Origin of the sequence: Pseudomonas sp. ArH3a (assembly GCF_022648765.1) — a bacterium.
Lineage (GTDB): Bacteria > Pseudomonadota > Gammaproteobacteria > Pseudomonadales > Pseudomonadaceae > Aquipseudomonas.
Genome location: NZ_CP080330.1, coordinates 4809905 through 4865011, shown reverse-complemented (window position 1 = coordinate 4865011; position 55107 = coordinate 4809905). Strand labels below are relative to the sequence as shown.

Annotated in this window: 58 protein-coding genes, 1 tRNA gene and 1 pseudogene (1 of these 60 running past the window's edge); 30 read left to right on the top strand and 30 right to left on the bottom strand. The window is 60.0% G+C overall.

Annotation, left to right across the window (positions count from 1 at the left end):
• On the bottom strand, positions 1-89 hold the beginning of the coding sequence (locus tag K0P33_RS22275) for a transporter (protein ID WP_083357605.1). The gene continues 844 nt to the left of window position 1, outside the view; the window shows 89 of its 933 coding nt (coding positions 1-89); it begins with the start codon at positions 87-89; its stop codon lies off the left edge, out of view.
• 255 nt (positions 90-344) lie between these two features.
• On the opposite strand from K0P33_RS22275, the gene K0P33_RS22270 reads away from it, so the two are divergent.
• The gene (locus K0P33_RS22270) at positions 345-2240 is read left to right on the top strand and encodes a sigma-54-dependent Fis family transcriptional regulator (RefSeq protein ID WP_242151476.1); all 1896 of its coding nucleotides are present in this window, start codon (positions 345-347) and stop codon (positions 2238-2240) included.
• A gap of 164 nt (positions 2241-2404) precedes the next feature.
• Here K0P33_RS22270 and lldD read toward each other — a convergent pair whose 3' ends face one another.
• Complete coding sequence (lldD, locus tag K0P33_RS22265) at positions 2405-3535, bottom strand: FMN-dependent L-lactate dehydrogenase LldD (protein WP_083357607.1); 1131 nt, start codon at positions 3533-3535, stop codon at positions 2405-2407.
• 101 nt (positions 3536-3636) lie between these two features.
• Here lldD and K0P33_RS22260 point away from each other — a divergent pair, with 101 nt between their 5' ends.
• The 5 genes from K0P33_RS22260 to K0P33_RS22240 all read left to right on the top strand — a co-directional run bounded on the left by K0P33_RS22260 (position 3637) and on the right by K0P33_RS22240 (position 9218).
• A complete protein-coding gene (locus tag K0P33_RS22260; RefSeq protein WP_242151474.1) occupies positions 3637-4521 on the top strand; it encodes a LysR family transcriptional regulator in 885 nt (294 codons plus the stop codon).
• Between the two features lie 87 nt (positions 4522-4608).
• A tRNA-Asn gene (locus K0P33_RS22255) sits at positions 4609-4684 on the top strand.
• A 134-nt stretch (positions 4685-4818) separates the two neighbouring features.
• A complete protein-coding gene (locus tag K0P33_RS22250) occupies positions 4819-5325 on the top strand; it encodes a sigma-70 family RNA polymerase sigma factor (RefSeq protein ID WP_083357615.1) in 507 nt (168 codons plus the stop codon).
• Positions 5322-6287, top strand: a complete 966-nt coding sequence (locus K0P33_RS22245; protein ID WP_242151472.1) for a FecR domain-containing protein — start codon at positions 5322-5324, stop codon at positions 6285-6287. The genes K0P33_RS22250 and K0P33_RS22245 overlap by 4 nt, the downstream gene beginning before the upstream one ends.
• Positions 6288-6383: 96 nt before the next feature.
• The gene (locus K0P33_RS22240; protein WP_094949866.1) at positions 6384-9218 is read left to right on the top strand and encodes a TonB-dependent receptor; all 2835 of its coding nucleotides are present in this window, start codon (positions 6384-6386) and stop codon (positions 9216-9218) included.
• Between the two features lie 66 nt (positions 9219-9284).
• Here K0P33_RS22240 and K0P33_RS22235 read toward each other — a convergent pair whose 3' ends face one another.
• Complete coding sequence (locus tag K0P33_RS22235; RefSeq protein ID WP_242151470.1) at positions 9285-11147, bottom strand: DUF3857 and transglutaminase domain-containing protein; 1863 nt, start codon at positions 11145-11147, stop codon at positions 9285-9287.
• A gap of 202 nt (positions 11148-11349) precedes the next feature.
• On the opposite strand from K0P33_RS22235, the gene K0P33_RS22230 reads away from it, so the two are divergent.
• The gene (locus tag K0P33_RS22230) at positions 11350-11523 is read left to right on the top strand and encodes a hypothetical protein (protein WP_242151467.1); all 174 of its coding nucleotides are present in this window, start codon (positions 11350-11352) and stop codon (positions 11521-11523) included.
• Positions 11524-11622: 99 nt separating this feature from the next.
• Here K0P33_RS22230 and K0P33_RS22225 read toward each other — a convergent pair whose 3' ends face one another.
• On the bottom strand, positions 11623-12207 hold the full coding sequence (locus K0P33_RS22225) for a TetR/AcrR family transcriptional regulator (protein ID WP_083357619.1): 585 nt from the start codon (positions 12205-12207) through the stop codon (positions 11623-11625).
• Positions 12208-12319: 112 nt separating this feature from the next.
• Here K0P33_RS22225 and K0P33_RS22220 point away from each other — a divergent pair, with 112 nt between their 5' ends.
• Positions 12320-12880, top strand: a complete 561-nt coding sequence (locus K0P33_RS22220) for a flavodoxin family protein (protein ID WP_083357620.1) — start codon at positions 12320-12322, stop codon at positions 12878-12880.
• A gap of 75 nt (positions 12881-12955) precedes the next feature.
• Positions 12956-13879: a LysR family transcriptional regulator gene (locus tag K0P33_RS22215; protein WP_242151465.1), complete on the top strand. Its 924-nt coding sequence runs from the start codon at positions 12956-12958 to the stop codon at positions 13877-13879.
• Here K0P33_RS22215 and K0P33_RS22210 read toward each other — a convergent pair.
• Entirely contained in the window at positions 13782-14486 is a 705-nt protein-coding gene (locus K0P33_RS22210; protein WP_242151463.1) for a TetR/AcrR family transcriptional regulator, read from the bottom strand. The two genes, K0P33_RS22215 and K0P33_RS22210, sit on opposite strands and share 98 nt — an antisense overlap.
• A gap of 120 nt (positions 14487-14606) precedes the next feature.
• Here K0P33_RS22210 and K0P33_RS22205 point away from each other — a divergent pair, with 120 nt between their 5' ends.
• Positions 14607-15824, top strand: a complete 1218-nt coding sequence (locus tag K0P33_RS22205) for an MFS transporter (RefSeq protein ID WP_242151460.1) — start codon at positions 14607-14609, stop codon at positions 15822-15824.
• A gap of 94 nt (positions 15825-15918) precedes the next feature.
• Entirely contained in the window at positions 15919-16785 is an 867-nt protein-coding gene (locus K0P33_RS22200; RefSeq protein WP_094949861.1) for a DNA/RNA non-specific endonuclease, read from the top strand.
• Between the two features lie 33 nt (positions 16786-16818).
• Here K0P33_RS22200 and K0P33_RS22195 read toward each other — a convergent pair whose 3' ends face one another.
• From K0P33_RS22195 to K0P33_RS22175, 5 genes are all read right to left on the bottom strand, one after another.
• Positions 16819-16998, bottom strand: coding sequence for a DUF1289 domain-containing protein (locus K0P33_RS22195; protein ID WP_094949860.1), 180 nt, complete (start codon positions 16996-16998; stop codon positions 16819-16821).
• Positions 16999-17030: 32 nt separating this feature from the next.
• Positions 17031-17939: a CDF family Co(II)/Ni(II) efflux transporter DmeF gene (gene dmeF / locus K0P33_RS22190; protein WP_094949859.1), complete on the bottom strand. Its 909-nt coding sequence runs from the start codon at positions 17937-17939 to the stop codon at positions 17031-17033.
• On the bottom strand, positions 17936-18211 hold the full coding sequence (locus K0P33_RS22185) for a metal/formaldehyde-sensitive transcriptional repressor (RefSeq protein WP_083357626.1): 276 nt from the start codon (positions 18209-18211) through the stop codon (positions 17936-17938). Before K0P33_RS22185 ends, dmeF begins: the two co-directional genes overlap by 4 nt.
• A gap of 76 nt (positions 18212-18287) precedes the next feature.
• The gene (locus K0P33_RS22180) at positions 18288-19505 is read right to left on the bottom strand and encodes an MFS transporter (RefSeq protein ID WP_094949858.1); all 1218 of its coding nucleotides are present in this window, start codon (positions 19503-19505) and stop codon (positions 18288-18290) included.
• A 58-nt stretch (positions 19506-19563) separates the two neighbouring features.
• Positions 19564-19782, bottom strand: coding sequence for a hypothetical protein (locus K0P33_RS22175; protein ID WP_094949857.1), 219 nt, complete (start codon positions 19780-19782; stop codon positions 19564-19566).
• A gap of 117 nt (positions 19783-19899) precedes the next feature.
• Here K0P33_RS22175 and K0P33_RS22170 point away from each other — a divergent pair, with 117 nt between their 5' ends.
• The 5 genes from K0P33_RS22170 (at position 19900) to K0P33_RS22150 (ending at position 24215) form a co-directional block, all read left to right on the top strand.
• On the top strand, positions 19900-21111 hold the full coding sequence (locus tag K0P33_RS22170; RefSeq protein ID WP_094949856.1) for a YeeE/YedE family protein: 1212 nt from the start codon (positions 19900-19902) through the stop codon (positions 21109-21111).
• Positions 21112-21133: 22 nt separating this feature from the next.
• Complete coding sequence (locus tag K0P33_RS22165; protein ID WP_094949855.1) at positions 21134-22009, top strand: LysR family transcriptional regulator; 876 nt, start codon at positions 21134-21136, stop codon at positions 22007-22009.
• Positions 22010-22119: 110 nt separating this feature from the next.
• Positions 22120-22545, top strand: coding sequence for a VOC family protein (locus K0P33_RS22160; protein ID WP_094949854.1), 426 nt, complete (start codon positions 22120-22122; stop codon positions 22543-22545).
• Between the two features lie 139 nt (positions 22546-22684).
• Entirely contained in the window at positions 22685-23227 is a 543-nt protein-coding gene (locus K0P33_RS22155) for an isochorismatase family protein (RefSeq protein WP_094949853.1), read from the top strand.
• Positions 23228-23231: 4 nt separating this feature from the next.
• Positions 23232-24215, top strand: a complete 984-nt coding sequence (locus K0P33_RS22150; RefSeq protein WP_094949852.1) for a helix-turn-helix domain-containing protein — start codon at positions 23232-23234, stop codon at positions 24213-24215.
• Here K0P33_RS22150 and K0P33_RS22145 read toward each other — a convergent pair.
• Positions 24186-24353, bottom strand: coding sequence for a DUF2986 domain-containing protein (locus K0P33_RS22145; protein ID WP_094949851.1), 168 nt, complete (start codon positions 24351-24353; stop codon positions 24186-24188). The two genes, K0P33_RS22150 and K0P33_RS22145, sit on opposite strands and share 30 nt — an antisense overlap.
• 141 nt (positions 24354-24494) lie before the next feature.
• Here K0P33_RS22145 and panB point away from each other — a divergent pair, with 141 nt between their 5' ends.
• Positions 24495-25310 (top strand): 3-methyl-2-oxobutanoate hydroxymethyltransferase, encoded by an 816-nt coding sequence (panB, locus tag K0P33_RS22140; RefSeq protein ID WP_094949850.1) that lies wholly within the window; start codon positions 24495-24497, stop codon positions 25308-25310.
• Here panB and K0P33_RS22135 read toward each other — a convergent pair.
• Both K0P33_RS22135 and K0P33_RS22130 read right to left on the bottom strand, forming a co-directional pair.
• Positions 25298-26683, bottom strand: a complete 1386-nt coding sequence (locus tag K0P33_RS22135) for a PLP-dependent aminotransferase family protein (protein WP_094949849.1) — start codon at positions 26681-26683, stop codon at positions 25298-25300. The two genes, panB and K0P33_RS22135, sit on opposite strands and share 13 nt — an antisense overlap.
• Positions 26684-26952: 269 nt before the next feature.
• Positions 26953-27687, bottom strand: a complete 735-nt coding sequence (locus K0P33_RS22130) for a helix-turn-helix transcriptional regulator (protein WP_242151456.1) — start codon at positions 27685-27687, stop codon at positions 26953-26955.
• A gap of 109 nt (positions 27688-27796) precedes the next feature.
• On the opposite strand from K0P33_RS22130, the gene K0P33_RS22125 reads away from it, so the two are divergent.
• Together K0P33_RS22125 and K0P33_RS22120 are read left to right on the top strand one after the other, a co-directional pair.
• Positions 27797-28438 (top strand): YebB family permuted papain-like enzyme, encoded by a 642-nt coding sequence (locus tag K0P33_RS22125; RefSeq protein ID WP_094949847.1) that lies wholly within the window; start codon positions 27797-27799, stop codon positions 28436-28438.
• Positions 28439-28470: 32 nt separating this feature from the next.
• Positions 28471-29853 carry an FAD-binding oxidoreductase gene (locus K0P33_RS22120; RefSeq protein ID WP_242156097.1) on the top strand — a complete coding sequence of 461 codons (1383 nt, stop codon included), beginning with the start codon at positions 28471-28473 and terminating at the stop codon, positions 29851-29853.
• Here K0P33_RS22120 and cynR read toward each other — a convergent pair.
• Positions 29850-30728 carry a transcriptional regulator CynR gene (gene cynR, locus K0P33_RS22115; protein ID WP_094949892.1) on the bottom strand — a complete coding sequence of 293 codons (879 nt, stop codon included), beginning with the start codon at positions 30726-30728 and terminating at the stop codon, positions 29850-29852. The genes K0P33_RS22120 and cynR overlap by 4 nt on opposite strands.
• A gap of 111 nt (positions 30729-30839) precedes the next feature.
• Here cynR and K0P33_RS22110 point away from each other — a divergent pair, with 111 nt between their 5' ends.
• The 4 genes from K0P33_RS22110 to K0P33_RS22095 all read left to right on the top strand — a co-directional run bounded on the left by K0P33_RS22110 (position 30840) and on the right by K0P33_RS22095 (position 33591).
• Complete coding sequence (locus K0P33_RS22110) at positions 30840-31481, top strand: carbonic anhydrase (protein ID WP_094949846.1); 642 nt, start codon at positions 30840-30842, stop codon at positions 31479-31481.
• Between the two features lie 29 nt (positions 31482-31510).
• Positions 31511-31981, top strand: coding sequence for a cyanase (gene cynS / locus K0P33_RS22105; RefSeq protein ID WP_094949845.1), 471 nt, complete (start codon positions 31511-31513; stop codon positions 31979-31981).
• Between the two features lie 77 nt (positions 31982-32058).
• On the top strand, positions 32059-32298 hold the full coding sequence (locus tag K0P33_RS22100) for a DUF2790 domain-containing protein (RefSeq protein WP_094949844.1): 240 nt from the start codon (positions 32059-32061) through the stop codon (positions 32296-32298).
• A 69-nt stretch (positions 32299-32367) separates the two neighbouring features.
• Positions 32368-33591, top strand: coding sequence for an amidohydrolase family protein (locus tag K0P33_RS22095; RefSeq protein ID WP_242151454.1), 1224 nt, complete (start codon positions 32368-32370; stop codon positions 33589-33591).
• 16 nt (positions 33592-33607) lie between these two features.
• Here K0P33_RS22095 and K0P33_RS22090 read toward each other — a convergent pair whose 3' ends face one another.
• From K0P33_RS22090 to K0P33_RS22080, 3 genes are all read right to left on the bottom strand, one after another.
• Complete coding sequence (locus tag K0P33_RS22090) at positions 33608-34843, bottom strand: type II toxin-antitoxin system HipA family toxin (RefSeq protein ID WP_094949842.1); 1236 nt, start codon at positions 34841-34843, stop codon at positions 33608-33610.
• Entirely contained in the window at positions 34836-35081 is a 246-nt protein-coding gene (locus tag K0P33_RS22085; protein WP_083357646.1) for a helix-turn-helix transcriptional regulator, read from the bottom strand. The genes K0P33_RS22090 and K0P33_RS22085 overlap by 8 nt, the downstream gene beginning before the upstream one ends.
• 89 nt (positions 35082-35170) lie before the next feature.
• On the bottom strand, positions 35171-36211 hold the full coding sequence (locus K0P33_RS22080; RefSeq protein WP_242151451.1) for an alpha/beta fold hydrolase: 1041 nt from the start codon (positions 36209-36211) through the stop codon (positions 35171-35173).
• 739 nt (positions 36212-36950) lie between these two features.
• Between K0P33_RS22080 and K0P33_RS22075 the strand changes: the two genes are divergently transcribed.
• Together K0P33_RS22075 and K0P33_RS22070 are read left to right on the top strand one after the other, a co-directional pair.
• Positions 36951-38606: a methyl-accepting chemotaxis protein gene (locus K0P33_RS22075; protein ID WP_242151448.1), complete on the top strand. Its 1656-nt coding sequence runs from the start codon at positions 36951-36953 to the stop codon at positions 38604-38606.
• 481 nt (positions 38607-39087) lie between these two features.
• The gene (locus K0P33_RS22070) at positions 39088-39387 is read left to right on the top strand and encodes a hypothetical protein (protein ID WP_094949838.1); all 300 of its coding nucleotides are present in this window, start codon (positions 39088-39090) and stop codon (positions 39385-39387) included.
• 472 nt (positions 39388-39859) lie between these two features.
• Here K0P33_RS22070 and K0P33_RS22065 read toward each other — a convergent pair whose 3' ends face one another.
• From K0P33_RS22065 to K0P33_RS22040, 6 genes are all read right to left on the bottom strand, one after another.
• Positions 39860-40519: a carbonic anhydrase gene (locus K0P33_RS22065; protein WP_094949837.1), complete on the bottom strand. Its 660-nt coding sequence runs from the start codon at positions 40517-40519 to the stop codon at positions 39860-39862.
• Positions 40520-40797: 278 nt separating this feature from the next.
• Positions 40798-41499: a VIT family protein gene (locus K0P33_RS22060; protein ID WP_094949835.1), complete on the bottom strand. Its 702-nt coding sequence runs from the start codon at positions 41497-41499 to the stop codon at positions 40798-40800.
• Between the two features lie 31 nt (positions 41500-41530).
• On the bottom strand, positions 41531-42508 hold the full coding sequence (locus tag K0P33_RS22055) for an FAD:protein FMN transferase (RefSeq protein WP_242151445.1): 978 nt from the start codon (positions 42506-42508) through the stop codon (positions 41531-41533).
• Positions 42492-44672: a PepSY domain-containing protein gene (locus K0P33_RS22050; RefSeq protein WP_242151443.1), complete on the bottom strand. Its 2181-nt coding sequence runs from the start codon at positions 44670-44672 to the stop codon at positions 42492-42494. Before K0P33_RS22050 ends, K0P33_RS22055 begins: the two co-directional genes overlap by 17 nt.
• Before the next feature lie 25 nt (positions 44673-44697).
• Positions 44698-45168, bottom strand: coding sequence for a DUF2271 domain-containing protein (locus K0P33_RS22045; protein ID WP_094949833.1), 471 nt, complete (start codon positions 45166-45168; stop codon positions 44698-44700).
• 92 nt (positions 45169-45260) lie between these two features.
• Positions 45261-45584, bottom strand: coding sequence for a PepSY domain-containing protein (locus K0P33_RS22040; RefSeq protein WP_242151439.1), 324 nt, complete (start codon positions 45582-45584; stop codon positions 45261-45263).
• A gap of 132 nt (positions 45585-45716) precedes the next feature.
• Between K0P33_RS22040 and K0P33_RS22035 the strand changes: the two genes are divergently transcribed.
• Both K0P33_RS22035 and K0P33_RS22030 read left to right on the top strand, forming a co-directional pair.
• Entirely contained in the window at positions 45717-46376 is a 660-nt protein-coding gene (locus K0P33_RS22035; protein ID WP_094949831.1) for a response regulator transcription factor, read from the top strand.
• Complete coding sequence (locus K0P33_RS22030; protein ID WP_242151436.1) at positions 46373-47716, top strand: HAMP domain-containing sensor histidine kinase; 1344 nt, start codon at positions 46373-46375, stop codon at positions 47714-47716. Before K0P33_RS22035 ends, K0P33_RS22030 begins: the two co-directional genes overlap by 4 nt.
• 357 nt (positions 47717-48073) lie before the next feature.
• Here the strand turns inward: K0P33_RS22030 and K0P33_RS22025 are convergent, their stop codons facing one another.
• Both K0P33_RS22025 and K0P33_RS22020 read right to left on the bottom strand, forming a co-directional pair.
• Positions 48074-48637 (bottom strand): NADAR family protein, encoded by a 564-nt coding sequence (locus tag K0P33_RS22025; RefSeq protein ID WP_242151433.1) that lies wholly within the window; start codon positions 48635-48637, stop codon positions 48074-48076.
• 269 nt (positions 48638-48906) lie between these two features.
• Positions 48907-49386: a DUF6882 domain-containing protein gene (locus tag K0P33_RS22020; RefSeq protein ID WP_094949828.1), complete on the bottom strand. Its 480-nt coding sequence runs from the start codon at positions 49384-49386 to the stop codon at positions 48907-48909.
• Positions 49387-49624: 238 nt separating this feature from the next.
• Here K0P33_RS22020 and K0P33_RS22015 point away from each other — a divergent pair, with 238 nt between their 5' ends.
• Positions 49625-50185, top strand: coding sequence for a hypothetical protein (locus K0P33_RS22015; RefSeq protein ID WP_094949827.1), 561 nt, complete (start codon positions 49625-49627; stop codon positions 50183-50185).
• Between the two features lie 40 nt (positions 50186-50225).
• Here the strand turns inward: K0P33_RS22015 and K0P33_RS22010 are convergent, their stop codons facing one another.
• Positions 50226-50849, bottom strand: a complete 624-nt coding sequence (locus tag K0P33_RS22010) for an SMI1/KNR4 family protein (protein WP_242151429.1) — start codon at positions 50847-50849, stop codon at positions 50226-50228.
• A gap of 273 nt (positions 50850-51122) precedes the next feature.
• On the opposite strand from K0P33_RS22010, the pseudogene K0P33_RS22005 reads away from it, so the two are divergent.
• Positions 51123-51530 (top strand): annotated as a pseudogene (locus K0P33_RS22005) (transposase); the annotation flags it as partial.
• Positions 51531-51541: 11 nt separating this feature from the next.
• On the opposite strand, the gene K0P33_RS22000 reads toward K0P33_RS22005, so the two are convergent.
• Positions 51542-51925, bottom strand: a complete 384-nt coding sequence (locus K0P33_RS22000; RefSeq protein WP_242156095.1) for a nuclear transport factor 2 family protein — start codon at positions 51923-51925, stop codon at positions 51542-51544.
• 141 nt (positions 51926-52066) lie between these two features.
• Between K0P33_RS22000 and K0P33_RS31380 the strand changes: the two genes are divergently transcribed.
• A complete protein-coding gene (locus tag K0P33_RS31380) occupies positions 52067-52189 on the top strand; it encodes a hypothetical protein (protein ID WP_256589231.1) in 123 nt (40 codons plus the stop codon).
• 9 nt (positions 52190-52198) lie between these two features.
• On the opposite strand, the gene K0P33_RS21995 is transcribed toward K0P33_RS31380, so the two are convergent.
• The 3 genes from K0P33_RS21995 to K0P33_RS21985 all read right to left on the bottom strand — a co-directional run bounded on the left by K0P33_RS21995 (position 52199) and on the right by K0P33_RS21985 (position 55069).
• Complete coding sequence (locus tag K0P33_RS21995) at positions 52199-53233, bottom strand: alpha/beta hydrolase (RefSeq protein ID WP_094949824.1); 1035 nt, start codon at positions 53231-53233, stop codon at positions 52199-52201.
• Between the two features lie 207 nt (positions 53234-53440).
• Positions 53441-53824 carry a nuclear transport factor 2 family protein gene (locus tag K0P33_RS21990; RefSeq protein ID WP_094949823.1) on the bottom strand — a complete coding sequence of 128 codons (384 nt, stop codon included), beginning with the start codon at positions 53822-53824 and terminating at the stop codon, positions 53441-53443.
• Between the two features lie 141 nt (positions 53825-53965).
• On the bottom strand, positions 53966-55069 hold the full coding sequence (locus tag K0P33_RS21985) for an alkene reductase (protein WP_242151426.1): 1104 nt from the start codon (positions 55067-55069) through the stop codon (positions 53966-53968).
• Positions 55070-55107: the final 38 nt, after the last annotated feature.

The window sequence follows — 55107 nt, the reverse complement described above, 5'->3', positions numbered from 1 at the left end:
AACAACGCAGCTTGCAACAGATGCACCATGCCGCGTCGGGTTGACGGGCAGATGGGACGGCGCAGAGCCAGCTCTGAGCTCATTTTCATAACATCACCTTTATTGTTTTTGTTTATGTTAGAACGTAGTGACGGGTGCTTATCCGACCTCACAGCAAGTCATTAAGCAGAGCCTGTGCCACTTTTGAGTTCTAAAAAAATATCTGTAGGTGGATGATTATTATAGGGATAATATTTTTCGAGGAAAGCGTATGACTGCCCCACCTGTACGACTGACTCAAATTGAGACATCGCAACAGGGGCGGACTGGCCTATTTTGAGACATTAGCTTGCGAGGCGCATTTCATGCATAACGTCACCGACTCCGCAGTCCCCCCCGCGCGCAAGTATTTCCTCGACTCGTTGATGGTCGAGAGGTCCTGGGAACGTTCGCAAAGCTACGGTCTGAGTCATCGCGACCGTCTGAATGCGCCTGTAGTCGCCAGCCGTGCCCAAATTATCGAAAGCAATCGCCTGTTGCTGACCTGTGCCACGCCCGAGATGGAGCAACTACACGCCTCCCTGTCACGCAAGGACTGGGTGCTAGTCTGCCTCGACTTGCAAGGTGTGGTGCTCAACAGCCTGGGCAGCCGCAGCTCAGACAACCAGGAGTTGAATCAGGTGTTTCGGGTTGGCGCGCAGATTTCCGAGCAAAACGTCGGTACCACCGCGCCGAGTTGCGCTCTGACCGAGCGTGACTCCGTGCTCTTCGTGGGCGGGGAACACTACCTGGAGGAAGCGCGCGACTTTTGCTGTTTTGCCACGCCGATTTTCGGCCCGGACGGCGCCATCGTCGGGGTGCTGGACGCGAGCAGCAAACACCGCGCGCCCTTGATTAACGCGCGGGAGTCCTTGTTGCTAACCGCCAGTGCGATTGAAAATCGTATGTTTAGCCAGCTCAGCGACTTACTGCTGGTGCACCTGCACCTGCGGATGGATATTCTCGGCACCCCGTTGGAAGGCCTGATGGGTTTCGACCAGGCCGGTAAGCTGCGCTGCGCTAACCGCGCTGCTGGTCAGCTGTTGCAGTTAAGCGAGGTTCCGGTCGGTCTGGATTTTGCTGAGCTGTTCGACATGCCCTTCGCTCACGCCGCCTGCTACCGCCGCCACGATCTCAGTGCACCGCTGCGGCTGCGCACGCATCACGGTGGCGAACTGCACGCGTGCATTACCCTAGGCCCCGTTCTTAAAACGGAGCGGGCGTTGAGGCAGGAACCTTTGCCTGCGTCTATCGCCAAACCGCCGCTACTGCCGCAAGCGGCGCCGTATTTGCAGGACCCAGCGCTGCAGAGTGCCCTTGCCCGCGCTCGCCAGGCCTTCGCCCGGGATATTCCCGTGCTGATCAACGGCGAGACCGGCACGGGTAAAGAGGTTTTCGCCCGCCTGTTGCACGAAGGTAGCAGCCGCGCCGGAGAAGCCTTCGTGGCTATCAACTGCTCGTCTATTCCGGCCAGCCTGATCGAGTCGGAACTGTTCGGCCACGTCGAAGGTGCCTTTACCGGCAGCCGCAAAGGTGGCGCGATCGGCAAAGTTGAACAGGCGCACAAAGGCACCCTCTTCCTCGACGAGATCGGCGACATGCCGATGGAGCTGCAAGGTCGTCTGCTGCGGGTGTTGCAGGAGCGCAGCTTTACCCGCTTGGGCAGCAGCCAAGTGATTCACGTGGATTGCGCGCTTATCTGCGCCACTCACCGAGACCTCAAGCAGCTCAACGCCAGCCACGGCTTTCGCGAAGACCTCTACTACCGTATAAACGGCCTGCGTGTGACGCTACCGGCGCTGCGCGAGCGTCAGGACTTGGTGGAGCTGATTCAGCATCTGCTGCGCGCCGAAAGCGCCACGCGCCAGCCGCTCACGCTGAGTGACGCGGCGCTGCAAGCGCTGTTGAATTACCGCTGGCCGGGCAATGTCCGTCAGCTCTACCAGACGCTCCGCCTGGCTGTCGTGTTGGCCGAGGATGGCGGTGAGATCGGCCTGGAGCATCTGTCGGAAGACGTTCTTGAAATCATTGAAAAGGTCGCCGACTCAGCCTCAATGACAGACTCGGCGCCACAGGCAGCACATACACTGCAGGCCGCAAAACTGCTTGCAATCAAGACGGCCGTGGCAGCGAGCGGTGGCAACCTTTCGGCGGCTGCGCGCAGCCTGGGGATCGGGCGAGCAACCCTCTACCGGAAGTTAAAGGGACTTGAGGAAAACTGAGGACGCTGCGTTGCACCGCCGTAGGTTTTCCTCCCATACCTTACCGCTGTTGAAGCAACTCGAAAGCGCTTGTCAGCCAGTTGGTCGTTGGGCAGGGTTGAATCGCCCCGGATTCTCTAAATACCTTGCAAGCTCAAGGCGCGCGGCATCGTCGAACAGCAGGGTTAAACCAAGGTGCTGGCGTCGATCTGCTCGATTGAGGTGACGCCGGTCAAGGTCATGGCCACGCGCATTTCCTTAGCGAAAATATCCAGCAGGTTCTCCACCCCGCGCTGGCCATCGGCAGCCAGTGCATAGGCGTTGGCGCGGCCCAGCAGGCAGCCCTTGGCACCCAGGGCAAGCATGCGCACCACGTCGAGCCCGGAGCGAATGCCGGAGTCCACCAGCACCGTGAGGTCATCGCCCACCACCTCGGCAATCGGTGGCAGCGCTTTGGCGGTGGACAGCACGCCGTCCAACTGACGGCCGCCGTGGTTGGAGACGACGATACCGTCGGCGCCGAAACTCACGGCATCCTTTGCGTCCTGGGGGTCGAGTATGCCTTTGATGATCATCGGGCCTTTCCAGAACTCGCGGATCCACTCCAGGTCTTTCCAGCTGATCGAGGGGTCGAAATTGTTCGCCAGCCAGCCGATGTAATCTTCCAGGTGGGTCGGCTTGCCGAGGTATTTGGAGATATTGCCCAAGTCGTGCGGGCGGCCCATCAACCCTACATCGAAGGCCCATTGCGGCTTGGTGATGGCCTGCAGCATGCGTCGCGAAGCCGCGAACGGCCCGGACATGCCCGAGTGCGCATCGCGGTAACGCGCACCCGGCGTGGGCATGTCGACGGTGAACACCAGCGTGGTCACCCCGGCGGCCTGTGCCCGCTCCAGGGCGTTGCGCATAAAGCCGCGGTCCTTGAGCACATACAGCTGGAACCAGATCGACTGCGGGCTTTGCGACGCCACTTCTTCAATCGAACACACCGACACCGTCGACAGGCAGAACGGGATGCCCTTGTTCGCCGCGGCCTTGGCCGCCTGCACTTCACCGCGCCGTGCGTACATGCCGGTCAGGCCGACGGGGCTGAGGATCACCGGCATGGCCAACTCCTGGCCGAACAGGGTGGTTTTCAGGCTCAGGTTGTCGACATTGCGCAGGACGCGCTGGCGCAGGCTGATCTCGGCCAGGTCCGAACTGTTGGCACGCAGCGTGTGCTCGGCGTACGCGCCACCGTCGATGTAATCGAACAGAAAGCGCGGCAGCTTGCGCTTGGCGGCGGCACGGTAGTCGGAGGCGGACGAGATGATCATGAACGGGTTCTCCACAGAGCAAGGTTGCTCCACGATAAGCAAAAAGCTGGCATGATAAAAACAACTTTTATTACTAGCATCCAGTCGCTAAGGGAATACCGATGAACCTGCGAACATTGCGTGCCTTTGTTGAGGTGGTGCGCCAGGGCGGCTTCTCCCAAGCGGCTGACGTAGTGGCGTTGACCCAATCCACGGTGAGCAAGGCGGTCAAGACGCTGGAAGATGAATTGGGCACGCCGCTGCTCAATCGCCTCGGCCACAAGAATGAACTGACCGCCGCCGGCGAAATTGCCTACCGCCGCGCACTGGTGTTGCTCGCCGAGCACAACGACCTGGTGGCCGAGATCAACGACCTGCGCGGCCTCAAGCGCGGCGTGCTGCGCATCGGCTTGCCACCGGTCGGCTGCGGCGTATTGTTTGCGGCGATGTTCGCCGCCTATCGCACGCGCTACCCCGACATCGACATCGAACTCACCGAATACGGCAGCAAACGCCTGCGCGAATGCCTCGAGGCCGGGGAGGTCGACCTGGCGGCCTTGCTACTGCCGGCGGACGAAGGCTTCGACTACCAACCCGTGCGCAATGAACCGCTGATGGCCGTGTTGCCCATGAGCCACCCACTGGCCCGACGCAAACGCATCGACTTCACTGACCTGGCCGATTCACCGTTCATCTTGTTCGAAGCCGGTTTTGCCCTGAACGCCAAAATCCTCGCCGCCTGCGAACGCAAAGGCGTCACGCCTCGGGTCACCGCCCGCAGTGGGCAAATCGACTTTATCGTCGACCTGGTTTCCGCAGGGTTGGGCGTCGCCTTCCTGCCACGCATGCTCGCGCACAAACACCAACACCCCGGCATCGCCCTGATCCCCTTGGACGAACCCCACACCGATTGGCACATCGCCCTGGTCTGGCGCGCCAGCGCGCACCTGCCGCCGGCGGCCCGCGCCTGGCTGGATCTGGCCAAGGAAATGGCCAGCCCGGTGTAGAAGGTTGCAGCGGTCATTTGTAGGAATTCGGCTGAGTGCACCTTCAGTGCTTGACTTCTTCTTTTTAATCAGTAACATACGGCGCATTCCGCGATAGCTCAGTTGGTAGAGCAAATGACTGTTAATCATTGGGTCCCTGGTTCGAGTCCAGGTCGTGGAGCCAGATAGAGAAAAGCCTGCAGAGATGCAGGCTTTTTTTTGCCTTGGATTTGGCCCATGGCAGCGATCCCAGCCCCTATACAACGCCCACCATAAAGCCATAAAATGAGAAGCATTATCATTTAATGCGGATCTGACATGCACGACGACAGCATCGCCTCGCCGGTCGCCCAGTTGTATGCGAATCACCATGGCTGGCTTCGGGGCTGGCTGCATCGGCGTTTGGGGCACAGTGCCGATGCCGAAGACCTGGCACACGACACCTTTATCCGCGTGTTGCGCTCCAAGGAAGATGTACACGAGCTGCGCCAGCCCATGGCGTTTCTGGCCACCATCGCCAATGGTTTGCTGATCAATCGCTGGCGTCGCCAGGCGATCGAGCGGGCGTATCTGGAAGCGTTGGCGGCGCGGCCGGTGGGCGAGGAGCCGTCGCCGGAGGAGCGGCACTTGATGATCGAGACGTTGTTGCAGCTCGATTCGCTGCTGGTCGGGTTGTCGGCGCGGGTGCGGCAGATTTTCTTTTTGTCCCAGCTCGATGGCCTGACCTATCCGCAGATCGCCGCGCAGTTGAGCCTGACGGTGGCGCAGGTGCAGCGCGCCATGGGCAAGGCGTTCAGTGTTTGCTACGCGAGCCGGTTCGAATGAGTGGCGCCGCGGTTGATCCTCGCGTGCGCGACACTGCCATTGATTGGCTGGTGCAGCTGCAGTCCGGCTTGATGAGTGTCAGTGATCACCAGGCCTTGCAGGTGTGGCGCCAGGCCAGTGCCGAGCATGAGTACGCGTGGCAGCGGGTCAGTGGCTTGCCTCTGTTGCTTCAGCCGGGCGCCAACTTGTTAGCCGATGCTACGGCGCGTCGGGCGTTGCAGTTGGCGGGGGCCGATCCACAGCGCCGTCGTCAGGTGCTCAAGTGCCTGCTGGCGTTGGGGCTGCTCGGTGGAATGTCCTGGCAAGCGGCGGATTCCACGCTGGTACGTTCGGCATTGGCCAGCTATCGCACCCGTGTGGGTGAGCGGCGGCGCTGGGCCTTGGCCGATGGCTATTCGCTGTGGCTGAACACCGCCAGTGCGGTAAACCTGGACTTGAGCGCCGGGCGGCGCAGTGTGCAGTTGGTCGAGGGCGAGTTGGCCCTGGATACCCCGGCAGGTTCCGCGTCATTGGAACTGCTGACCCCCAACGCGGTGCTCTACAGCCATGGCGCCCACCTGTTGGTGCGCCATGATCACCAAGGCACGCAGGTGACGGTTTTGCGCGGGCTGGCGCAGGTGAGCACGCGGCATCAGCCGACACCGGTGCCGTTGCAGGCGGGCTGGCAACTCAAGGTTGATGAGCGTGGAGCAGGGCGCCCGAGCCCTATCGATGTGTTGCTGGCCCAGGCCTGGATGCGCGGCATCCTGCCCGCCGAACGCATGCGCCTGGACCAATTGCTGGCCGAACTTTCGCGCTATCGCCAAGGCTTCTTGCGTTGCAGCGAAGCGGTGGCGGGCCTGCGCATCACTGGCAGTTTCCAGCTGGACGATACCGATGCAGCGCTGGCGTTGGTCGCCAATACCTTGCCGGTGCGTATCGAACAAAGAACGCGTTATTGGGTGACCGTGGTGCCCGCGTGAAATTTTTTTTCGGCGACGCGATAGTTTTTTCGATCTGGCTTGGCCTTTAGGTATTACCCACCGGCACAGGTGGGTGTCGACCCTTAGGAGCCTTGTATGATTTCCCCCGCTCGTGTCTTGCGTACCCATACATTCAGCTTGTTGTTTCTCAGCCTCCAGCCGCTCTACGGCGAGTTGGTTTTTGCGGCCGGCGAGCGCGCCTTTAGCATCAGTGCCGGCCCGTTGGACAAAGTGCTCTCGCGCTTTGGTGCCGAGGCCGGGATCAGCATGGCGGGCAGTTCGCTGCTCACCGCCGGCAAGACCAGTCAGGGCCTGCAGGGCGATTTCAATACCGAGGCGGGTTTGACTCAGCTGCTGTCGGGCACTGGCCTGGGCTATCAGCGCCAGGCGGACGGTGGCTATGTTTTGCGCCCACACCAACAGGCAATTTCCCTGCCGACGCAAAAGGTGATTGGCGAAAATCTCGATGAGGAGGAGGTCTACCGGGCGCCGCGCTCATCGGTGTATATCTCCGGCGAAGACATGCAGCGCTTTGGTGTGGTCTCGGTGGGCGATGTGCTCAAGGGCCAGCCTGGTGTGCAGGTCGGCGACAGCCGTAATGGCGGCGGCCTGGATGTGAATATCCGTGGCATCCAGGGCCAGAGCCGGGTGGCCGTCACGGTGGACGGTTCGCAGCAGGCATTGGATGTCTATCGCGGTTACGCCGGTACCCAGCAGCGCAGTTACATCGACCCGGACATGATCAGCGACATCACGATCGACAAGGGCCCCAGCCTGACCTCCAGCGCTATCGGCGGCACGGTGAAGATGCGCACGCTCACCGTCGACGACATCCTCAAGGACGGCCAGAGCATCGGCCTGCGCCTCAAAGGCGACCTGTGGAACAACGGCGTCGCCCCAGCCTCCCGTGACCCGCATTCCAAGACCGAGGCCCTGTACTCTGAGCCACATCAGAGCCGCGGTGGGCTGTTCGGCTCAGAGGCGCAGGCTGGCAGTGCCGCGTTTGCCTATACCCATGAGTTTTTCGACGTGGTGGCGGCCTATGCCAAGCGCGATCAAGGCAACTATTTTGCCGGCAAGAAGGGGCAGGATCGCTATCGTACTTACAACCGCTGGGGTGATGAAGAAACCAGCGTGGCCACCACCTACAACGCCGGCGAAGAAGTGCTGAATTCCTCGTCGAGCACCGAATCGTTCCTGCTCAAGACCACCTTGCGTCCGGCGGACGGGCATACCTTCGACCTGGGTTATCGCCGCTACGACGGGCGCATCGGGGAAATCATGCCTTCGGATATCTTCCGCTTCGGCACCGGCGGCATCTATCAGTACCCGCTGGGTCACACCAAGATCGACACCTACACGGCGCGTTACAACTACTTGCCTTCGGGTAACCCGTTGGTGGACCTGACTGCCGACCTGTGGCTGACCGATGCGCAAACCAGCCAGCTCACCTCGGTGGCGGCGCCAGCGTCCCAGGCGTATCGCTCGGACCGCGCCTGGAGCCGACAAGCTGACCAGCGCATTGGCGGCGGCTTGGCCAATACCTCGCGCTGGGCGACCGACTACGGCGACTTGAAGCTGGACCTGGGCGGCTCGTTCCAGCTCGAAGAACTGCGCCCGCAAAAAGGCGTGGTCACCAACCAGGACGATATCAACGCCAACCGTATGTTGCGCGAAGGGTCGCGGCAGGAGTTCAGCTTCAATGGCAAGTTGGAATACAAGCCAGTGGACAGCCTCACGTTATGGGGCGGCGGGCGTTACACCCACTATCGCAGCAAAGACCACATCGCCAATGCCACGGCACGGCGTGAGGAACGTGACCTGCGCTACCTGCGCGTCTACAACGGCGACAATTCCGGCAACATGATGTGGTTCCCTGACCAGAATGGCGATTACACCGACGCCACCGATCCACGCCTGAACAATGGCATTGTCTTCCAGAACACTAACTTTCCTTTCGAGGGCGTTCGGTACAACACCTTTGGCGCGGTTGATTCCACGGTCTATCCGTCCCAGGTCGGGGAAGTGGTTACCGGTTATGACTATTCCGCCAAGGCGAGCAACAGCGGCGGCGCCTTTGCCCCAGCGGTGGGCATCAATATCGAGGTGCTGCCGGACACCTTCGTGTATGCCTCTTACACCCAAGGCTTTCGTATGCCTTCGCTGTTTGAAACCAGCCAGGGCGTGTTGCAGACCATGCCCGGTAAAGGCCTGAAGCCCGAGCGCTCGAGCAATTGGGAGATCGGCGCCAGCACGCTGCACAAGGGGTTGTTGTTCGATGACGACTCGGCGGCGATCAAGCTGGCCTACTTCAACAACACCATCAAAAACTACATCACCCGCTACTACGACCCCAGCCCTGGCCTGTGGGGCTTGATGCGCTTCAGCAATACCGACAGCTACAAAACCAGCGGCCTGGAGTTCCAAACCCGCTACGATGCCGGGCGCGTCTTTGCCGACCTGTCGTCCACCTACTACCTGAAGACCGAAACCTGCGATTCAGCCTTCGCCGCCACACTGCGCGCCACCAGCAACCGTTATCAGCAAACCAGTAATACGCCGAACTGCACGCCGGGCAGCTTCATGGGTTCCTACACCAACACCCAGAACCCACCACGGTTCGCGGGCAATCTGACCACAGGCCTGCGCTTTTTCGACCAGAGCCTTACGCTCGGCACACGCATCACCTACACCTCAGGCCCCACCGTCACCGCCGATAAACCCTGGCAGACCGGCGCCACCACGCCGCAATTGAATTACCGCGAGGTGGCCTTGGTCGATCTGTTCCTTAACTACAAGTTGCAGGAAGATGCCAGCCTCAACGTGTCGCTGCAGAACCTGACCGATCGCTACTACTTGGATCCGCTGGCGCAGAGTTTCATGCCTGCGCCGGGGCGCACGCTGCGGGTGGGAGTGCAGGCTAAGTTCTAAAGGGGAAGGTGGTGATCCTCGCGCGGCGGTGCAACCGCCCGTCACGCGAGAATCGGCAAGGCGGGTTTACAGCGTCTGCACAATAATCTGGCTTTTCAGATCGTTGACCATACCTTCAATCGCCGGCTTCATCGCGACGAAATCTTGCGGGCTGCACACCACGTCGGGGTGGTTAAACGCGTAGCTGCGAGTAATCAGTACGCTATTGCCTTTTTTGACGTAAGTGGTCTGGTAGGTGAAACCGCCGATGTTCAGGGCTACGGCCTTGGGCACCGCCAGGATGTTCACTTCTTTTGGGAAATCGAAGCGTGCCTTTTCTTTGATCGTGCCGGAAGTACAGGTGAAGTTCTGAGTACGGTCCTGTTCCGACAGGAAGCTGAACACGTTCTGGCCGATACCGCCCGCCAGGCTGCTCAGCGCAGGCACGCCGGTAGGGCCGGGCAGGTTGACCAGGTTGTCGGTGCGCCCCTTGGCCGTGGACTTGAAGGTGACGGCGTTGCTTTCCAATGGGTCGGTTTCGATCTTGCCGCTGCCGGTTTGCCCATACATGTTGAGGATCTGTTGGGTCAGTTGATCGCGGTCAGCAGGCATCATGGACTTGAACAGGAAACGGGTGAGTTCCGTGCCCCAGCCTTCCACCGTGGTGCCGTTAGTGAAGTCCGCCGCGCCGCTCTGCTCGATCTTGAAATGCAGCGTGCTGTCTACCTTGCCCAACTGGCTTGTGGGCGTACGCGCCAGTTCGCCGCTCTGGGTCAACAACGCGGTTTTGCCCAATTCCGGAAGCGGCAAGTAGCCGGCGGCGATGGGGGTGGCGGTGGAGTCCAGATAAAGATCGAGGGCCGGGATGTAAGTGATCGCATGGTTAAGCAAACCCAAGGTCGGCACCTTTGGCAGTACGTAGGCGTCGCCCAGGTTGATCAGTGCGGGTGAGCTTTCAATGGCCACGGCCTTGAGCAGTGCTTCAAGCAAGGCCACATGGTCCTTGCAGTCGCCATAACGGTTATCCAGCACGGCCTGCGCCGAGTGCGGCACCACGCCGCCATTGCCGATGTAAACCGCGACGTAGCGAATGTTCTTGCGCACCCAGTCACTCAATACCAACGCTTTGCTGCGTGGTGTGTCCAGGTTGGCGGTGAGTTTCTTGGCCAGTTGGGTAATGGCCGGTGTTACCTCGACCTGCGCCCTGGCAGCGTACGCCTGGGCAAATTGTTTGTAGTCGGTGAACGTCGACACCGCCAGACGCTGGCCGTAATCCGTGTAGGCAACAGAGCCGACTTCAACGCGATTTTTCTCGGTGGGCTCCAGGTCCCAACGGTAGATTTTGCGCCCGTTGGCGGTGGTCGGTTCGGTGGCTTTGAAGCCCCTCACGTCAGCGAACAAGGGCATGTCAGCCGGCATGTCGTAGGTCAAGTGGCTCTGCTGGTTCTCGTAGAAGTCCGGTGCATATAGGTCTTCGAATTGCCCAGGGAACATCGGCTTGGTGCGCTGGCGCTGGTAGTGCAACACCATGCGGTCACCCACAGCCACATCCGGAAAGATCACCACTTTGATCCGCGAGTCCTGGAACATCGGCGCTTCGGCGGAGGCTTGCTCCTGCTGCTCCTTGATCTGATCAGCAGCGACCGGCACTTTGCGCCCATCGGCTTTCAGCGTGTAGGCGTCCACGATGTCCACGGTTTCCAGCGTGCGGTTAAAACTTACCGAGCGCTCGGCGTTGGGCTTGATCGCGCGCTCTTCATTGATGCGCCGGACCAGCTCGACGTCGAGCACAAAACTGCCGTCGGCCTTCACTACGTAGGACTGGTTATTTTTTTCGACAGTCAGCGAGCGGTCGGTGTAATCGGCACTTGCCTGCGCGCTGAATAGCCCGCAGATGACCACCGTCAGTGCACCGAACAGGCGCGTCGGGGAGAGAGTAACGCTTTGCATAGAGATCCTTCTAAACGATGACGCGCACCGTCTGGAGGAGGGCGCGCGTTCCTTGGTAAACCGCTAAATGCGAAGCATTACTATATAGAGGTGGCAATGAGCCTGCAGCTTTTTGTTGCTTAAAACCGTGTGGGAAGGTTCTGTGTGTCCGCCTCTAACGCAGTTCTCGCCTCACGCCGCTCCCACTTCGCAATCCTTAGACGTGGAGATTTTCGACCGCCGCACGGTGCTGGCCCAGGGCGCGTTGCATGCGCTGATGACGCAACCGGAACAGCCGAGCGCTCGGTATGTGGCGCGGCACCGGGTGGGTCGCCAGTTTGGCTTGAACCAGGACATGGCGCAGGCGTGCTGTGACTTCTCGACGTTGTTGCTTTAAGCCGAACCTGAAGCGTGCAGGATCTTCTGTGAAGAGTAGGCTTGTGTGGCAAGCCCACTCGCCACAACCACCGTCAACGCCATAGCCACAAGCGGATGCCTATTCAGTGCGCAACAGCAGCGCTGAGGTGAGCGCGATGAAGTCGTCGTAGGGTTCCTGCGAGCGGTCGACCTTGCCGCGCAGCACTGTGCCTTGCAGTGCGTTGATCAGGAAGCGTGCCGTGGAATCCGGCGCCAGCCCTGCGCGGAACTCACCACTCGCCACGCCTTCGCGCACCACGTGCGCAAACGGCACGGCCCATTCCAGCAACAGCTGGGCGATGGTGTCGCGCACCTCGTCATGGCGTAGCGTCATTTCGGCCGCCAGGTTGCCGATCAGGCAGCCGTAGTGAAACGTATCGGCACTCGCCGGCGTGGAAATCTTGACCAAGCCTTGCAGTTTCTCCAGGGCCGTGAACGCTGGGTTGGCAACGATGGCCTGTGCGTTCTGCGTCCAACCCTTGAAATAACCCTGCAGCGCTGCGCTGGCAAACGCTTCTTTAGAGCCGAAATGCCCGAAGAACGAGCCCTTCTGCATGCCCGCGTGTTCGACGATGGCATCCACCGAAGAACCTGCGTAACCGTGGCGATGCAGCACGTTGATGCCCGCTGCCAGCAGCTCTTCCTTACGTGAAGGGCGCCCCATGGTGTGTCTCCGGTTTTGCAAATATTTGAAACAAGCTTAAGTCTAATGCTTGACATCAGTCAAACCGACTGGTCAGTATATAAACTCATTCAAACCTCACGAGCATCAGCACATGACCAGCACAGTAGTGGTGTATTTTTCCGGTTACGGCCATACCCGTCGCGTCGCGCACACTGTGGCGGAAGGGGCGCAGGCGCAGTTGGTGGAAGTGAGTGAAAACGGCGAGGTGTCCGAAGCAGGCTGGGCGCTCCTGAATGCAGCCGATGGCATTATCTTCGGCACGCCAACCTACATGGGCTCCAGCGCTTGGCAGTTCAAGAGATTCTCTGATGCGACTGCGAAGTACTGGTTTAGCCGTGGCTGGCAGGACAAGGTGTTCGGTGGCTTTACCGTCAGCGCCAGCTTCAGCGGCGACAAACAAGTCACCTTGATCGGCCTGCAAACACTGGCCTCCCAACACGGTGGCATCTGGGTCAGCCTGGGCCTGCTACCGGCCAGCACCCTGGCGGCGACACGCAACGATATCAACAACCTGGGCGGGTCGGTGGGCTTGATCGTACAGGCGCCTTCGGATGCTGACGCGTCGGCAATCCCTGCCGGCGATATCAAGACGGCGTTGCTCTATGGGGAGCGCGTGGCCAAGATTGCAGCGCGGCTGAAAGCCACAAGCTGATAGCGCTGTAGTTGTACGCCAGGTATTGATAAACAGAGCGTGTTCTCTATTTATCGATACCCGGTGTAATCAATCATGAAGCGCCATTTCGAAGATGTGCAACTGGGCAGCATTGAGCTGTTCTGCCTCGCCGCCGAGGCCAGCAGCTTCACCGCCGCCGCCCAGGTCGCCGGCGTGACCCCGGCCGCGGTGAGCCGCAGCATTTCGCGTCTGGAAGAGCGCCTGGGGTCGCGTTTGTTCGTGCGCACCACCCGCAGCATTCGCCTCACCGACAGCGGCCGTAGCTACTTCGAGCAATGCCGCCAGGCCCTGACCCAACTGGTGGAGGCGCAGCAGGAAGTCATGGGCGCGCAGCGGGTGCCGTCCGGCCAGTTGCGCATCAGCGTCCCGACCACGTATGCCCATCATCGGCTGTTGCCGCTGCTGCCCAAATTCCGCGCGCTGTACCCGCACGTGAGCGTGGACATCCATATCAGCAACCGCAATATCGACTTCGTTGCCGAAGGCTATGACCTGGCCATTCGCGTGCGCGCCCAACCGGACTCCTCGCTGATCGCCCGGCTGCTGGAAGACGCCGAGTTGGTGGTGGTCGCCGCACCGGCCTATCTGCAACGCGCCGGCACGCCACAGACGTTGCAGGAGTTGGCGTTGCACGAGTGCATTCAGTTTGAATTGCCGAGCAATGGCCGGCGCATCCCCTGGTTGTTCCAGGAGCACGGCCAGGAGCAGGCGTTCGCGGGGGAGGCGGGGTACAGCATTTCGCAGGATGTGTTGGGCGGCGTGACCTTGGCCAAGCACGGGGCGGGGCTGTTTCAAACCTACAAGTTCATCGTCGAGCAAGAATTGGCTGACGGCACACTCGTGGAAGTGCTGAAACCCTTTGGTGGGCGCTCGCGACCGTTTACCTTGCTGTACCCCCATGGGCGCTATGTGCCGCATCGGGTGCGGGCGTTTGTGGATTTTTTACTGGCGTGTCGTGACGAATGGGCGGCGCCGTAGACGCGGCGATATCCCACGTCAGCAAAATTTGGCTGATCGCCGCGTCGATCACTGTGTAGGGCACATCATCGCGCGCCAGGATCGAAACGCCCTGCAGGAAGCTGTCAAACACGGTCGCCATTGCCGGTGCATGAAGCGTGTCCGGCAGTTGACCGGCACGGATGCCTCGCTCAACACACGCCACAATCCCCGCCCGCGTTCGCGCGCGCGATTGCGTCAATGCCTGCGTCACCCGCGCGTTCTCCGGGCTGGGTGCGCTCATCACGCCCAGCGCCACCATGCAGCCCTTGGGATGCCCATCGTCACACTGCATGCGCGCCGATTGGCGCAGCGCGGTTTCGAGGGCCTTACGCGGCAGCAAGGTGTCGTCCCACAGGCATTCGGTGACCCGGGCGTAGGTCGCCAAATAGCGTTGCACACACTCATCGAACAGCGCCTCTTTGGAGCCGAAGGCTGCATAAAAACTCGGCGCGGAGATACCGCCACCCAGGCCGGCCTTGAGCTGGGCGAGTGAGGTGGCGTCGTAACCGTGCTGCCAGAACAGGTGCAGGGCCTGTTCCACGGCCTGGTCGCGGTCGAAATTACGCGGGCGGCCCATTTGTGCCATGTCCAGTCTCCTGTGCAGAACGAGATAAATACTAGTCGATACATAAGTCGTTGACAATATGTCAGTGCTGCCTCCAGTATTTGTACCGATCAGTATTTAAGTCGCCTCAAGGAGTTACCCATGACCCCCTCACTCAGCTTATCCGCGTCGTCCGAGCGCTTGCCCATCGGCGCCTTGCTCGCCCTGGCCATGACCGGTTTCATCTGCATCGTCACCGAAACCCTGCCCGCCGGCCTGTTGCCGTTGATCAGCGACGGCCTGGCGATTTCGCCGTCGATGGCCGGGCAGATGGTCACCGCCTACGCGCTGGGTTCAGTGCTGGCGGTAATTCCCATGACCATCGCCACCCGTGGCTGGCGTCGGCGCAATGTGCTGTTGCTGACCATCGTCGGTTTTCTGCTGTTCAATTCCATCACGGCGCTGTCGTCCCATTACGGCGTGACCCTGGTGGCGCGGTTCTTCGCCGGGGCCGCGGCGGGGTTGGCCTGGAGCCTGCTGGCCGGTTACGCCCGGCGCATGGTCGCGCCGCATCAACAGGGCAGGGCGCTGGCGTTGGCGATGGTCGGCACACCGATTGCGCTGTCGCTGGGCGTGCCGCTCGGTACTTGGCTGGGTGGCCTGGTGGGCTGGCGCACCACGTTCGGCCTCATGTCGGCGCTGACGCTGGTGTTGATCGTGTGGGTGCTGGTGAAAGTCCCGGACTACGCGCCGCAGGCTGCGCATCAGCGTGTGTCGTTGGGCAAAGTGCTGACCACGCCTGGCGTGCGGCCGGTGCTGGCGGTGGTGATCAGCTGGATGCTGGCGCACAACATTCTGTACACCTACATCGCCCCGTTTTTGCTGCCGGCAGGCCTGACGACTCGCGTGGATCTGGTGCTGTTGGTGTTCGGCATCGCGGCGTTGGCCGGGATCTGGCTGACGGCCAGGTTGGTTGAGGCGATGTTGCGCAAAACCGTTCTGGTGAGCCTGGCGAGCTTTGCATTGGTGTCTGTGGTGTTCGGTGTGGCGGGCAGCGTGCCTTGGGTGGTTTACCTTGGCGTGGCCGTGTGGGGGCTGAGCTTCGGCGGCGCTGCCACGCTGCTGCAAACCGCCCTGGCGGATGCCGCTGGCGACGGTGCGGATGTGGCGCTGTCGCTGAACGTGGTGGCGTGGAACAGCGCGATTGCCGGCAGCGGCGTGGTCGGCGGCGTGTTGCTCGACACATGGGGCGTCGCGTCGTTTCCCTGGGCGATGGCACTGTTGATCGCCATGGCGTTTGCGATTGCCTGGGGCGCTCATGCCCATGGATTCAAGTCGGGCGCACGTGGCACAGAAAAACCCTTCGTGGCCGGGCACTAATAGGCCTTGGTCAGGTCAATAACCCCTGCAATATCATCCACTTGGCTCCGTTTTTCGGAGCCTGACGCCTTACTCCCTTTCAAAGAAGTCATGCATGCACCTGCGCAAAATTGCACTCGGGCTATCAGCTCTCGTTCTGCTCTCCACCGGGGCAGATGCCCGGGGGTTGCTGGACTTTATCAAGCCCCCCGCACAGGAACACACCTCCCGCTCAAGCTCGATCAGCCAGCGCGCGGCGCTCGGCCTCTATTCCAGCCAACAACAGCAACCCTCGTTTGCCAGCTGCGCCGATCTGTTCCCTGGCGCCAGGCCGATCAACACCGCCACCGTGCCCACTTCGATGAAACCCATGGCGTTGTGTTCGGACAATTTTGCGGTGCTTTACTCGCAGACCAGCAAGACACCACTGGTGGTGGTCGAACGCTTGAATGCGGCCCAACTGAAAAACGCCAAGGGTGAAGAGCGCACCAACCAGTTCTACCCGGACCCGCGCATCCCTAAAGGCGCTCGCGCCGAGTTGAGCGACTACCGCAGCCAACACCCGGCCGTGGACCGTGGCCATCAGTCCCCGGCTGCCGACGCCCCGAGTGCGAATGCCATGGCGCAATCCTTCGCGCTGTCGAACATGGTGCCGCAAGACCCCACCAACAACCGCAAGATCTGGAGCAAGGTCGAGGCGGACGTGCGCAAGTTCGCCGTGCGTGCCGGCGGCAATGTGTTTGTGTTCACCGGCCCACTGTTTGATGCGGGTTACAGCACCGTCGGTAACAACAAGGTCTGGGTGCCCACGCGTCTGTTCAAGCTGGTCTACGACGCCTCGTCGAAACGCGCCTGGGCCTATGTGCTGCCCAACGCTGAAACGCGCATCCAGAAGCCGATGGACTACGACACCTTTGTGAAGAGTACCGGGCTTAAGCTGCTGGGTGATTTGCCGGTTACCGGCTCGGTGGGGCGCACCTGATGTGAGCCCCGAAGGCTGGCGGCAGCGCCAGCCCTATTGGGTCTTTTTCAACGCCTTTAACCGCAATGTCGCACGCTGCACGGCGGCCATCTTTTCCGGACGCTTCATGCGTTTCCATTTGCGAATGTCGTCCTTGCTCCGCCCGCAACTGACGCATAGATCGCCGCTGAGTTGGCAGGTGGAGATGCACGGGTTTTCGATATCTTTAGCCAAGGTCTCACCTGGGTTTGATCAAGGGCGCGCAGCTAGGCCGCACGAAATTCAACGGTGAGGTGGCTCACTTCATGGACCGGTTTGAGGCGCTCGCGAATGCTCTCGGCGTCTATGGTCGAGCGGCCAACGACGCTGACGATGGCGGCATGTGCGTCCGGGCCCACGCGCCACACGTGCAGATCGGTAATCGTCGCATCGCCAGGTTGTTCGACGAGTTCGCGGATCTCGGCGGCGACGTGTTCATCGGTTTGGTCCAGCAACACGCCGGCGGTGGTGCGCATCAAGCTCCAGGACCATCGCGCAATCACCACGGCGCCGACGATGCCCATCGCCGGGTCCAGCCACACCCAGCCCAGATAACGCCCAGCCAGTAACGCGGCGATGGCGAGCACGGAGGTCAGCGCATCGGCGAGCACATGCACGTAGGCTGAGCGCATGTTGTTGTCGTGGCCATGATGGTCGTGATCATGATCGTGCCCATGGCTGTGACCGTGGCCCAGCAACAGCGCGCTGACGATGTTCACCGCCAACCCCACCACCGCAATCAGCGTGGCGGTACCGAACTGTACTTCGGTAGGCTGCAGCAAGCGCATCACCGACTCGACACCGATACCCAGCGACACCAGCGCCAGGATAAGCGCCGAGGCGAACCCGCCCAGGTCGCCGACTTTGCCGGTGCCGAAGCTGTAGCGTGAGTTGCTCGCATTGCGTTTGGCGTAGGCGTAGGCCGCAGCGGCAATGCCCAACGCGCCCGCGTGGGTGGCCATGTGAAAGCCGTCCGCCAGCAACGCCATGGAACCGGTCAAGGCCCCGGCGGCAATTTCCGCGACCATCATCACCACCGTCAACATCACGACCCACAGGGTGCGTTTGGCGTTTTCGTCGTGGGCCGAGCCGAGGAACACATGTTCGTGGGTGTGAGCGCTATGGGCGGCGTTCATTTGGAATACCGCCGAATGGCTTCCAGCAGCTCTTCGACGCCACGGGCGCGGGCTTCCTCGCTGAGGGCGGGGTCGGCCACATGGGCTCTGGCGTGGTCTTCGATGATTTCTTCCATCAAACCGTTGATGGCGCCGCGTGTGGCGGCCACCAGGTGCAGGGTTTTGGCGCAGTCGAGGTCCGACTCCAAGGCTTTTTCAACCGCCTGTAGCTGCCCGGCGATGCGTTTGACGCGCTTGATCAGGCTGTCTTTGTTTGCGGCAATATGGCCCACGATATACCCCTCCTACCTATGATGGGGCGCATCATTGCATACCCCACCCCCCTATACAAGGCGGTGTGTGCAGGCGCTATTTGGGCCGGTCCAGCTGACGCTTCAGGGTGTAGAGCGCCACGCCAACCGCCAGGATGCCCGACACCGCACCAACCACCAGCGCCCAGCGCGGGCCGAGGTGGTCGGCCACCCAGCCGACGATGGGCGCACCAATCGGCGTGCCACCGAGGGCGACGGCGACGCGCAGAGCGATCACGCGTCCGCGCATGGCGGGCTCGGTGGTGAGTTGCATCAGGCTGTTGGTGGTGTTGCTGAAGGTCATGGCACCCACGCCGATGATCACCAGCGCAATCGCGAACATCCAGTAGTTCGGTGCCAACGCTGCGAGTATGCAACCAAAGCCAAACACCGCCGCGCCGGTCAGCAGTGACTTGAACTGCGGTCGCTCACTGCCGGCGGCAATCAGCGCGCCGGCGATGGTGCCGATGGCCAGGGTCGAGGTCAGCAGGCCGTAGCCACGTGCATCGGCATGGAATTCGGTGACGGCCATGGTCGAGATGAAAATCGGGAAGTTCATGCCGAAGGTGCCGATTAGAAACAGCATCAGCAAGATCGCCTTCAGGTCCGGCCGCGCCCACACATAACGCATGCCCTCGGTGAGGCTGCCTTTGGTCCGCAGCGCGCGCACCTTGATGTGTTGGCTGGACACGCGCAGGAAAAACAGCGACGCCAGCACCGCAAAAAAGCTCGAGCCATTAAGCAGGAACGCCCAGCCGGTGCCGACTGAGGCGATGGTCACGCCCGCCACGGCCGGGCCGATCATGCGCGCCATGTTGAACGAGGTGGAGTTGAGCGCGATGGCGTTGGACAAATCTTTCTCGCCCACCAGTTCGGCCACGAAAATCTGCCGCACCGGCGCATCGAATGCCGAGGCGCAGCCGGATAAAAACGCAAACACGTACACGTGCCAGAGCTGCACGAAGCCTGTGATGGTGAATACCCCCAGCGTCAGCGCCAGCAGGCCCATGACCGCCTGGGTGGCGATCAGCAGCTTGCGCTGGTCGTAGTGGTCGGCGGCAAACCCGGTCCACGGCAGCAACAACAACTGCGGCCCGAACTGCAGTGCCATGACGATCCCCACGGCGGCGGCGTTGTGCGGAGTGAGTTGGGTGAGCACCAGCCAATCCTGGGCGGTGCGTTGCATCCAGGTGCCGACGTTGGACACCAGCGCACCGGCGGCCCAGATGCGGTAGTTGGGGCTGCGCAGGGAACGGAACGTGCCGAGGACACTCATGAGGGCGTTAGTTCCTCCGGTTGTCGGGCCACTCGATGATGGCCGGTTCGCTAAAAGATCACTTGATTTCAAACAGCCGCAAAATCGCGGCCTTCGCTTTCTCTCCATCGCTGCCATGGAGTGCGCAAATGGACGCCTGATCGTTGAGTTTGTGCAGTTGGAAATGGTTGTAGAACGCTTGGCCAAGCCGCTGTTGCTCGAACGCTCCCTGGTTCCAACGGTTTAGAAAGTCGTCGTAAGCGGTACGCTCGATTTCCAGTTTCGGTGTATTGCCCATGTGAACTCGTTCTATTCATTCAGAAAACACGCAAGACTCCCACACTCGACCTGTTGGCCTTGGCGTCCGGATTCCATGCCATCATACCTACCCCATTCAAACACACCGAGACTCCCCATGAGCACCTCCCTTTCCCTGCCCCCCGCGCGTAAGCCCATCGCGCCACTGCTGGCGTTTATCATCCTGGTGGTGGGCGCCGTGTTCCTGCAGAACAGCGTCGGCTCGCGCCAGGTGCTGTTGCTGGTGGTCGGCGCGGCGCTGGGCTTGACCCTGTACCACGCCGCCTTCGGCTTCACGTCGGCCTGGCGTGTATTCATCAATGATCGGCGCGGCGCTGGTTTGCGCGCACAGATGGTGATGCTGGCGGTGGCGGTCGTGCTGTTTTTCCCAGCGCTAGGGGCGGGTACATTGTTTGGCCAGCCGGTGGTCGGGCTGGTGGCGCCGGCCGGGGTATCGGTGGTGTTTGGTGCGTTTATTTTCGGCATCGGCATGCAGTTGGGCGGCGGTTGCGCCTCGGGCACTTTGTTCACCGTGGGTGGCGGCAATGCGCGCATGTTGGTGACGTTATTCTTCTTTATCTGCGGCTCGTTGATTGCGACCCACCATGTCGATTGGTGGTTCGCATTGCCGTCGTTCCCAGCGGTTTCCATCGTCAAAAGCTTCGGCGTAGTGCCGGCATTGCTCTTGAGCTTGGCCGTGTTCGCGATCATCGCAGCGGTCAGCGTTCGCATCGAGAAGGGTCGTCATGGCCAGCTTGAAGCGCGCGTCACCAGCGAACACACAGGCTGGCGCCGTTTCTTGCGCGGGCCCTGGCCGTTGGTGTGGGGCGCGATTGGCCTGGCGCTGCTCAACTACGCGACCCTGGCACTGGCCGGGCGGCCGTGGGGCATCACCTCGGCGTTCGCGCTGTGGGGCGCCAAAGTCGCCAGCGGTCTGGGTGTGGATGTGGCCAACTGGGCGTTCTGGCAAATGCCGGGCAATGCCAAGGCCCTGGCCGCGCCGGTGTGGGAAGACATCACCAGCGTCATGGACATCGGCATCGTCCTCGGTGCGCTGTTGGCGGCAGGCCTGGCCGGGCGTTTTGCGCCGAGCCTGAACATTCCGGCGCGTTCGCTGGTGGCGGCGGTGATCGGTGGCTTGTTGCTGGGCTACGGCTCGCGCTTGGCGTACGGTTGCAATATCGGCGCGTACTTCAGTGGCATCGCCTCGGGCAGCCTGCATGGCTGGGTGTGGTTGGTGGCGGCGTTTATCGGTAACAGCGTGGGCGTGCGGCTGCGTCCGTTGTTCTTTGCGGGCGAGCGCCCGCAGGTGGCGTTGAACGGCTGCTGAGTGAACCAGTGAGGTAACCGGCATGATCAGAGAGTTGAGAACCTTCGTGAGCGCGGCGCGGCGCGGCACCTTTGCCGCCGCCGGCCAGCAGGTGGGGCTGACGCAATCGGCCGTGAGCGCACAAATCAAACACCTTGAAGACGCGCTCGGGGTAAAGCTGTTCGACCGCACCGGCCGCTCCGCCACCCTCAACTCAGCGGGGCAGCGCGCGGTGCCGCTGGCGGAGGAAATCCTCGACATCTTCTCGCGCATGGGTACCCCCGACAGCGCCAACGACTTCCACGGTTCGTTGCGCATCGGCGCCATCGGCAGTGTGCAAACCGGCCTTCTGCCCCAGGCGCTGGTGGCGCTTAAGCGCCGCGCGCCGTTCATCGAGGTCAACCTGGTGCCGGGGGTTTCGCTGAACCTGCTCAGCCAGGTCGATGCCGGCGAGCTGGACCTGGCGATCATGATCCACCCGCCGTTCAACCTGCCCAAGGACCTGAATATCGAGGTCATCGCCCGCGAGCCTTTTGTGCTGATCACCGCCAAAGACGTACCGGGCGATGACCCGTTGCAGATCCTGCGTGAGCAGCCCTTTGTACGTTACGACCGCGGTTCATTCGGCGGGCGCCAGGTCACGCAGTTTCTCAAGGAACACAAGATCCAGACGCAACAGGCACTGGAACTCGACGAGCTGGACGCCATCGTCAAGATGGTCCAAAGCGGCCTCGGCGTGTCCCTGGTACCGATGGCCGGCTTGTGGTTGGAACACGGCAGCGACGTGCGGGTTTTGCGATTGGACACGCTCACGTTCTATCGTGAAATCGTGCTGCTGACCAAGTACACCCAGCGCCAACTGCCGCTCTTCGCGTTATTCCGGGCGTGCGTCATAGAAGTGCTGGGGGCGCCGAAGTAGGGCGCGAGCATCAAAAAAATTGAGGCTCAGGGCGAAAGATATGCGCTTTATCGCAGGGGCTTTCTGGTGAAGAATCGCGTTCTGAATAACAGAACCTGCAGGTAGCCACCGTGAGCCTTTCGCCCTTTCATTTAGCTATTCCCGTCTACGACCTCGCTGCCGCTCGCCACTTCTATGGCGAGGTGTTTGGGCTCTCCGAGGGCCGCTCCAGCGCGCAATGGGTCGATTTCGACTTTTACGGCCACCAGTTCGTCATCCATCAACACCCCAAGACTGACACTCAGGAATCGGTGCACTCAAACCCCGTCGATGGTCACGATGTACCGGTCCCGCATTTCGGCATCATCCTGCAATGGGAGCAGTGGGAAGCCTTGGCCGATCGGCTCAGGGCACGTGAAACCCAGTTTGTGATCGAACCCTACATCCGCTTCCAAGGCCAGGTCGGCGAGCAAGCCACGATGTTTCTGTTTGACCCGTGCGGCAACGCGCTGGAGTTCAAAGCGTTCAAGGACATGAGCCAGCTGTTCGCCAAGTGATTGCACCCTGTGCCTGGCCACGCTGAAACGCATGTCCGAATCCGTCCTGAAGTGGTCCGGCATGAGCCTGTTGCTCACCTGTCTGAGTGCCTAGTATGGCTTGCATCATTCACTGATCAGCCAGCCAGAAGGCCCCCTCATGAACCGCAAAGCCCTTATCGTTATCGATGCCCAACATTCGTTCCGCCATTCAACCTACTGGTCCGAAAATGACCTGCCGGCTTACCTGGAAAAACAACAGGCGCTCATCGATGGGTGTGTTCAACACGGCATCCCGGTGATACAAGTCTTGCATGTCGAGGACCAAGGGCATTTTTCCCTGGCCTCCGGCAACGTGCGGGCGTTGAGCGAATTGTCGATCAACCCCGACTTGATCATTCACAAGCGCTACCACAGCGCTTTTGCCGGCACGCCCCTGGCTGCGCGGCTCACGGAGATGGGCGTGACGACGGTGATCATCAGTGGCATTCGCACCGAACAGTGCTGTGAAACCACCACACGGCAGGCCTCGGACAGCGGCCTCAATGTGGATTTTGTCAGCGAGGCGACCATGACCTTCCCGATGACCCACGCACGCAGTGGCCGGGTCTACACCGCAGCCGAGATCCGCGAGCGTACGGAGTTGGTGCTGGAAGGGCGTTTCGCGCGCATTGCCAGCGTGGCCCAGGCACTGGAAGGTTGAACCTATGAGCGTGCCGGTGCTGTTCGTGCTGTTGCCCAACGTGCTGATGCTCGACCTGGCCGGCCCCGCCGAAGTGCTGCGCCTGGCGGCTCAAGCCGAAGCCCCGGCGGCCATCGACTTCGACTTGCAGTACGTCAGCCCGGTGGAGTCGCTGCAAACCTCTATCGGCTTGCCCCTGAGCGGGTTGGCGCCATTGCCGCCAAGCCTGGCGCCCGGCACGTTGGTGGTGTTGGTGGGCTCCACCTCGAAGGTCACCCGGGCACGTCAGCAGGTGTTCGAGTCGGCCAGCAATAAACTGACCCAGTGGCTGCAAACCGTGTTCGCGCCCTCCGGCGAACGGCTGGTGTGCGTGTGTGCCGGTGCCTTGAGCGCCGCCCGTGCAGGGTTGCTCGACGGGCGCCAGTGCACCACTCACCACGCGCTGTGCCCTATTTTGCAAACCATGGCGCCAAAGGCCCGGGTATTGGAAAACCGCCTGTACGTCACCGATGGCAATATCAGTTGCAGCGCTGGCGTTACAGCGGGCATCGACTTGATGCTGCATTTGGTCGCCGAACTGGCCGGGCCACGGCTGGCCTGCGCGGTGGCGCGGGACATGGTGGTGTACATGCGCCGCAGCGGCGCCGACCCGCAGTTGTCGCCATGGCTGGCCGGGCGCAACCACCTGCATCCCGCCGTGCATCGGGTGCAGGACGCCATCGCCGCATCCCCGTGTGAGCCGTGGACCGTCACACGTATGGCCGGCCTGGCCTACACCAGCAGCCGCCACCTGGCGCGGTTATTTCACGAGCACGTCGGCATCAGCCCGCTGGATTACCTGCACCAACTGCGGTTGACCGTGGCGCGTGAATTACTGGTTGAATCGACCCTGGACATTGAAACCGTTGCCGAGCGCGCCGGCTTTGGTTCGGCGCGGCATCTGCGGCGTATCTGGGGCAAATATGAAGCGGGGACGCCTTCAGCTGGACGTGTCAGCAGCGCTGGTTGAGGCTTGATCGGCCTCAGCTTCGAGTTTGGCGCGGTCGGCTTTGCTGATGTAGATGTCTTTGCTTTTCGGCGCCAATTTGGCACTGGCTTTTTTCGCTTTGGCCTTGAAGAGCTGCTTGAGTTTTTTCTGGCGGTTCATTTCTTTTTGCCTGATCGGTGAAGGTTTGGATGATACCAGTTTAAAAACCTGGGTCGCTTTTTAGCGCCGATCTGTGCATTGAATCGCCGTGCGTTCTGCCAATAATCGGGCCGGGTATTCAGCGCAAACGGAAGACCCTCGATGAGCATCCACACCCGCACTAAACGCATCACTGTCCCGCAATTGGTCGCGATGAAGGGCCAACAGAAAATCGTCGCCCTGACCGCGTATTCCAGCGCCATCGCCAAGCTGATCGACCCGTTGGTCGACTTCATTCTGGTCGGTGACTCCACGGCCATGGTCGGCTATGGCCGCCCCTCGACCTTGAGTATGCAGCTCGAAGAAATCATCGGCCACACCCGCGCGGTGGTCGACAGCACGCGCCTGGCCTGTGTCATCGCCGACATGCCGTTCGGCAGTTATCAGGAATCCCATGAGCAAGCGTTTCGCAACTGCGCCCAGGTGTTGGCGCGTACCGGTTGCGATGCCGTCAAGCTGGAGGCCAACCAGGCGTTGGCGGGCACCGTTGAGTTTCTGGTAGCGCGCGGCATTCCAGTGATGGCTCATGTGGGGTTGATGCCGCAGTTCGTCAATGTGATGGGCGGGTTCAAGGCCCAGGGCCTCACGGCTGAAACGGGGGCGGTGATTGCCGCTGATGCCCGCGCCAATCTGCAAGCGGGCGCTTTCAGTCTGTTGCTGGAAGGGGTGGCCGAAGGCGTGGCCCGGCAGATCACCTTGGACTCGAACATGCCCACTATCGGCATCGGTGCTTCGCCGGCGTGCGACGGCCAGGTGCTGGTCACCGAAGACGTGTTGGGCCTGGGCGGTGAGCACCTGCCGCGCTTCGTTAAACAGTACGCCGATGTTGGCGCGGTGATTCGCGATGCCTGCGAGCGCTTTGCCGACGACGTGCGCCACGGCCGTTTCCCCGAAGCGCGGCATTGCTACGGGCTTTGACGCACCGCCTGGGCCAGTTGCTGCACGGCCTGGGCGATATCTTTGCTCCAATCGAGGGTGAAGCTCAGGCGCAGGTGCTGCGGCCACGCGCCTTGTTGGCTGAATAGCTCGCCGGGGGCGATGACGATGCGCTGGGCGAGCAAGCGCTCGAACACCTGGCGCAGGTTGGCTGAGTGCGGAGCCTTAAGCCAGAAACTCGCGCCGCCTCGGGGCACGAGCGCCGGCCATTGAGCCTCGTCCAGCAGGGCTTTCATGCCTGTCATCCGCTCCAGCAACAAAGCCCGCAGCGCCTTCAAATGGGGGTCGATACGCTTGGAGGTGAACAGTTTGGCGATCGCCTTCTGGCGGATCGGTGAGAGGCGAAAGCCCCGCTCCAGGAACACGCGCTGCAACTGCGGCCCCTGCCCGCGACACAGCACATACCCATACGGCGCTTCCGAACCGATGACTTTATCGAAGGTCGAGAACACCAGCAGTTTTTGCGGGTCGGCAAAGTCGCGATAGCGCGCCGGCTGCGGCTCAAAATACAACTCGCCATAGGTGTCGTTTTCAAATAGCCAGATATCTCGCTGCGCCAGCCAGCGGCAAATCTGCTGCTTGTCCTGCGCCGGCACCACGCCGCCCTGCGGAATATTCACCGTCGAGGACAGCACCGCGAATCGAATCGCCTCCTGCGTCAGCAAGCCTTCCAGCGCAGCCAGGTCGAAACGCCCGTGCGTATCAAGGCGCAACTCGATCACGCGGACCTTCGCCGCCTGCAACTGACGCAAAATCGCCCACGAACACGGCGACTCCACCAAGGCCACCGTACCGGCCAGGTCCAGGGCGTTGAGCGCGGCATCCAGCACACTGTGCAGGTCCGAGCCGATAAACACATGGTCGGCTTGCCAGTAATTGTCGGCCGATTGGGTGTAGCGCTCGGCCAGTGCGGCGCGCAACTCGGGCTCGCCGAACGGCAGGTACAGCGGCGTGAGGGCGCGCGGGTGTTGGCGCGTCAGCTCACGTTCGAGCATCAGCAGCGGGTTTTCCAGCGACAGCAGCATCGCCGGTGCATCGCTGCTCAACGCCAGCATTCCTGGCTGGCGGGCATGGGCGAACACTTGGTCGAGCAGGCTGGGCGAGCCTTGCGTCAACAACGGCGCGGGCAGCGACCGGGTGAAGTAGCCGAACTTGGGTTTGGCGTAGATCCGCCCTTCATCTTCGAGCAGCGCGTAGGCGTACTTGGTGGTCGACACCGACACGCCCAGGCGCGCGGCCAGCTGGCGCAGGGACGGCAGTTTGCGCTCGCCCTGCGTAGGGCCGGCGTCGATCAACTCGACCAGGTAGCGGTACACCGCCTGATAGGCGAAATCGCTGTGTTTCGTTTTATCCATGACCACTCGCGCCACTCGACCTGATTACACGGGGAACACCTAGGGGTTGGGGCCGGCCGAGTATTACTCAAGGCGCGGTAATACCCAAACCCAACGAGGCAACCCCATTCCCTACTGAGCCGCCGGCACCTCGTCCAACCGGTGAAACACCGCCAGCCCTTGTTGGCGAACCAGTTCCAACATCAGGCCCGCGCCCTCGGAAGGGCCACCGGTGCGCTTGAGCAGGGTTTTTACGTATGCATAAAATCAGGCGAGGTAGGGCTTGCGGACTAGCTGCGCTTTAGTTTCCTGAAGGCCAGTGGTTCCCAGACGCGCAGTGCCAGCAAGAGCGCCGTTCCGCGTTTCTCTGACAACGGGGCGGCCAGCGATTCGTTGTGAAGCGCTGCCAGCTTGCTGCGCAGTCTGTGCATTTCGACTTGCAACTGAGCGTAAGCAGGCTGCGTCAACATGCCATGCGCAAAATCCAGGGTCTCGTCGGGCGCCTCGAACTGGCTGCCCATAAAATCGGGTAGACCCTGGCGCAGAAAAAATTGGCGGATAGGGCCGTTCGGCAACCAATCAAAGTCTCGTGCTACGCGCAGCCTGATCCGGTTACCCGGTTTCAGGTCCGCCAGGCCCATCCGCTCTAACACCAGCAGGTGCTTGATGCACTCGGCTTTCGACAGGCAATAGGCCGACAGCATGTCTTCCAGCGACCAGTGATTCAGCGCACACACGGCCACCAGCAACAACGTTTGGTCTGATACCAGTTGCGCTTCCTGATCCCGCTCCAGCATCTGCAGGCGCGGTGCCGATAACTCCGCCTCCTGAAGTAATTCCGCCATCGTCAAACCCAGCAAATCACTGAACTGGGCGAGGCGCTCCACCGTCAGGCGCCCACTGGCCAGCAGGCGTTTTACGCTGGGCTCTGATAGGTCAAGCGCCAGCGCAACGTCGCGATAGGTCATTCCCGCTGACTTGAGGCGCTGCTTGATTGTGGTGATGAGCCGGCTAATTTGAGTCATAAGTATTGGAATTCGATACTGGGGGTAGCAGTGTAAGAAAATATTTAGGGTAAAGGTGTGAAATATGCATCCTCCTCGCATACTGGCCCATCACAAAAAGGAGGTCAGCATGCCTGTAGACAATGGAGTGATCACACCGGCCAGCACGCCCGTGGGTAATTTGCAGATTGGAGACCTGGTTTTCATCCGCGTAACCGCCCGACCGTTCCTGGAAGTCGCCAGCGCCACGAACTCATGGACTAACCACGTGGGCATCGTCGTCGACAACCGTGGCGACGATCCATTGATTGCGGAAAGTACGTTTCCCTTCGCGCGAACCACGCCACTGACACGCTTCCTGCAACGCTCCGAGCACGGCCGTTATGCCGTTGCGCGGCTGACCGCTGCGCTCAGCAACCAGCATCGCAGTGCGCTGGTCAGCGCAGCGCTTCGGCGCATGGGCACGTTCTACGACACCGGCTTCAACATCAGCTCGCGACGCCAGTTCTGTTCGCGCTTTGTTCGTGACGTTATTTATGAAGCGACCGACATTCAGGTGGGAGAGGTGGAGACGTTCGCGACGTTACTGCAACAAAATTCCGACCCGAGGCTGGTCTTCTGGCGTTTCTGGTACCTGGGCCGCATTCCGTGGCAGCGGCGTACCGTGACGCCGGCGAGCGTGCTGCGCAGTTCGCAGGTGCACGTCATTGTCGACGCACCCGGGCATGCTCACGCAGCGGCGCAACCTGAGGCGAAGCGGTGGGCCCGGTGAAGTGCACACGGCGCGAGCTGCTTCACGCCGGCATGGTCGGTATCGCAGCCAGTGCGCTATCACCTTGGGCGATAGCGGCCACACCTTCAGGTGAGCTGATTAACGATGTGACGCTGCTTAACCCGATATGGGTTAACGGTGTGCTCACCCCGCGTACGACGCAGGAGATTCGCCAGGCGCTTGCCGAAGGGGCAGGGCCCGTCAGTATGGGCGGTGGGCGCTACAGCATGGGCGGACAGATTGCCACCGAAGGCTGCCTGCACCTCGATATGCGAAGGTTCAATCGGGTGGTCCGGTTCTCGCCTGGGAACAAGGTGATACGGGTGCAAGCTGGCATGCGCTGGCGCGATTTACAGTCGGTCATCGACCCGCATGATCTCTCGGTAAAAATAATGCAGAGCTATGCCAACTTCACCGTCGGCGGGTCGTTGTCTGTCAATGCGCATGGGCGTTATGTCGGCGCCGGCCCGCTGATCAATTCGGTACGTTGCCTGCAACTGGTGCTGGCGGACGGCTCGGTAATCGAAGCTTCCCGCAGCACCAGCGCCGACGTGTTCTACGCCGCGATCGGTGGCTACGGCGCGTTGGGCGTGATCACCGAAGTCGAATTGGACCTTGTACCCAACGTCGCCATGGAGCGTCAGGTGCGCCGACTGCCAATTGCCGATTACCCGACGTTTTTCAATGACCACGTCCGTGGTAACGCCCAGGCTATTTTGCACAACGCCGATTTGGCGCCGCCTTTCTTTGACCGGGCCACGTGCGTCACCTGGTGCGCCACCGACAAAGCGCCGACAGTCGCAGACCGTTTAGTCGCGCCGGGGCAATCGTACAAGTTTGATGAGGCCGTGATGTGGAGTGTGGCAAAGCTTCCCGGCGGCCCATTGATCCGCAAGGACGTGGTCGATCCCCTGCGCTATCTCAGCCATCCGGTGGTACGGCGCAATTATGAGGCCAGTGCGGACGGCGCCTCACTGGGGCCTATCGCAACCCGCACCAGCACCTATGCGTTGCAGGAGTATTTTGTTCCCGTCGCCCAACTCCAGGCGTTCGTACCGTTGATGGCTGGCATCCTGCGGGCGCACGCCGTGAATGCCGTCAATATCTCCATCCGGCACGCGCCGAGTGATACGCAATCGTTTCTGTCTTGGGCGCGTGAAGAGGTGTTTTCGTTCGTACTCTATTACTGGCAACGCGTTGGCGTGGCAGACCGCGAGGAAGTCGGTGTGTGGACACGTGAGCTTATCGACGCCGCGCTGTCGCTAGGCGGAACCTACTATCTGCCGTACCAGTTGCATGCGACGCCGGAGCAATTCTCACGCGCCTACCCGAACGCCCGGCGCCTGTTCGCACTCAAGGCGCAATTGGACCCAGGCAAACGATTTCGAAACAAGCTCTGGGATAAATATTCCTAGGCTCCCGCCACGTGCTTCGCTACGTCCATAAACGCCCGTGCAGCCGCAGACTGATAAACCCCTTTGCGCTGCATCAACACCGCAGTGCGCTCTAACCGCTGCGGCCCCAACTCAACGGCCACCAACTCTGGATGCGCCCGCGCAATGGCGGCCGGAAGTAAGGTCGACAGCGTGGTCCTGCGCACCACCTCAATCAACGCACTGATCACATTGGCCTCCATCACCACGCGCGGGCGGATGCCGTGTTGGTTGCAGTAGCGGTCGATTTGCTCGCGGGTGGCGAATTCCTTGCTCAGTAAAATCAATGATTCGCCATTCAGCGCCTCCAGCCCAATGGCCCGCTCCCCCGCCAGTGGGTGCTGTTGACCGACTACCAGCGCAAGGGTTTCGACCAGCAGGGGAAAGGTCTCGATGTCTTGCGCATGCACCTCATCAAACGCAATACCCACGTCCAGTTCGTCGGCCAGCAGTTGGTTCTCCATCTGCTCCTGGGCGACCTCACGCACGTTCAGCGTGATGTTCGGGTAGCGCTGGTGAAAGGCTTCCACCAGCGGCCCAACCAGATAAGTGGTGAAGGTCGGCGTTACTGCAATCCGCAGCGTTCCCCGGCTCAAATCGCCCACGTCATGGATCGCACGCTTGCCTTCCTGCAGTTCCTGCGCCGCCCGCAGCGCATAGCGTAGGTAAACCTCCCCGGCATCGGTCAGGCGCGTCTTGCGTCCTGAGCGATCAAACAACTGTGCGCCGAGGCTCTCTTCCAGCTGCCGCACTTGCTGCGACAGCGCCGGCTGCGAGACATGCAGGGCCGTCGCCGCCTTGGTGAAGCCCTGATGTTCCGCGACCGCAAGGAAGTATTGGATATGTCGTGCCAGCATGGTTGAACCCATAAGATTATCTAATGCTATTGATCATATATGAGACTTTTACCTTATTGCACCAGCTCCGTAACCTTTGCTTCATCGCATCGCGAACCAATGGAGTCACCCATGCAAGACATCATCGACGGTTTCCTGAAATTTCAACGCAGCGCCTTCCCCGAGCGTGCCGGCCTGTTTAAAGACCTGGCCAACCAGCAGAGCCCACGGGCGCTGTTCATTTCTTGCTCCGACAGCCGGCTGGTGCCAGAGCTGGTCACGCAGCGCGAGCCGGGCGACCTGTTCGTCATTCGCAACGCCGGCAACATCGTGCCGTCCTACGGCCCTGAGCCGGGCGGCGTGTCGGCCTCGGTGGAATACGCCGTCGCCGCTTTGCAAGTCAGTGACATCGTGATCTGCGGGCATTCCGACTGCGGCGCCATGACTGCCATCGCCACCTGCAAATGCCTGGACCACATGCCCGCCGTGGCCGGCTGGTTGCGCTACGCCGATTCCGGCCGGGTAGTTAATGAGGCCCGCAAGCATGTTGACCAGCCCGCCAAGGTCGCCTCGATGGTGCGCGAAAACGTCATCGCTCAGTTGGCCAATATCCAAACGCATCCCTCAGTGCGCCTTGCACTCGAAGAAAAGCGCGTAACGCTGCATGGCTGGGTTTACGACATCGAAAGCGGCTGCATCCAGGCCTTCGATGGCCGCACCGGCAAGTTCGTGCCGCTGGCCGACAACCCAACTGTACGCGCTGTTTCGCACTAACCCTTATTTTTACCCACGGAGATACCACCATGATCCAGTCACAAATCAGCCAAAACACTCGCCTTGCCCTGGCCGACGTCATCCTCCTGGCCAAGGCCCGCAAAGACCTGTCGTTCGCCCAGATCGCCGAAGGCACCGGCCTGCACGAAGCTTTCGTCACCGCCGCCTTGCTTGGCCAGCACCCACTGCCGGCCAACGCCGCCCAAGTGGTTGCCGACACCCTGGGCCTCGACGCTGATGCCGTGCTCCTGCTGCAAAGCATTCCGGTGCGCGGCAGCATCGGCAACGGTATCCCGACCGACCCGACCATCTACCGTTTCTACGAAATGATTCAGGTCTACGGCACCACGCTCAAGGCCCTGGTTCACGAGAAATTTGGCGACGGCATCATCAGCGCCATCAACTTCAAACTGGACATCAAGAAGGTCGATGACCCGGACGGCGGCTCCCGCGCAGTGATCACCCTGGATGGCAAGTACCTGCCGACCAAACCGTTCTGATCACGCTACTAATGGGCCCGGCGCTGCACAGCTGCCGGGTTCCACGTTCCTGCAGATTTGGAAGAGGTCATCTGAACATGAAAGGGTTACTTGTACTGATATTCGGCGTGTTTTCCGCTGCGGCGATGGCCGACGAGCCACTGCCGGTCGAGCAATACAGCTATGCCCAGCACCTGGACATCGCCCACGTCATTTCCACCAGCGACGTTGCGGACGTCTGCGCCGTGGTGCCCGTGCGTATGACCTACGAAGACTCCAAGGGCCAGCGGCACATTCTTGAGTACCACGTGATGGGTAACGGCTGCTCAAACGGTTGAGCCACCCATTGTTGTTTTCTACCGTTGCGCCCGCTGTGCCTGAGGGCAGCAACATTGAGGGCCATCGTCATGGATTTAATCTTTCGTAACGTACGCATCGACGACGCACAACCACTGATGGATGTGGCGGTGCACAGCGGCAAAATCATCGAGATTGCGCCGCACATTTCAGCGCACGCCCAGCAGGAAATTCAAGGCCACGGCAACGTGCTGATCCCGGGGTTTGTCGAAGGGCACCTGCACCTGGAAAAAGCCAATGTTATGCACCGCAAGGCCAATCGTTCCGGCACATTAAAGGAGGCGATAGCGGTCACCGCCGAACTCAAACCCACACTGACCCGTGACGACATTCTTGAGCGTTCCACCCAAGTACTGCGTGCACTGGTGCAGTCCGGCACCACCCACGTACGCGCTCACGCCGAGTTTGACCCGGTGCAAGGCTTCACCGGCTTTGATGTGGTACTGGAGTTGCGCGACAGGTTGTGCGACGTCATCGACATCCAGGTGGTCGCCTTCCCACAGGAAGGAATCCTGAAACTGCCGGGCATGCAGGCAATGATGGTCGAGGCCATGGAAAAAGGCGCCGATGTAGTGGGCGGCATTCCCTACAACGATAACTCAGCGCATGAACACATCGACTACGTATTTAACCTGGCCAAGCGCTACGGCAAGGACATCGACTTCCATCAGGACTTCGCCGACAACGCCGACCACATGAGCATTGAATACCTCGCGCGCAAGACCCTCGAGGAAGGCTATCAAGGGCGCGTGTGTGTCGGCCACCTGACCAGCCTGGGCGCCGTGCCGCCGCACAAACAGCGCGAGATCATTGCCCTGATTCGCGAGGCCGGAATCAGCGTCATGTGCCTGCCCGCCACCGACTTGCACCTCGGTGCGCGCGGCGACGACCATAACGTGCGCCGCACCCTGACGCCGGTGCGAGCACTGCGCGATGGCGGCGTGAATGTGTGCCTGGCCACCAACAACATCCGCAACGCGTTTACCCCGTTTGGCACCGGCGATTTGCTCAACATTGCGCAACTGGCAATTCCTGCCTGCCACCTGGGCGGGGCGGATGACCAGGCCACGGTGTTGTCGATGCTCACCACGAGTCCGGCGAAAGCGCTGAGGCTGCAGGATTATGGGTTGGCGCCGGGTAAGGCTGCTGATTTGGTGTTGCTGGATACGCGCTCGGTGGGTGATGTGATTCTCGACTTGCCGGCGCGGTTGATGGTGCTTAAACGTGGGAAGGTTGTGGCGACGTCGGTTTGTCAGCGTTCGGTAGTGTTCTGACGATGTGGCAGGCAAATCACTCCGGCTCAATACTCCTCGCCAGTCCAGCGGCCCAAGCAGCGAGCATTTTTTCTCCCACTGCCTCAAACGCCGGATGGGTACTTCCATAATCCGAAAGCTCCACCATCGCGCGGTTCATGCCACTGTGCACTCGGTGGAGCAACTCAGTGCAGCGGGCTTCGGTTAAATTGCACGCGCTGCGCCCGAACTGCACCAGCATCTTGCGTTTTGGCCAAGCCTTCGAGCCGCCGAGCAACAGACCCATAATGTCGTTGACCTGGTACACAGTAGTCGTCACTAGGTCGTAAGCTGGTGCGAGCCAAACATCTGCGTCTTCGGCACAATTCTCATACAGCAGGCCGAAATTCTTAAGGTGTCCGTCACCATTTTGGATGCCTGCAGACAGTGCCACCATCATGAAGAAGTCCTCTAACGCCTTGGTCACCCGCGAAGGGGAGACATAAGCCTTGATCAGTTTCGCGCAGCCCTGATAGCTACCGTCGTACTTCTTACTCGTTCCCCATCCCGATAGCACGCACATGTCTTCGAACCCGAGGTAGGCGGTATCACTGATGTCGAACCGTTTCACCACCAAAAATTTACCGTGCTGACTAAGCTGGCATTCAGGCACTTCAAGGCCTGTGTGAAGTGCCGCGCGCATACAAAAAAACTCATTGGCTGCCAGTTGCGCAAAGTCTGAATCATTGAACGCTTTCACTAGATGCGTAGCGCCACGGTGGGGGAGGCGGGCAACGTCGGGATCCGCATCGTCAACGTCGCGCACCAGTACCTTCGGTTGAACCCCTGAAACACCGGAGTAGGCGGCGTAAGTTTTCATCAGGTCGTCGAACAGATCCTTTGCTCCGTCAAAGACCAAGAGTTCAGAGAGCTTGATCTCGGGCAGCGATTTGTTACCGGCAACATGGGTAACGCTGATACGACCCAACTGGTGTGGACCGACGATACCCAGTAAGGCGAAGTCGTCAAAGCCACGCACTGATTTGCTGAAACGCCGCACAAGCTCGGCCTTGAGGTGCCCCTCGGGAATGTGCATCTCAAACAGGGGATGGATTCCATACGCCCAGTTGTAGCTCTCCAAGCGCACGGGCATTGTCAAAGAGACCGCGTCCTTTTCGGCTACGGTCTCGTTGTACGAGAACACCGAATCGCGCGGTTTTTCTTCGTTGCGCCCGAGTGTCCCAGCTGCCACGCCACCAGCGCCAATATAGAGCCGGTCACTTTGCCTAATCATGGACGCTTCCTACTTTCAGTTCGTCGAGCGTTTTACGTCGACGCTTAGGGATCGCGGTCAGCTCGTAACCCAAACCCTCGAGAATCGCAGCCACCTTGCGAATGCCCACTTCAGGAATGGTGTTGTTCTCGATTCCTGAGATGGTAGAGCGACTCATACCGTGCCGTTGCGCGAGCTGGCTTTGTGAAAGGCCAGCCGCCTTGCGTAGGTTTTTGATCAGGAGACCTAAGTCGTCCATATCATTTTGCATCCTATACAGTGCATTTTTAAGTTTTAAGCTATTTCTGCGTCGTATACGATACGTTTTGTCTTGAGTAGCCCTTTCTTTTACTTAGGTGCTGTCCGCCCCAGAAACCCAGTAATCAGCTCCACCACCTGCTGCTGAATCACCGCCCGTGGCCGAGCCCCTTCACCATCCCGGCAAATCATGCCATCGCCGGGCGAGCTCTCTTCAATCAACGTCATACCTCCCGGCTTGCAGATCGACATAAAGCTGAAGTGCGTGGCGTCGCCTATCTCCACGTACTGCGTCGAAGCTTTTGGCAGCCGCTTGACCATGTCGGCAGACTCCAATTCCGGCGACATATCCTCCGTTGGCACACCCCCCGCGATCACCAGCGCCGGCACTGGCAGTACGCCCAGGCTGGCACTGGTGAAGCCGCGCGACAGGCCCAGGTCCAGTGACACAACTGCGGTGACGCGCTTATCGCGCAAGTCAGCGGCCAGTTGGGCCTTGCCAACTGGCGTGCCGGCGGGGTTCATCTTCTGGTAGCCAATGCAGCCGCCCAACTTCGGGTGTTTGGCGCAGTCCTTGCTGAACAGGTCAGGGTCGAAACGCGCCCCGGCGATTTCCATCACGGTCCAGCCACCCAGGGAGTGGCCCACGGCAGCAATCTGGTGGTTCGCGACCGCGCCAAACTGCTTCGGCTGAGCCAGTACCGCGTCGATAGCGCGGCTCAGGTCGGCCGGGCGTTGCCATAACTGTGCGGCAGCGTGCGGGCTGCGGTCTTTGGTGGTGGTGCCAGGGTGGTTGACCGCCGCCACGATGTAACCCTTGTGCGCCAATGCGCTGGCCAGCCACACCTGTTTACCCCAATTGCCGCCGTGGCCGTGGGACAGCACCACCAGCGGATGCTCACCGGCAGCTGGCGCAGCATCGGGCACGCCGAGGGCGCCGATGAACACCGTGTTGTCGGCGATCAGCTCGGGTTTGGCAGTGGTGGTGGCGGGGTACCAGACGACCAGCTCCAGAGGGCGGTGGTTCTGGGCATCGGGCAGCGTGGCGGTTTTGAACCCGACCGGGCTTTCGGCGGCGAAGGCGGGCGTGGAAAGGCAGAGCAGGAACAGGGCGCGGGAAGCGGTTTTCATTGTTGTTATCTTCCTTGAATTTGGTGGCGCATCATTACCTAAAATCCTATCGGCGGCTGATAAGCTGGCAAAATCGACCAATCAGACGTTCATGTCGATCAGTCCGCTAGTCCCTCTCATGCTCGGCCAGCCGGCATGAATGTCCCGCAAGTGGGGCAGTCAACGCCGTCGCTCGCCATTTGCATAACCCCCTCGCCGAACGTTGGGCAAACCTGCGCCGCCATCTCGCATGGAGATCCGAGAATGAGCTCGCCCCCCATAACCGGGAGCCATTTCTCGCAGCAACGCGGCTCGCGATGAAACGGCAACAGCCCCTAGCGCAGCGCATGCTCACAATTAGCGCGCCCTAGCTCACCCCCCTACAAAATACCTGTACAGAAATAGCGCTACGCATTTTTACAGCGTTCGCAGGATTCTATCGGCCCCAAGATGGCCTTGGGCTGTATCGCCGCCAAACAGTCGTCAGCCCGATAGCCAGGCCTCTATTTCTGGCGCTTGCCAGAAATCGGAGGTTACTGACCGTTCATCGGGATTGAGTGATGTCATAAAGACATCGCATCAATATAGTTGTACAAGACTTGTACAAGAATAAATACTTGTACAAGTTTAGGCTAGCCAGGACATAACGTCGCTACTCGTTGCTGTCGAACAAAGAATACCTGCGCAGGATGCGGACCAAGGGCGAATACATACCCTTGCAGGTGTCCCTAAATTGTTCCTCCCATTACGCAGGTACACCATGCCATCGCACACTCCCCGGCTCTCTACACGCACCACTCTCTATGCCGGCTATGCCAGCCTGCTCGCGTTTATGTTGCTGATCGCCGCTATCTCGCTGTACGCCCTGGCTAACAGCAATAAGGACTTTTCTCGCTACGTTAATGGCATTGATGCACGCACCCGCCTGGCCAACACACTAAACGACGCCGCCGCCCAGCGCGCGATTGCCCTGCGTAACATCGCCTTGAACAGCAATGTCAACGCGAGAGGACAGCAGCGGGGTGCGATTGCCGTCAACGAACAAATGGTGGCCAGCAGCCTCGCCGCGCTACGCCAGGCAATTGATAGCCATGATGATGTGTCGCCCAAATCACGTGAACTGTTCTCAACCATCGAGCAGGTCGAGAGCCGCTACGAACCGGTAGCGCACACCATTGCCGAACACCTGTTCAAGGGTGAAAACGACGAGGCCCTGCGCATGGTCAGCGAGCAGTGCACACCATTACTGGCCGAGCTGACCCAGGCAATTGGCGAATACCTGCGCTACACCAACCAGAAGGCAGACCTGCAGGTCAGCGAAAATGACGCGCACTATCTATCACAACGCAACCTGCTGCTCGCCATTACTGCGCTGGCCGTCTTACTAGCAGCGGTACTGGGCTACCTCATCAGCCGCAACCTGCTGCGCGCGCTGGGTGCCGAACCGAGTGAGCTCAACCAGCTCGCCCAACGGGTTGCCCAGGGCGATCTGCGCGTTAGCGAGCGCACGATTGAGCCACCACAAGCCAGCATCATGGCCGCCCTGCTGAGCATGCAGGAGAACCTGCGGGACATGACCAAGGGCATAAACCTGTCCTCACAGACCGTGGCCGATTCCAGCCAGGAGCTTAGCCAATCGAGCCTGAGAAACGCCGAAAGCGTGGCCATGGCACAGTGCGAGGTCGAGCAGATCGTCACCGCCGTTCACCAAATGGCCGCCACCGTGCAGGATGTCGCGCGCAATGCCGAATCCGCCGCCAGTGCCGCCAGCGAGGCCGATAGCGCGGCCCTGCACAGCCAGCAGAAGGCCAAAGATGCCGTCAACATGATCGGCGAGCTGGCCGAGACAATCGAACAGTCCAACATGGCCATGGTCCGGTTGAAGGATGAAACCGGCAATATCGGCGGCGTACTTGAAGTGATCAAGTCGGTGGCCGACCAGACCAACCTGCTGGCCCTCAATGCAGCCATCGAAGCTGCCCGTGCTGGCGAGGCCGGACGCGGCTTCGCGGTGGTAGCCGACGAGGTGCGCAGCCTGGCAAAGCGTACCCAGAAGGCCACCTCGGAGATTGAGGGACTGATCGCCAGTCTGCAGAAAATTGCCGACGAGACCTCGCAGCATATGCAACGCTGCAAGCGCTCCAGTGCGCAGTCGGTGTCCGGCGTTTCCGAGGCCGGTGACGCGGTAAGCACGATCGTCACCATGATCGAGCGGATCAACGGCATGAACCACCAAATCGCCGCTGCCGCCGAGCAGCAGAGTACCGTTGCCGAGCAGATCAGCCGGGGCATCGTGACCGTCAGCGAAAGCGCCGAGCAATCCGCTGCAGCCTTCCGCAGCGCTCAGCAGGAAAGCGAAGGGCTGGCACGCACCAGCGTGACATTGCGAGAGAACATTTCGCGCTTTCAGCTCTAGGGGCTGTTGCCGTTTCATCGCGAGCCGCGTTGCTGCGAGAAATGGCCCCCGGTTAGGCGCAGGACGCAGGTAATGGTCCGAGTCCTGCAAAAAACATCAGGGGCTATTTCCTTCGCAACCCTATGGCCTGACCCCAATTTTGCAATACCTGCCATTTTTGAGTGTCTGCTTTTGGCCGAATGCTGCCCCTCATGACAGGCAGCAATCGACCCATTGCAGCCCTTCGCATCCGGCAGAGGTCGGCCAAAAGTAATGCTAGTCAGCATCAATGAAATAGAGTCTACCGTATGGCGAAAGTGTTGGAGACAAGCCTTCCACCCTCTCCCATCGACACGTTTCGTGCGAATCGAGTAATGTACCCGCGAATTTTTTGCGCATTTGGTCGAGTCAGCGAGGCTACCTATACAGCAGCTTAAAATTGTTCGCTTAGCTCATCCGGGTCGGCCAAAATTGTCCCCTGAATAGACCATTAGGAACGTTTATGAATAATCTCGCGGACATAGCTTTGAACTATCTTTGGACGCTGAATTTTTCAAGCGATGATTTAGGGTTTGATGAAGATTGGGTAGTAAAAGAAATTGAGTCTATGTCTCATGAGATGGAACATAATTTCACTGACGCAGAGCGTCAAGCTCTCAAGGAATCCGCGAGCCGAGCTTTGGCGAGGTGGCTGAGGGAGCCTGATGAGCACGGCTATACGCCACGCAAACTTCTTAAACCAGAACAAAGAATATTCTTAGAATGTATTGCATCAGGAAAATTCAGCGGCCCAGAGCTCTGATTATTTCAAGCGGGCAACTCGGCCGGTTGTAAAAAAATAGCGTTATTCAGCTTCACCGTTCGACTCGTGATGTCGAGTCGCAGAGTCAGTCAACAGCTGGTTTTGACCAACTTCCGCTGATCGCGATGGGCTGCAATGGGTCGACTGCTGCCGGTCACGAGCGAAAAACATCAGCCTTTTCGGTGATGGATTGGAACAACTAATCCTGTAGACCATGTATTACTTGCCTTACAGAGCCGGCATGAAAGCTGCGTACCACTTTTGTACCAACACTGCTCCATGCAGTGATGCCCTCCCCCTCGCGATAGGCGGCAATCGGCCAGTTCGGGCCGCTCGCCAGTCCCGTCGGACAGGCATTCGAACGGATGATCTTCTCCGAAACGTGTCCGATAGAGACAATGCAACTTCGCAGACCTTAGCTGGGACGAAAATGTTCGGGAGTAATGCGAGCCCCCTCACTTGCCTGTCGCCATTACATCTGTCTGCCGTTGCGCGCAGCGATCGCCACGGTGGTCGGCGAATCAGCAAGTGAAACGAATTGTCGTGTCGCGCCGTCAAGCGCATCAATGCAACCAGCCTCAATGTCGTAGACCCAGCCGTGCAGATTCATTCGCCCCTGCTCGAGCGCGAGTGCCACCGATGGGTGGGTACGCAGATTCGCCAGTTGCGCGATCACGTTTTCTCGCACGAGGCCGTCGAGCTTCGCGCGAGGCGTGTCGAACTCATGCGCCGCGTTAATTGCTTTCGCGGCGTCCGAGTGACGTAGCCAGTTAGCGACCGCCGGAAGATGGTCCAGACATGTGCAGCGTGAAATCGCGCCCATCGCTCCGCAGTCTGAGTGACCGCAGATCACGATGTCCTGTACGCCGAGCACTGCGACCGCATATTCGACGGTGGCCGAGACGCCGCCGGGCTCGGGACCATACGACGGCACAATGTTGCCGGCGTTACGAATCACGAACAGTTCGCCCGGTTCGCGCTGTGTAAGGAGTTCGGGCACAACACGACTGTCCGAGCAGGTGACGAATAACGCCTTCGGATTTTGTGTCGTCGCGAGCTGCCTGAAAAGCTCTACGCGTTGCGGATAGACATCGCGCTGAAAGCGCAGAAAGCCGTCAATAATGTCACGCATGGAGTTCTCCAAACCCGAATGCCGGATGAGGGCACGAGCTCGTGCCACTGTGGCCGTCATTATTGCAGACCTTGCGCGCAATTGGCTGTACTCGATCAACGGTGGACTCCGAGCCGAGGCCCGCGCGGCGGATGTCCGAAGCAACCTGGTAGCCGCCATTTATCTTTCGCTGGCCTGAAGGGTGAGCAGCGAGCGATTTCGTCGGCGTGGTTTAGGTTAGCAGCGTACAAAGGGCGCCCCTTTAACGGGCGCCCTTTGTTTTTGTCAGCGGACGTGAGCTAGACCACGGCGCCAAACAAGTGCCCCACCAGCGCCGTAATCCCCATGGCCAGCGCCCCCCAGAAGGTCACCCGCCAGGCGCCGGTGATGACTTTGGCTCCGCCGGCGCTGGCGGCGATGGCGCCCAGTGTTGCGAGAAACACCAATGACATGCCCGATATCCAGGGCACCACGCTGTGCTCCGGCGCGACAAACGTCACCGCCAGGGGCAGGGCGGCACCCACCACAAAGCTGGCGGCGGAGGCCAGGGCGGCCTGCAAGGGTTTGGCGGTAAGGGTGGCGCTGATACCCAGTTCGTCCCGGGCGTGCGAACCCAACGCATCATGGGCCATCAATTGATCGGCCACCTGATGCGCCAGTTCGGGTGATACGCCACGATGCATGTAGATGTTGGCGAGCTCGATGTGTTCGGCTTTCGGGTCACTGGCCAACTCGGCCCGTTCGCGGGACAAATCGGCACGCTCGGTATCCGCTTGGGAGTGCACGGAGATGTATTCGCCGGCGGCCATCGACATGGCGCCGGCCATCAGCCCCGCCATGCCTGTGACCAGCAACGTGGCGTGGCTGGCGTTGGCGGCGGCCACGCCGATCAGCAGGCTGGCGGTGGAGACAATCCCGTCGTTGGCCCCCAGGACGGCGGCGCGCAGCCAGCCGATACGATCACTGCGGTGGGATTCGGTGTGTCTGTGCATGAATTTCATGGTTGAGCGCGACTCACTGTCATTGGGCGGTTCACATCGGGCGGGTTTCAATCTGCGCCTGCAACTGGCCGCCGACAATGGATATTTCCTTGAATTGTTGGCCGTCGCGCAGCACGAACAGCGCGTCCATCCCGCGTTCCTGTGCCAGACGTGGCCCTTCGGTTTCACCCAGCACCATCAGCGCCGTGGCCCAGGCATCGGCGAGCATGCACGAAGCAGCCACCACGGTGACGGCGGCGAGCGGGTTGCACAGCGGCGCGCCGGTGGCCGGGTTCATGGTATGAGCATAGGCTTGACCGGCCACGTCGACCCACTGTCGGTAGTCCCCGGAGGTCGCGATCGCGACGTCGCCAAGCTCCATCACACCCATGACTGCACGCACGCCCCGGTCAGGCTTTTCCACCGCCACGGTCCAGCACTGGCCGTCGGGTTTGACGCCCCGGGCACGCATCTCGCCATCGATGCCGACCAGGTAGCGGGTGATGCCAAAACCTTCCAGGCAACGGGCCAACTCATCGACGCCAAACCCCTTGGCGATGCCATTCAAATCAAGGTGCAGCGGCGCGCGTTTGCGCACCTGATTACGTAACGGGTCGACCACCAACGCGGCGCTGGCTGACAGCCGGGTGCGCGGCGGCATCGTCGCGAGCGCCTGTTCTGTAACGGTCGGTTCTGCGGGGCCGAACCCCCAGGCATTCACCAGATCACCGACGGCAATGTCGAAGGCGCCGCCGGATTGCTGACTGACACGCAGTGCCGCTGACAGCACCGTTGCCAGTTCCTGGGGCACCGAAATCCATTGCTGCTCGGGGGCAGCATTGAGGCGGTTGAGGTCCGAATCGGGTTTCCAGGTGGACATTTGCTGGTCCACCTGGGCCACCGCGCACGCCAAGTGAAGACCCACTTCGTCGGTATCTATTCCGGCCCCGGCATAGAACAGGGCAGTGTAGCGGCTGCCCATGGTTTTGCCGTTCAGGCTGTAGCGCTGCAACTCAGTAGACGTCTTCACGGTAGCGTCCTTGTGCCTTGAGGGTCAGCACCGTCAGGTTGAGAGGTGCCAACACCTCATCGAGGGCATGCATCACGCCTTTTGCCATTTCGCGACTGCCACACACCAGCACCTGGGCGCCTTTTTCAATCAGTCGACGCAGGGCCTGGGCATCGCCGATCAGCCGGTCTTGCACGTAGCAGCGGTCTTGAACCTGAGAAAAGGCCGCGCGCAATGCTGTCAGGCGCCGGTCGGCCAGGTACTGCTTGAGTTGCGGCTCGTAGAGGAAGTCCGAGGCCGGGTTGCGCCCGCCCCAATACAAGTGCATTGGGTGGTGGGCCGTGTTGTTGCGGATAAAACCGGCCAATGGACCGATGCCGGTACCGGCACCGATCAGGATCACCGGGTGCGTGCCCGACGCCGGGCGAAATTGCGGGTTGGGCTGGATAAACGCTTCGATCGATGCTCCGATGTCCAGGCCATGAAGGAATTCCGAGCACACGCCACCGTTGTGTTTGCGCACGCAGATTTCCAGCACGCTGTCCTGCGAACCGCTGGCCAGCGAGTAAAAACGGGGGATCGGACTGCCCGGAGGCACAATCCCGACCAAGTCACCGGCCAGGAAGTCCGGCAGCGCATCGGGTGCCTTGAAGCGCAAGACGTGGGTCGGTGCGTTCACCTGTTCGCCATAGACGATGCGCTCTGTCAGCAGCAATGGATGGGTCTGTGGCCGCTGCGGGGCATGGACCAGTGTCAGGTCATGTTTGAGCACGTTGCCCAGCGCGTGGCCCCAACGTGCAAACTCCTGAGAGGATTGGCGGTTGACGGTTTCCAGCCCCAATAACGGTGAGCCACCGGCCTGCAACATCGCGTCCTGCACCTGATGGGCGAACTGACAGAACTGCGCAAACTGGCGGTCACCAAAGCCCAGCACGGCGAAGGGCAGGCCGGGCTTGAGACCGGTTTTTGCCAGCCGCGCCATGAACTGCGAAGCCGAGGCTGGCGCGTCACCGTCACCGTGGGTCGCTGTGAGGATGATCACGCGTGGGGCGCTGCGGTAGTCGTTGGCGTATTGATTCATCGCCGCGCTATGCACTCGGTGTCCGGCCAGGTGCAAGGCGTCATGCAAGGTCTTGGCAAAGCCCCAGGTGCTGTTGTTTTCACTGCCCACCAGAATCACGCTGTCGGCAGAGTGGGCAGGGCTGTTGTGGCGGATGTTCGGGCTCGCCTTGCGCCGGCGCCACCACAACAGGAGGCCGGTGACGCTCATCAACGGCACACAGAGGGCGCAGAGCCCAAGCGGCAGGCCCAGCCACCACAGGCCTTCACCGGTGTGCAGCTGATAGATCAATTCATAAAGGTTGTGCATCGAGTCGTCGGCCTGGTATGACAACAAGGCGCCGCTGGCCTGATCCACGTAGCCGTCGCCCTGGGCGGTGCGCAGGGAAAACACGTCCTTCGGGTTGCCGGGACTGGGGTAGACCAGCTCGCGCAGGTCATTCAGGTCTGTGGCCTGCAAGGCTTGCAGGCTCGCCACTGGCAAGGCCGGCCCGGCACTGACGTGGGCGGGGAAAGCGGGTTCATTCTGACTGCCGTCGGCGATAAAGCCGAAGGTGGTGGCGGACATATACAGCCCGCTCAAGGCCGACAGCAGCAGCCCGAGCAAGGCCAGTCGCCCGACTTCAGCATGCCAGCGCTGGTTGAAGGTGCCGCGCAGTGGCCGCAGCAGGTTGCGCCAGCCACCCAGGCGCCGGACCAGCAACAGCGCTCCGGACACTGACAGCATCAGCATGAACAACGCGCCGACACCCGACACCCCATGGCCCGGTGTGCCAAGGAACATCGAGCGGTGCAGCTCTTTCACCCAACGCGTGAACGCGGAGGGTGCGTAAGGCGCTAGGCCTTCGCCAGTCAGTGGGTCGACCGTTTCAGCTCCGGCCTGCCCGTTCTGGTTGTAGTAGACGATGACCTTCCCGGACGCTGTGCGCTGGATCTGCTCCACGCCCGGGAAGTGATTGGCCACACGCCCGGCCAATTGACCGACGGTGAGTTGCCCGGCCGCGGTGGGGGTGCTGTGCAAGCGTTCCAGCGCCGGGTCGACCGACAGGATCGCGCCGCTGATGGCCAACAGCATGACCAACAGGGCGGCGATCAGGCCGGACAGGGAATGGGACTGGCGAAGCATGTTCAGCCTCCAGAAAGGGCAGGTGCTACAAATCGTAAGTAAAGGACTCGACATAGGTGCTGCCGTTCGCCGGCTGGCCTGCGCCCTTGGACGTCAGGGGCACGCTGACATCGACGCGGGCGTCACGTTTGTCCTCGACGGCACTGTCGATGCGGATCTGATACCCGGCATCGATCAGGGTGTCTGCCAGTTCGACGCTGACTTTGAGCGTGCGCCCACTGCCGACACTGGCGCCGCTGACGCCGTCAAACTCGCTCGGGTTCATCCCGCTGCCACGGGCCCAGTCGCCCAGGTGCTTGTAGTACTTGGCCTTCTTGCCGGCCACCCACAGGGTTTTCTGGTATTGGCCGTTGGCGTCGGTTACGTAGATCGCCAGGTAGGCATCATTGCCGCTGTAGTCCTTGAGCTGGGTGGTCAGGGTTACTTCCCGGGCCTGGGCCAACCCCGGCAGGGCAATGGCGCCGGCGAGACAGGTGGCTGCGATGATCTTTTTCATGAGGGTGTCCTTGTGATCGTTAGGTCGAGAGCCTGGACCTGCTTGCTGACAGCAACCTGAATCGCAGGAAAAACTCATCGACGGGTGAGGCGTCATTCGGTGAGTGGGCTGCCGAGATAATCCCTGGCATCGCCGTCGTCGCGGAAATGGATCTCGAGCGTGCGCATGCGCAGCGATGCCGGTGAGTAGCTGGCTTCGATGGCGTTGCCCTTGCGGTCCAACCCCTTGAGTTCGTAACAACTGTCGTCGACCTTGATGCGTTGTACGCTCCAGCCGTATTGCCGCTCGACCTGCTGTCGCAAAGTGTCGCGCGGTTGCCAGTCGCTCACCGGGTCGCTGCAGTCGTCGTCGGCCCTGGCGAAACCGCTAAGCAGCAGGCTCAACAGCGCGGCATGGGCAATAAAACCTGATTTCATGATCTGTCTCCTGCCGAGGTCGGCGTCTGTGGCATACCCTAAGGTGCATTCCTGACAACCAGCTGAATCTTCAGATTCACGTCAGGTAAGGCGATTAAGGTGCGGCACGACAACCACCACAGGAGGTGCCAGATGCGGGTTTTATTGGTCGAGGACGCCCCAGGGCTGGGGGAAGCGGTGCGCGAACAGATCGCCGATGACGGTCACGCCGTCGATTGGGTGCAGCGCCTGGACCATGCGCGCAACAGCGTGCGCACCACGCCTTACGACCTGATCCTGCTGGACCTGATGCTGCCGGACGGTCGCGGGCTGGATTTCTTGCGTCAGCAGCGCTCGGCGGGGGACGTGACCCCGGTGATTATCCTGACGGCCCAGGATCAGATTTCCGATCGCATCGCCGGCCTCAATGCCGGGGCCGACGATTACCTGGTCAAACCGTTCGACCTGTTTGAACTCTCGGCCCGTGTGGCGGCGGTGGCCCGACGTTACAGTGGCAATCCCAATCCGCAGATCAGACTTGGTGATTTGCAAGTCGACATGAGCGCCCGCACTGTGCAGCGTGCCGGCACCACCGTGGACCTGACGGCCCGCGAATGGGCGCTGTTCGAAGCGTTCGTGCAGCGCCCCAGCGCGTTGTTGTCCAAGTCGCAGCTCGAAGAGCGGCTGTATGCCTTCGGTGCCGAAATCGAGAGCAATACCATCGAGGTGTACATCAGTCGTCTGCGTAAAAAGCTGGGGCGCGATCTGATTGAAACCGTGCGCGGCATGGGCTACCGGTTGACGGCCGCATGAAGTCTTCTTCGAGCCTGCAAAAACGCCTCGGTCTGGGGCTTACCCTGGGCATGACCTTACTTTGGCTGGGCGCGACCGTCGGCGCCTGGCTGGTGGTGCAACATGAGTTGAACGAGGCGTTCGACAGTGCGCTGGAAGAGACCGCACAACGGATCTTGCCGCTGGCCGTGCTGGAGATCAGCAACCGGGAGGAGCCCCGTGAAGCGCAGCACGTTGCGACGTTGAAAATGCACAAGGAATACCTGACGTACCTGGTGCGCGATGCCAGCGGCAAGATCCTGATGCAGTCCCACGACGCCAACCCGAAGATCTTCAGTAAGCGGCCGACTGAGGGATTTTCCACCTCTGAAAAGTACCGCTTGTATGGCGCCAGTGCGTCACGCGAGACGCTGTTCATCGAGATAGCCGAACCGCTTGGCCATCGTCGTGAAGCAGCGCGGGAGGCTTTGTTTGCCTTGTTGTTGCCGCTGTTGGCGCTGATTCCCGTCAGCCTGTTGAGCACCTGGTTGTTCGTGCAGATCAGCCTGCGCAGTGTTTTGGCGTATCGTCGTGCGGTCGAGGCGCGTGGCGTGGGTGATTTGTCGCCGATCAAGGTGGCCCGCCTGCCGGCAGAAATCGATCCATTGGCCGAGGCGGTCAACCACTTGCTGGAGCGCTTACGCAAGGCCCTGGAAGCGGAGCGCAGCTTTACCGCCAACAGCGCCCATGAACTGCGCACGCCACTGGCCGCGACCCTGGCGCAGATCCAGCGGTTACACCACGAGGTGCCCGAAGGCCCGTTGCGGTTACGCGCGGCTAAAATCGAAAACTCGTTGCGCGAACTGGCGCGGCTCTCGGAAAAACTCATGCAATTGGCCAAAGCCGAGGGGGGCGGGCTGCTGTCCGAAACGCCCCAGGACCTTATTCCGTTGCTAGCCCATGTGGTCGATGAGTGGAACCACAGTAGCGGGCACCGGATCGAGTTGCACCTACCAACCCGGACGAGCCTGTACTCGACGATTGACCCGGACGCCTTCGCCATCCTATTGCGCAACCTGATCGAGAACGCTCTCAAATATGGTTCCGCGGATCAACCGGTCGAAGTCAGCCTCAGTGACCAGGCGCTGCTGCGGGTGGTCAATGGTGGCCCGCCGGTACCCGAGGCGGTGTTGCAGCGGCTAACCGAGCGCTTTGTGCGGGGGCACAGCGAAACCAGCGGTTCAGGGTTGGGATTGGCGATTGCACAAACCATAGTGCAGGGCGTCAATGGGAAAATGCGGTTGATATCGCCGGCGACTGGGCGAACGCAAGGATTCGAAGTCTGCGTCTGGTTTGCGCTCGCCTCAACTGCCGACGATTGAAGGTGGTGCCGGACAGTAGCTATCCGTTGTGTGGTATGCCGCAGGTGCGAGCCGAACCAAATCCATGTTTGATTTCCATGCTTTACTTTTCGATTTCTGACCATAACCCGGCTGCGAGCGCACGATTCTCGAATGTCTGCTTCTGGCCGATGTCTGCCTGTGCTGACAGGCACCTCTGGGTCGTTTTCTGTCTCTCGCGAAAAGCCGAAACAGGCCAAAAGCAGCCGCTCGAAGGTATCGACGAAAACTCGGGCGACTCAGCCTTTGTTGACTGACGCGCTGTCTTAATAAAGCCGCATAAAATAAGCCCTGGCGTTCGCCAAGGCTTTTGCGTTTTTCATGAGTAAGGTCAGAACACTACCTTGGGGCTGGCATACCAGTCCCGTCCCGCACCTGCATCAGCGCAAACCCCAGCAGATTCAAGCCTTTCCACAGATTCGGATTGTTCGCATCTGCGTTGTCCTGTGCGAGCCCTATACCCCAGATGCTATCAACCGGGCTGGCTTCGACAATAACGCGCGAACCGGTTTGTAGAAGGTATTCGTTCAACTGCGGATTCTGAGAGAACTTGGCCTGGTTCGCTCGAACGACGATGTCGTATCGGTGTTGCAGCCAAACCTTATCATTGAATCCGCGCACGTTGCGGCCAAGTGCTTTGGCGGCATTAGGCGTAGGGGCGTGGAGCACCTGCGCACGAATTTCCTGATCGTCGAACAAGGCGGCCTTCTCGGCCATCATGAAGTGTTCGGCTGTCGGGTAATGTTGCCCTTCGACAATAAACCCGGCCTCGAACCATTGGCTGAAGCACGACGCGGTGACGACATTTTTGCTGCGCTGGTGCCCCCAGAAAAACGTAAAACTCAGATCTTCTCCAGAGTTGAAGCGGGCGCACAGTTCTTTCAGATGGTCAGAGTCGTTCAATGAGAAATCCTCGCTAACTGAAGATCGAAGTTACAGCTACTGTGCTGACCAAGGCAACCACGAAGCTTGGTAGATCGAACGTCCACAGATTGACGCATCCGCGCAACTCTTCGCAAACACACCCTTAGCGACACCATCGCGTAAACCTTAGTAGGTCTTCGACTGACAAATTCAGTCTCGGGTTCTCGCATGTAAATTAAACAGCGATATGTTTGACCTATTCTGGCCGGAAGCAGCCACCCACGGTGGCTGCTATCCCCCAAACCTGATCAGTGGCTGATGAGCTTCAGCTCAGTGATGGCCAGAAAAATAGTTGGCCCATCAGGTGGCGTAGGCGCGCGATAGCAACCCAGTGCGTTCAGGTTGTGAACCGCGACAGCGGCCAGTTCCCAGGCCATGGCCTCATCGTCGAGGGGGATCGCCTCTTCCGCGCCAAAGCATTCGGCCCCCGGGAGTGTTTGCAGTTGCTTGAGCGGCAAGGCTTTTTCACGAAGCGCAGTGGGCACCGTGGGGTTGCTCCAGGCCCACATCCAGCTGGAGTTTCTGGATGCAAAGGAGCCGATGTTGATGATCTGCGCTTCGACGGCCAACCGGTTGCCTTCATCGAAGAATTGGACAGTCGCGGTTTCCTGATCCAGCCACCAGCGAGCCATGTCGCCGAGCCCATAATCGCGATGGAGCTGCTCCTGCTTGATCATCAACGCCGCCATGGCTGTTTCCCGCAAGCTTTCAAAAGTGTGTTCTGACATCGGTTCCTCCTTGGGTATCCATTCAGACTTTAAGCGTGTGGTTTGTCAGGGCCTGGGTCAATAGCAGGCCGTGGACACGCACCGAGTGCACGGTTAGTGTGCATCAATCGCTGCCATTTTCTTGCGTACCGGTGTCGTGTTTGCAGGCTCGCCTTTTCGGCTGATTGAAAACGTAGGGGTGTCGATGGAAGCTAGGCCACAGCGATGTCGATTAATTAATAGTTAGGGAAAACTCAAGATGCGTCGTGTAAGTACTTTCGGTTTGGCTGTCTTCAGCAGTGTCATTGTCTGTTCTGGCTGTACGTCATACGCGTCCAAGCCGATTATCAGCGAGCATGTTGAATCCGCAAAAAAGGAAATGATCTCCAGCTTTACTTATGAAGTGGATACCCCCTGGAAAAACAGTCGCTTTGGAAAGGGCGCTTACGAAGTGACGCAAGCAATTATCCCAACGGCAAAAGACAACAGCACGAGCGTGGTAGCAGCGAAGCTCCCTGCACTGCAAATAAAAATCTCGGAGTTTTCATCCGGCGGTGCGTGTGGGCAAGAGTACTTGACCGGACTAAGTCTCGGCCTGATTCCCAGTTGGTGTACACGACCCAAACTGTTTAAGTTTGACTTCACGCTTATTAACAATCAGGGCGTTTGCAGGCAAAAAACCTATTCAATCAGCTCGACGACATTTTCACATATCACTATGATTCCATTTGCGATGCTCAACACCGACAATCAACCCTTAACTATTTATCAGGCCGCGCTAAAGGATTTCCTTCAAGAAGGTCAATGCGCAGCCCATTAATAGGGGGGTCAAATCGCTCGCTTCGCCCGCACGGCCGGTATCAAATCGGCCTGTCCACAACCCGTGCATTCCAGACGTCCCGATACCGCTCGCGCCAACCCGGGCTGCCTTGATCCAGCCACGCCAATGTCGCCTCAATCGTATCCGCGCTTATGACGAAGTGATTGATATGTTCCGCGATCCGTTCCTGCGACAGGTGCAGCGCGTCCAGATAGGCAGTGAAGGTGTCCGCCAACACCACGTATTCATCGCCTTGCTGGCGGCGCCCCGTCCATGCGGGTAAACCCGCGACCATCGCGCCTACGTCCTGGCGACCGTCGCGCAGGTCAAGCAGCAAGATGCTCGCACCGCCATCGCGGCCGATTGGCAGCAACCCCGTAGCCGGGAAACCAGGTTGCTTGCGCAGTTGCTCCAGTTCAAAAGGGTTGGATTCATACGTTTCGCCGGGCTGCAGCCCATACAGCGAAAAGCTCAGCAACTCCTCTTCGCCATTGCTCATAGTGGCGAGCACATCGTAATCCACGGTGCCGCCGTTGCAGACCTTGAGAAACTGCCGGTAATCGTCCGGCAGGCGGGCACCGAGTTGCGCCTCCAGTTGCGAGATGGCAGGGTCGGATGCGCCCTCTCGAGTGTCGTCAAAGATCAATCCACGGTAGTCAGTCATTGAGGGCTCGCAAAACCTTAGTAAAAATCATCGGGAAATAAATACCGTCAGCATAAGAACCCCTTCCAGCAGGGGCTGTTGAAGGGCAGGGCGGGGCGGGCGATGCTTGATATGTTGAATGTCCTTGGCGATGTAAATCTTCCTTTTGCTACCCACGTTACAGGCCGCAGATTAGCAGTCGTTCGCGACTGGCAGCTTACGGCCCAGAGTGTGTAAAAACGCTTTCGCGAACCCTTGCTATGATTTTTGAGGATTTCATCGCAAGGATCGCCCATGAAGCGCTTTATCCAAGGAGAGCATCGAGGCCAAAGCACCTTCCTTCCAGAGAGCCTCGACGATTACGTCACGGATACCAATCCGGTGCGCGTAGTCGACGTTTTTGTCGATGAACTTGACCTGGTCAAACTGGGTTTTGAAGGCGCCATACCGGTAGATACTGGCAGGCCAGCTTACCATCCCGCTATTCTGCTGAAGATCTATAGCTACGGCTATCTGAACCGCATTCAGTCGAGCCGGCGCCTGGAACGAGAAGCCCAACGCAACGTCGAGTTGATGTGGCTGACCGGGCGTTTGATACCCGATTTCAAGACCATCGCCAACTTCCGAAAAGACAACAGCAAGGCCATCCGCGGCGTCTGTCGCCAGTTCGTTGTGCTGTGTCAGCAGTTGGGATTGTTTGGAGAAAACAGGATTTAATGATTTGGATGTGTGTAGTAAATCTTGCTAACCACAGTCCACTTGCCACTGACCTTCAGCAGATGAAAAAAGTCTGTGAAGGAAATACCTGACATGTCGTTGGCGTCGATGCGAGCACTCGCCGCGGTACCGACGATATTGATGCTGGTGATAGCGGCCTGTGCGTTAGGAGAGGGTCGGAAATCCTTGTCGATCCCATCGAAGAGGCTTTGAATCGAGCCGCCTACCAGTTGCCCATCGGCGCCGACGCTGTACATCGTTGCATTCTTGCTGAATGCGGGCTTCATGATGCTGCTCTTGGCTTGTTTGCAGCCCTCGAGGTACTTGCTTAGCACTTCGGTGATGGCTTGGTATTCTTGTACATAGGTAGGGTTGCTCATGGCTTTACTACTGATAGCGTGGTGATCGCGCGGTAGTTCTTCTGCTTGAGCCGTCGCGCTTAGGCCCGTAACCATTGCCATGAAAAATAACGCCTTGAGAACAGTTGTTTTCATTTAGTTGCTCCTAACTAAGCGTTGCATATGTTGATTAATGTTCAGCTGCAAAAAAAACGCAGCGACATCGCCAGACACTCTGTGCCGCTGTTGCTTCGCGATGAAATGAGTGGCGTGCTTTTTGTCATGAATGCCGCAGCGTTGCCGTGACCTGCGGGTTCATTGGTTTTGCAGTGACTGGCTTAGGTTCGTTTTGAGTTCTTGCGATGCTTGCGCGATCGCGCTTTGCACTGCCGGCAGATGGTTGAACGCGTTCGATAGCCCAAAATCGTGAGTCATGCCGTTGTAGCGCACCGACTTCACCTGCACACCCGCAGCGTCGAGCTTGCGGCCGTAAGCTTCGGCTTCATCGCGCAGGACATCGAATTCAGCAGTCTGGATCAACGTCGGCGGCAAGCCTTTCAACTGCTCGGGCGTCGCCTGCAGCGGCGATGCGTAAATCTGCTTGCGTGCCTCGGCGTCGGTTGTGTAGTTGTCCCAGAACCACACCATGAGGTCTTTGGTCAGGAAGTAGCCGTTGGCAAACTCCTTGTACGACGGCGTATCGAAGTTTGCATCCGTTACCGGGCACAGCAATAGCTGCGAACGCAGTGCAGGTGAGCCTTTTTCGTTCGCCATCAGGGCAACAGCTGCGGCCAGGTTGCCACCTGCGCTGTTACCCGCTACGGCCAGGCGCTTGCCGTCGACGTTGATCGCCTGGCCATGCTCGGCCACCCATTTGGTTGCGGCATAGGCTTGCTCGATGGCAACGCCGTATCCCGCCTCAGGCGACAGGCTGTAGTTAACGAACACCGCCACCGCGCCAGAGCCCGCCACCAGGTCACGCACCAGCCGTTCGTGTGTTGGGAAGTCGCCCAGCACCCAGCCGCCGCCGTGGAAGTACATGAACGCGGGCAGGGTCTTCTGTTGGCTGCCGGCCGGGCGCACGATGGTCAGTTTCAGGTCGCTGTCATTGACACGAATTGTCTTCTCGCTGACCTCCGCTGCCGGCAAGGCCACGTTGGGGGCGGCCTGGGCACCCGCCAGCGCGGCGCGGGCATCGGTCGGCGACATGCTGTCGAGCGTCTGGCCGCCCTCAAGGGACTGCAAGAATTTTGCTACGTTGTGTTCGACGCCGGGCCGTTCGGCCGCAGAGGCGCTACCAAGCGACAGGGCCACGACGGAAAGGCCGAAAGCGGAGGTGAGAGGTTTCATGATGTTTCCTTTTTATCGCCTGAGTGTGTGCGTCATTAAATAGCGGCCTGTTTTATTACGTTGTTACGCCTGGGGTCAGGCGATCGAAGTCAGCGGATTTCAGGCGGTGTGCCGGACGCACAGTTGCAGCGCCGCTCGGCTGCAAAGAAAAACACGACAGATAGGGTTCAAAGCCTCATCTGCCGCGTGCTCAAGGAAGGTAGATATTCAAGGCGCGACGTGGGTGTGGAAGATCTTGCTGACGACCGTCCACTTGCCATCGACTTTCAGCAGGTTGAAGAAATCTGTAAAGCAAAAGCCCGATACGTCATTGGTGTCGATGCGCGCGCTGGCAGCGGTGCCTACGATGTCGATGTTGACGATTACACCTTGAGCTTCAGGAGACGGGCGGAACGTGCTGTCAATGCCATCGAACAATGTCTGAATCGGGCCGCCGGTCAGCTTACCGTCGCCATCGACGCTAAACATCGTTGCTTGCTCACTGAAAGCTGGCTTCATGATGCTGCTTTTGGCCTGCTTGCAGCCTTCGTTGTATTTGTTCAGTACCTCGACGATGGCTTGATATTCCGGCACATAAGTAGGTTTGTTCATGTTTGTATTCCTGGTTGTTAATTCGAGTCATGTAAAAAACGGCCACGTTTGGCTGGCATTCAGATCAACCCCTGCGACCCTCCGCAGCGGCGTCCACCGCTGGGGCCCAAGGTCTCACTTTTGAAGTGTTGCCCAGTTGGCTTATCCAGCAAGCGTAGGCCAGTCGGTGTAACCCTTTGCGCCGTTACCGTAATAGGTTTCGCGTGGCGCAACAGCGAGTTCTGCACCTTCTTTTAATCGACGCACCAAATCCGGATTAGCAATAAACGGGCGACCAAAAGCCACTGCATCGACCTTGTCTTCAGCACGGCGGGTAACGGCCAGTTCGATGTCGTAATTGTTGTTGCCGATGTAGGGGCCTTTGAACCGTGCACGTAACGCATCGAGATCTACGTTTTCGGGAACAGTGCGTGACGTAGCGGTAGCGCCCTCGACAAAATGCATATAGGCGAGCTGGAAGCGATTCAGTTGCTCAATCAGATCGCCATAGGTTTGCATTACCTGGCTGTCCAAGGGCGTGTTGCCGGCATCTGGCGTCACGGGAGACAGGCGAATGCCAACGCGGGCATGACCCCATATCTCGACGACTGCGGCGGTTACTTCCAACGTGAGTCGTGCGCGATTCTCAATCGAACCACCATATTGGTCGGTTCGCTGATTGGTAGAGTCGCGCAGGAACTGATCGAGCAAATAGCTATTGGCAGAGTGCACTTCAACACCATCAAAGCCGGCGCGTTTTGCGCATGCAGCGGCGTGTCGGTACTGCTCGATAATGCCTGGGATCTCGGATGTTTCCAGCGCTCGCGGCATGGAGACGTCCATCATTCCCTTTTCAGTGAAGGTCTGGCCTTCGGCTTTAATCGCCGAGGGCGCTACCGGTGCCGTGCCATCGGGCTGCAGGTCCACATGCGAGAAGCGCCCCACATGCCACAGTTGGCAAACAATAAGTCCGCCAGCGGCATGCACCGCATCTGTTACCAGTTTCCAGCCTGCTACGTGCTCTTCAGTCCAGATGCCTGGCGTCAATGCATACCCCCGCGCTTGCGCAGAAATATTGGTCGCTTCACTAATGATCAGACCGGCGCTGGCACGTTGTGCGTAGTAGCGAGCGTGCATTTCGTTGGGTACGCCTTCTGGCCCCATGCGGCTGCGCGTTAACGGGGCCATGACAATGCGGTTAGCCAGAGATAAGGCACCTAAAGTCATTGGCGTGAAAAGATCCGTTGATGGGCTGTTGAGTGCCATTGTGATTCCTCGTGATAACTGTTCTGCCGGATGAAACT

Excerpts from the sequence above, each read along its gene's own strand:
- K0P33_RS22270 (WP_242151476.1), top strand. The coding sequence starts at position 345 with ATGCATAACGTCACCGACTCCGCAGTCCCCCCCGCGCGCAAGTATTTC.
- lldD (WP_083357607.1), bottom strand. The coding sequence starts at position 3,535 with ATGATCATCTCGTCCGCCTCCGACTACCGTGCCGCCGCCAAGCGCAAG.
- K0P33_RS22260 (WP_242151474.1), top strand. The coding sequence starts at position 3,637 with ATGAACCTGCGAACATTGCGTGCCTTTGTTGAGGTGGTGCGCCAGGGC.
- K0P33_RS22250 (WP_083357615.1), top strand. The coding sequence starts at position 4,819 with ATGCACGACGACAGCATCGCCTCGCCGGTCGCCCAGTTGTATGCGAAT.
- K0P33_RS22245 (WP_242151472.1), top strand. The coding sequence starts at position 5,322 with ATGAGTGGCGCCGCGGTTGATCCTCGCGTGCGCGACACTGCCATTGAT.
- K0P33_RS22240 (WP_094949866.1), top strand. The coding sequence starts at position 6,384 with ATGATTTCCCCCGCTCGTGTCTTGCGTACCCATACATTCAGCTTGTTG.
- K0P33_RS22235 (WP_242151470.1), bottom strand. The coding sequence starts at position 11,147 with ATGCAAAGCGTTACTCTCTCCCCGACGCGCCTGTTCGGTGCACTGACG.
- K0P33_RS22225 (WP_083357619.1), bottom strand. The coding sequence starts at position 12,207 with ATGGGGCGCCCTTCACGTAAGGAAGAGCTGCTGGCAGCGGGCATCAAC.
- K0P33_RS22220 (WP_083357620.1), top strand. The coding sequence starts at position 12,320 with ATGACCAGCACAGTAGTGGTGTATTTTTCCGGTTACGGCCATACCCGT.
- K0P33_RS22215 (WP_242151465.1), top strand. The coding sequence starts at position 12,956 with ATGAAGCGCCATTTCGAAGATGTGCAACTGGGCAGCATTGAGCTGTTC.
- K0P33_RS22210 (WP_242151463.1), bottom strand. The coding sequence starts at position 14,486 with ATGGCACAAATGGGCCGCCCGCGTAATTTCGACCGCGACCAGGCCGTG.
- K0P33_RS22205 (WP_242151460.1), top strand. The coding sequence starts at position 14,607 with ATGACCCCCTCACTCAGCTTATCCGCGTCGTCCGAGCGCTTGCCCATC.
- K0P33_RS22200 (WP_094949861.1), top strand. The coding sequence starts at position 15,919 with ATGCACCTGCGCAAAATTGCACTCGGGCTATCAGCTCTCGTTCTGCTC.
- dmeF (WP_094949859.1), bottom strand. The coding sequence starts at position 17,939 with ATGAACGCCGCCCATAGCGCTCACACCCACGAACATGTGTTCCTCGGC.
- K0P33_RS22180 (WP_094949858.1), bottom strand. The coding sequence starts at position 19,505 with ATGAGTGTCCTCGGCACGTTCCGTTCCCTGCGCAGCCCCAACTACCGC.
- K0P33_RS22175 (WP_094949857.1), bottom strand. The coding sequence starts at position 19,782 with ATGGGCAATACACCGAAACTGGAAATCGAGCGTACCGCTTACGACGAC.
- K0P33_RS22170 (WP_094949856.1), top strand. The coding sequence starts at position 19,900 with ATGAGCACCTCCCTTTCCCTGCCCCCCGCGCGTAAGCCCATCGCGCCA.
- K0P33_RS22165 (WP_094949855.1), top strand. The coding sequence starts at position 21,134 with ATGATCAGAGAGTTGAGAACCTTCGTGAGCGCGGCGCGGCGCGGCACC.
- K0P33_RS22155 (WP_094949853.1), top strand. The coding sequence starts at position 22,685 with ATGAACCGCAAAGCCCTTATCGTTATCGATGCCCAACATTCGTTCCGC.
- K0P33_RS22150 (WP_094949852.1), top strand. The coding sequence starts at position 23,232 with ATGAGCGTGCCGGTGCTGTTCGTGCTGTTGCCCAACGTGCTGATGCTC.
- K0P33_RS22145 (WP_094949851.1), bottom strand. The coding sequence starts at position 24,353 with ATGAACCGCCAGAAAAAACTCAAGCAGCTCTTCAAGGCCAAAGCGAAA.
- panB (WP_094949850.1), top strand. The coding sequence starts at position 24,495 with ATGAGCATCCACACCCGCACTAAACGCATCACTGTCCCGCAATTGGTC.
- K0P33_RS22135 (WP_094949849.1), bottom strand. The coding sequence starts at position 26,683 with ATGGATAAAACGAAACACAGCGATTTCGCCTATCAGGCGGTGTACCGC.
- K0P33_RS22130 (WP_242151456.1), bottom strand. The coding sequence starts at position 27,687 with ATGACTCAAATTAGCCGGCTCATCACCACAATCAAGCAGCGCCTCAAG.
- K0P33_RS22125 (WP_094949847.1), top strand. The coding sequence starts at position 27,797 with ATGCCTGTAGACAATGGAGTGATCACACCGGCCAGCACGCCCGTGGGT.
- K0P33_RS22120 (WP_242156097.1), top strand. The coding sequence starts at position 28,471 with ATGGTCGGTATCGCAGCCAGTGCGCTATCACCTTGGGCGATAGCGGCC.
- cynR (WP_094949892.1), bottom strand. The coding sequence starts at position 30,728 with ATGCTGGCACGACATATCCAATACTTCCTTGCGGTCGCGGAACATCAG.
- K0P33_RS22110 (WP_094949846.1), top strand. The coding sequence starts at position 30,840 with ATGCAAGACATCATCGACGGTTTCCTGAAATTTCAACGCAGCGCCTTC.
- cynS (WP_094949845.1), top strand. The coding sequence starts at position 31,511 with ATGATCCAGTCACAAATCAGCCAAAACACTCGCCTTGCCCTGGCCGAC.
- K0P33_RS22100 (WP_094949844.1), top strand. The coding sequence starts at position 32,059 with ATGAAAGGGTTACTTGTACTGATATTCGGCGTGTTTTCCGCTGCGGCG.
- K0P33_RS22095 (WP_242151454.1), top strand. The coding sequence starts at position 32,368 with ATGGATTTAATCTTTCGTAACGTACGCATCGACGACGCACAACCACTG.
- K0P33_RS22090 (WP_094949842.1), bottom strand. The coding sequence starts at position 34,843 with ATGATTAGGCAAAGTGACCGGCTCTATATTGGCGCTGGTGGCGTGGCA.
- K0P33_RS22085 (WP_083357646.1), bottom strand. The coding sequence starts at position 35,081 with ATGGACGACTTAGGTCTCCTGATCAAAAACCTACGCAAGGCGGCTGGC.
- K0P33_RS22080 (WP_242151451.1), bottom strand. The coding sequence starts at position 36,211 with ATGAAAACCGCTTCCCGCGCCCTGTTCCTGCTCTGCCTTTCCACGCCC.
- K0P33_RS22075 (WP_242151448.1), top strand. The coding sequence starts at position 36,951 with ATGCCATCGCACACTCCCCGGCTCTCTACACGCACCACTCTCTATGCC.
- K0P33_RS22070 (WP_094949838.1), top strand. The coding sequence starts at position 39,088 with ATGAATAATCTCGCGGACATAGCTTTGAACTATCTTTGGACGCTGAAT.
- K0P33_RS22065 (WP_094949837.1), bottom strand. The coding sequence starts at position 40,519 with ATGCGTGACATTATTGACGGCTTTCTGCGCTTTCAGCGCGATGTCTAT.
- K0P33_RS22060 (WP_094949835.1), bottom strand. The coding sequence starts at position 41,499 with ATGAAATTCATGCACAGACACACCGAATCCCACCGCAGTGATCGTATC.
- K0P33_RS22050 (WP_242151443.1), bottom strand. The coding sequence starts at position 44,672 with ATGCTTCGCCAGTCCCATTCCCTGTCCGGCCTGATCGCCGCCCTGTTG.
- K0P33_RS22045 (WP_094949833.1), bottom strand. The coding sequence starts at position 45,168 with ATGAAAAAGATCATCGCAGCCACCTGTCTCGCCGGCGCCATTGCCCTG.
- K0P33_RS22040 (WP_242151439.1), bottom strand. The coding sequence starts at position 45,584 with ATGAAATCAGGTTTTATTGCCCATGCCGCGCTGTTGAGCCTGCTGCTT.
- K0P33_RS22035 (WP_094949831.1), top strand. The coding sequence starts at position 45,717 with ATGCGGGTTTTATTGGTCGAGGACGCCCCAGGGCTGGGGGAAGCGGTG.
- K0P33_RS22030 (WP_242151436.1), top strand. The coding sequence starts at position 46,373 with ATGAAGTCTTCTTCGAGCCTGCAAAAACGCCTCGGTCTGGGGCTTACC.
- K0P33_RS22020 (WP_094949828.1), bottom strand. The coding sequence starts at position 49,386 with ATGTCAGAACACACTTTTGAAAGCTTGCGGGAAACAGCCATGGCGGCG.
- K0P33_RS22015 (WP_094949827.1), top strand. The coding sequence starts at position 49,625 with ATGCGTCGTGTAAGTACTTTCGGTTTGGCTGTCTTCAGCAGTGTCATT.
- K0P33_RS22010 (WP_242151429.1), bottom strand. The coding sequence starts at position 50,849 with ATGACTGACTACCGTGGATTGATCTTTGACGACACTCGAGAGGGCGCA.
- K0P33_RS22000 (WP_242156095.1), bottom strand. The coding sequence starts at position 51,925 with ATGAGCAACCCTACCTATGTACAAGAATACCAAGCCATCACCGAAGTG.
- K0P33_RS31380 (WP_256589231.1), top strand. The coding sequence starts at position 52,067 with ATGTTGATTAATGTTCAGCTGCAAAAAAAACGCAGCGACATCGCCAGA.
- K0P33_RS21995 (WP_094949824.1), bottom strand. The coding sequence starts at position 53,233 with ATGAAACCTCTCACCTCCGCTTTCGGCCTTTCCGTCGTGGCCCTGTCG.
- K0P33_RS21990 (WP_094949823.1), bottom strand. The coding sequence starts at position 53,824 with ATGAACAAACCTACTTATGTGCCGGAATATCAAGCCATCGTCGAGGTA.
- K0P33_RS21985 (WP_242151426.1), bottom strand. The coding sequence starts at position 55,069 with ATGGCACTCAACAGCCCATCAACGGATCTTTTCACGCCAATGACTTTA.